This window comes from Klebsiella sp. 4_1_44FAA (assembly GCF_000238715.1).
Lineage (GTDB): Bacteria > Pseudomonadota > Gammaproteobacteria > Enterobacterales > Enterobacteriaceae > Klebsiella > Klebsiella pneumoniae.
Genome location: NZ_JH414804.1, coordinates 266,668 through 315,137, shown reverse-complemented (window position 1 = coordinate 315,137; position 48,470 = coordinate 266,668). Strand labels below are relative to the sequence as shown.

At 56.9% G+C, this 48,470-nt stretch carries 45 protein-coding genes, 2 rRNA genes and 1 riboswitch (1 of these 48 running past the window's edge); of the genes, 22 read left to right on the top strand and 25 right to left on the bottom strand.

Annotated features, from left to right (window positions below):
* Positions 1-100 (top strand): 23S ribosomal RNA (locus HMPREF1024_RS0127320); the annotation flags it as partial.
* A 195-nt stretch (positions 101-295) separates the two neighbouring features.
* Positions 296-411: ribosomal RNA gene (gene rrf, locus HMPREF1024_RS05250) — 5S ribosomal RNA — on the top strand.
* A gap of 162 nt (positions 412-573) precedes the next feature.
* Here rrf and HMPREF1024_RS05255 read toward each other — a convergent pair.
* A complete protein-coding gene (locus HMPREF1024_RS05255; protein WP_004178258.1) occupies positions 574-1,035 on the bottom strand; it encodes an acetyltransferase in 462 nt (153 codons plus the stop codon).
* Positions 1,036-1,191: 156 nt separating this feature from the next.
* Between HMPREF1024_RS05255 and metA the strand changes: the two genes are divergently transcribed.
* The 4 genes from metA to aceK all read left to right on the top strand — a co-directional run bounded on the left by metA (position 1,192) and on the right by aceK (position 7,254).
* Positions 1,192-2,121: a homoserine O-succinyltransferase gene (gene metA, locus HMPREF1024_RS05260; RefSeq protein ID WP_004146576.1), complete on the top strand. Its 930-nt coding sequence runs from the start codon at positions 1,192-1,194 to the stop codon at positions 2,119-2,121.
* Between the two features lie 260 nt (positions 2,122-2,381).
* A complete protein-coding gene (gene aceB, locus HMPREF1024_RS05265) occupies positions 2,382-3,983 on the top strand; it encodes a malate synthase A (protein WP_002884559.1) in 1,602 nt (533 codons plus the stop codon).
* 79 nt (positions 3,984-4,062) lie between these two features.
* The gene (aceA, locus tag HMPREF1024_RS05270) at positions 4,063-5,367 is read left to right on the top strand and encodes an isocitrate lyase (protein ID WP_004192658.1); all 1,305 of its coding nucleotides are present in this window, start codon (positions 4,063-4,065) and stop codon (positions 5,365-5,367) included.
* Positions 5,368-5,469: 102 nt separating this feature from the next.
* On the top strand, positions 5,470-7,254 hold the full coding sequence (gene aceK / locus HMPREF1024_RS05275; RefSeq protein ID WP_002884575.1) for a bifunctional isocitrate dehydrogenase kinase/phosphatase: 1,785 nt from the start codon (positions 5,470-5,472) through the stop codon (positions 7,252-7,254).
* 50 nt (positions 7,255-7,304) lie between these two features.
* Here aceK and iclR read toward each other — a convergent pair whose 3' ends face one another.
* Positions 7,305-8,135, bottom strand: a complete 831-nt coding sequence (iclR, locus tag HMPREF1024_RS05280; protein ID WP_002884578.1) for a glyoxylate bypass operon transcriptional repressor IclR — start codon at positions 8,133-8,135, stop codon at positions 7,305-7,307.
* A 194-nt stretch (positions 8,136-8,329) separates the two neighbouring features.
* Between iclR and metH the strand changes: the two genes are divergently transcribed.
* On the top strand, positions 8,330-12,013 hold the full coding sequence (gene metH / locus HMPREF1024_RS05285; protein WP_004151753.1) for a methionine synthase: 3,684 nt from the start codon (positions 8,330-8,332) through the stop codon (positions 12,011-12,013).
* Between the two features lie 129 nt (positions 12,014-12,142).
* Complete coding sequence (locus tag HMPREF1024_RS05290) at positions 12,143-13,774, top strand: Na/Pi cotransporter family protein (RefSeq protein WP_009309464.1); 1,632 nt, start codon at positions 12,143-12,145, stop codon at positions 13,772-13,774.
* Between the two features lie 87 nt (positions 13,775-13,861).
* Here HMPREF1024_RS05290 and HMPREF1024_RS05295 read toward each other — a convergent pair whose 3' ends face one another.
* The 8 genes from HMPREF1024_RS05295 to HMPREF1024_RS05330 form a co-directional block, all read right to left on the bottom strand.
* Positions 13,862-14,671, bottom strand: a complete 810-nt coding sequence (locus HMPREF1024_RS05295) for a shikimate 5-dehydrogenase (RefSeq protein ID WP_004221827.1) — start codon at positions 14,669-14,671, stop codon at positions 13,862-13,864.
* Entirely contained in the window at positions 14,664-15,896 is a 1,233-nt protein-coding gene (gene sorE / locus HMPREF1024_RS05300; protein ID WP_002884587.1) for an L-sorbose 1-phosphate reductase, read from the bottom strand. Before sorE ends, HMPREF1024_RS05295 begins: the two co-directional genes overlap by 8 nt.
* Positions 15,897-15,968: 72 nt before the next feature.
* On the bottom strand, positions 15,969-16,793 hold the full coding sequence (locus HMPREF1024_RS05305; protein WP_009309463.1) for a PTS system mannose/fructose/sorbose family transporter subunit IID: 825 nt from the start codon (positions 16,791-16,793) through the stop codon (positions 15,969-15,971).
* A gap of 11 nt (positions 16,794-16,804) precedes the next feature.
* The gene (locus HMPREF1024_RS05310; RefSeq protein WP_002884608.1) at positions 16,805-17,605 is read right to left on the bottom strand and encodes a PTS mannose/fructose/sorbose transporter subunit IIC; all 801 of its coding nucleotides are present in this window, start codon (positions 17,603-17,605) and stop codon (positions 16,805-16,807) included.
* Between the two features lie 65 nt (positions 17,606-17,670).
* Complete coding sequence (locus HMPREF1024_RS05315) at positions 17,671-18,165, bottom strand: mannose/fructose/sorbose PTS transporter subunit IIB (protein ID WP_009309462.1); 495 nt, start codon at positions 18,163-18,165, stop codon at positions 17,671-17,673.
* A complete protein-coding gene (locus HMPREF1024_RS05320) occupies positions 18,165-18,572 on the bottom strand; it encodes a mannose/fructose/sorbose PTS transporter subunit IIA (RefSeq protein WP_009309461.1) in 408 nt (135 codons plus the stop codon). The genes HMPREF1024_RS05315 and HMPREF1024_RS05320 overlap by 1 nt, the downstream gene beginning before the upstream one ends.
* Positions 18,573-18,581: 9 nt before the next feature.
* Positions 18,582-19,385 carry an SDR family oxidoreductase gene (locus tag HMPREF1024_RS05325; protein WP_002884614.1) on the bottom strand — a complete coding sequence of 268 codons (804 nt, stop codon included), beginning with the start codon at positions 19,383-19,385 and terminating at the stop codon, positions 18,582-18,584.
* Between the two features lie 70 nt (positions 19,386-19,455).
* Positions 19,456-20,403, bottom strand: coding sequence for a sugar-binding transcriptional regulator (locus HMPREF1024_RS05330; protein WP_087674006.1), 948 nt, complete (start codon positions 20,401-20,403; stop codon positions 19,456-19,458).
* A gap of 349 nt (positions 20,404-20,752) precedes the next feature.
* Here HMPREF1024_RS05330 and rluF point away from each other — a divergent pair, with 349 nt between their 5' ends.
* Positions 20,753-21,628, top strand: coding sequence for a 23S rRNA pseudouridine(2604) synthase RluF (rluF, locus tag HMPREF1024_RS05335; RefSeq protein WP_009309459.1), 876 nt, complete (start codon positions 20,753-20,755; stop codon positions 21,626-21,628).
* Here rluF and HMPREF1024_RS05340 read toward each other — a convergent pair.
* The 3 genes from HMPREF1024_RS05340 to lysC form a co-directional block, all read right to left on the bottom strand.
* A complete protein-coding gene (locus tag HMPREF1024_RS05340; RefSeq protein ID WP_004177859.1) occupies positions 21,625-21,897 on the bottom strand; it encodes a DUF3811 domain-containing protein in 273 nt (90 codons plus the stop codon). The two genes, rluF and HMPREF1024_RS05340, sit on opposite strands and share 4 nt — an antisense overlap.
* A 116-nt stretch (positions 21,898-22,013) precedes the next feature.
* On the bottom strand, positions 22,014-22,943 hold the full coding sequence (panS, locus tag HMPREF1024_RS05345; RefSeq protein WP_002884627.1) for a ketopantoate/pantoate/pantothenate transporter PanS: 930 nt from the start codon (positions 22,941-22,943) through the stop codon (positions 22,014-22,016).
* 138 nt (positions 22,944-23,081) lie between these two features.
* Entirely contained in the window at positions 23,082-24,431 is a 1,350-nt protein-coding gene (lysC, locus tag HMPREF1024_RS05350) for a lysine-sensitive aspartokinase 3 (RefSeq protein WP_004146591.1), read from the bottom strand.
* A 179-nt stretch (positions 24,432-24,610) separates the two neighbouring features.
* Positions 24,611-24,846, bottom strand: a riboswitch (Lysine riboswitch).
* 349 nt (positions 24,847-25,195) lie between these two features.
* Here lysC and pgi point away from each other — a divergent pair.
* Positions 25,196-26,845: a glucose-6-phosphate isomerase gene (gene pgi, locus HMPREF1024_RS05355; RefSeq protein ID WP_002884631.1), complete on the top strand. Its 1,650-nt coding sequence runs from the start codon at positions 25,196-25,198 to the stop codon at positions 26,843-26,845.
* Between the two features lie 49 nt (positions 26,846-26,894).
* Here pgi and HMPREF1024_RS05360 read toward each other — a convergent pair whose 3' ends face one another.
* From HMPREF1024_RS05360 to HMPREF1024_RS05385, 6 genes are all read right to left on the bottom strand, one after another.
* Positions 26,895-27,350 (bottom strand): acyltransferase, encoded by a 456-nt coding sequence (locus HMPREF1024_RS05360; RefSeq protein WP_004177857.1) that lies wholly within the window; start codon positions 27,348-27,350, stop codon positions 26,895-26,897.
* 8 nt (positions 27,351-27,358) lie between these two features.
* On the bottom strand, positions 27,359-27,868 hold the full coding sequence (locus HMPREF1024_RS05365) for a GNAT family N-acetyltransferase (RefSeq protein WP_004177856.1): 510 nt from the start codon (positions 27,866-27,868) through the stop codon (positions 27,359-27,361).
* Positions 27,869-27,975: 107 nt separating this feature from the next.
* The gene (locus HMPREF1024_RS05370) at positions 27,976-28,356 is read right to left on the bottom strand and encodes a Rid family detoxifying hydrolase (protein WP_009309458.1); all 381 of its coding nucleotides are present in this window, start codon (positions 28,354-28,356) and stop codon (positions 27,976-27,978) included.
* A 20-nt stretch (positions 28,357-28,376) separates the two neighbouring features.
* Positions 28,377-28,697 (bottom strand): AzlD domain-containing protein, encoded by a 321-nt coding sequence (locus HMPREF1024_RS05375; RefSeq protein ID WP_004177855.1) that lies wholly within the window; start codon positions 28,695-28,697, stop codon positions 28,377-28,379.
* Positions 28,690-29,430: an AzlC family ABC transporter permease gene (locus HMPREF1024_RS05380; RefSeq protein WP_002884644.1), complete on the bottom strand. Its 741-nt coding sequence runs from the start codon at positions 29,428-29,430 to the stop codon at positions 28,690-28,692. Before HMPREF1024_RS05380 ends, HMPREF1024_RS05375 begins: the two co-directional genes overlap by 8 nt.
* Positions 29,431-29,513: 83 nt before the next feature.
* Positions 29,514-30,791 carry a serine dehydratase subunit alpha family protein gene (locus HMPREF1024_RS05385; protein ID WP_009309457.1) on the bottom strand — a complete coding sequence of 426 codons (1,278 nt, stop codon included), beginning with the start codon at positions 30,789-30,791 and terminating at the stop codon, positions 29,514-29,516.
* A 373-nt stretch (positions 30,792-31,164) separates the two neighbouring features.
* Here HMPREF1024_RS05385 and psiE point away from each other — a divergent pair, with 373 nt between their 5' ends.
* Positions 31,165-31,575 (top strand): phosphate-starvation-inducible protein PsiE, encoded by a 411-nt coding sequence (gene psiE / locus HMPREF1024_RS05390; RefSeq protein WP_002884721.1) that lies wholly within the window; start codon positions 31,165-31,167, stop codon positions 31,573-31,575.
* 191 nt (positions 31,576-31,766) lie between these two features.
* Here the strand turns inward: psiE and malG are convergent, their stop codons facing one another.
* The 3 genes from malG to malE all read right to left on the bottom strand — a co-directional run bounded on the left by malG (position 31,767) and on the right by malE (position 35,524).
* Positions 31,767-32,657 carry a maltose ABC transporter permease MalG gene (malG, locus tag HMPREF1024_RS05395; RefSeq protein WP_002884725.1) on the bottom strand — a complete coding sequence of 297 codons (891 nt, stop codon included), beginning with the start codon at positions 32,655-32,657 and terminating at the stop codon, positions 31,767-31,769.
* Between the two features lie 14 nt (positions 32,658-32,671).
* Positions 32,672-34,216 (bottom strand): maltose ABC transporter permease MalF, encoded by a 1,545-nt coding sequence (malF, locus tag HMPREF1024_RS05400; RefSeq protein WP_002884726.1) that lies wholly within the window; start codon positions 34,214-34,216, stop codon positions 32,672-32,674.
* Between the two features lie 117 nt (positions 34,217-34,333).
* Positions 34,334-35,524 carry a maltose/maltodextrin ABC transporter substrate-binding protein MalE gene (gene malE, locus HMPREF1024_RS05405; protein ID WP_009309456.1) on the bottom strand — a complete coding sequence of 397 codons (1,191 nt, stop codon included), beginning with the start codon at positions 35,522-35,524 and terminating at the stop codon, positions 34,334-34,336.
* A 370-nt stretch (positions 35,525-35,894) separates the two neighbouring features.
* Between malE and malK the strand changes: the two genes are divergently transcribed.
* From malK to ubiA, 5 genes are all read left to right on the top strand, one after another.
* Positions 35,895-37,004 carry a maltose/maltodextrin ABC transporter ATP-binding protein MalK gene (malK, locus tag HMPREF1024_RS05410; protein WP_002884743.1) on the top strand — a complete coding sequence of 370 codons (1,110 nt, stop codon included), beginning with the start codon at positions 35,895-35,897 and terminating at the stop codon, positions 37,002-37,004.
* 83 nt (positions 37,005-37,087) lie between these two features.
* Complete coding sequence (locus tag HMPREF1024_RS05415; protein ID WP_002884747.1) at positions 37,088-38,377, top strand: maltoporin; 1,290 nt, start codon at positions 37,088-37,090, stop codon at positions 38,375-38,377.
* A 114-nt stretch (positions 38,378-38,491) separates the two neighbouring features.
* On the top strand, positions 38,492-39,415 hold the full coding sequence (malM, locus tag HMPREF1024_RS05420) for a maltose operon protein MalM (RefSeq protein WP_004151749.1): 924 nt from the start codon (positions 38,492-38,494) through the stop codon (positions 39,413-39,415).
* A gap of 187 nt (positions 39,416-39,602) precedes the next feature.
* Positions 39,603-40,100: a chorismate lyase gene (ubiC, locus tag HMPREF1024_RS05425; protein WP_002884807.1), complete on the top strand. Its 498-nt coding sequence runs from the start codon at positions 39,603-39,605 to the stop codon at positions 40,098-40,100.
* 12 nt (positions 40,101-40,112) lie between these two features.
* Positions 40,113-40,979 carry a 4-hydroxybenzoate octaprenyltransferase gene (gene ubiA, locus HMPREF1024_RS05430; RefSeq protein WP_009309455.1) on the top strand — a complete coding sequence of 289 codons (867 nt, stop codon included), beginning with the start codon at positions 40,113-40,115 and terminating at the stop codon, positions 40,977-40,979.
* A 48-nt stretch (positions 40,980-41,027) separates the two neighbouring features.
* On the opposite strand, the gene plsB is transcribed toward ubiA, so the two are convergent.
* Positions 41,028-43,451 (bottom strand): glycerol-3-phosphate 1-O-acyltransferase PlsB, encoded by a 2,424-nt coding sequence (gene plsB, locus HMPREF1024_RS05435; RefSeq protein WP_004178269.1) that lies wholly within the window; start codon positions 43,449-43,451, stop codon positions 41,028-41,030.
* Positions 43,452-43,579: 128 nt separating this feature from the next.
* Here plsB and HMPREF1024_RS05440 point away from each other — a divergent pair, with 128 nt between their 5' ends.
* From HMPREF1024_RS05440 to dinF, 3 genes are all read left to right on the top strand, one after another.
* On the top strand, positions 43,580-43,948 hold the full coding sequence (locus HMPREF1024_RS05440) for a diacylglycerol kinase (protein WP_002884819.1): 369 nt from the start codon (positions 43,580-43,582) through the stop codon (positions 43,946-43,948).
* Positions 43,949-44,070: 122 nt separating this feature from the next.
* Positions 44,071-44,679, top strand: a complete 609-nt coding sequence (gene lexA, locus HMPREF1024_RS05445; RefSeq protein WP_002884822.1) for a transcriptional repressor LexA — start codon at positions 44,071-44,073, stop codon at positions 44,677-44,679.
* A 69-nt stretch (positions 44,680-44,748) separates the two neighbouring features.
* Positions 44,749-46,065 (top strand): MATE family efflux transporter DinF, encoded by a 1,317-nt coding sequence (dinF, locus tag HMPREF1024_RS05450; protein ID WP_004151748.1) that lies wholly within the window; start codon positions 44,749-44,751, stop codon positions 46,063-46,065.
* Between the two features lie 10 nt (positions 46,066-46,075).
* Here dinF and HMPREF1024_RS31440 read toward each other — a convergent pair whose 3' ends face one another.
* Complete coding sequence (locus tag HMPREF1024_RS31440; protein ID WP_032423977.1) at positions 46,076-46,234, bottom strand: hypothetical protein; 159 nt, start codon at positions 46,232-46,234, stop codon at positions 46,076-46,078.
* Between the two features lie 65 nt (positions 46,235-46,299).
* On the opposite strand from HMPREF1024_RS31440, the gene HMPREF1024_RS05455 reads away from it, so the two are divergent.
* Positions 46,300-46,509, top strand: a complete 210-nt coding sequence (locus tag HMPREF1024_RS05455) for a CsbD family protein (protein ID WP_004151747.1) — start codon at positions 46,300-46,302, stop codon at positions 46,507-46,509.
* 95 nt (positions 46,510-46,604) lie between these two features.
* On the opposite strand, the gene zur is transcribed toward HMPREF1024_RS05455, so the two are convergent.
* Entirely contained in the window at positions 46,605-47,120 is a 516-nt protein-coding gene (gene zur, locus HMPREF1024_RS05460) for a zinc uptake transcriptional repressor Zur (protein WP_002884931.1), read from the bottom strand.
* Positions 47,121-47,369: 249 nt separating this feature from the next.
* Between zur and HMPREF1024_RS05465 the strand changes: the two genes are divergently transcribed.
* Both HMPREF1024_RS05465 and dusA read left to right on the top strand, forming a co-directional pair.
* The gene (locus HMPREF1024_RS05465) at positions 47,370-47,858 is read left to right on the top strand and encodes a cupin domain-containing protein (protein WP_002884935.1); all 489 of its coding nucleotides are present in this window, start codon (positions 47,370-47,372) and stop codon (positions 47,856-47,858) included.
* A gap of 100 nt (positions 47,859-47,958) precedes the next feature.
* A protein-coding gene (gene dusA, locus HMPREF1024_RS05470; RefSeq protein ID WP_025368550.1) for a tRNA dihydrouridine(20/20a) synthase DusA crosses the window boundary here: on the top strand, positions 47,959-48,470 show its 5' portion. It continues 487 nt past the right edge of the window; the window shows 512 of its 999 coding nt (coding positions 1-512); it begins with the start codon at positions 47,959-47,961; its stop codon lies off the right edge, out of view.

Genomic DNA, 48,470 nt, shown 5'->3' with positions numbered 1-48,470 from the left:
CCTGAAGGAACGTTGAAGACGACGACGTTGATAGGCCGGGTGTGTAAGCGCAGCGATGCGTTGAGCTAACCGGTACTAATGAACCGTGAGGCTTAACCTTACAACGCCGAAGATGTTTTGGCGGATTGAGAGAATTTTCAGCTTAGATTCAGAGTTGAGTACGCAATAATTTGCGCAGCAGCAAGGCGACAAGCGACGGAAAGGAAGGAGCATACTGAAGTATGTGACTGACTTTACGAGCGCAGGCAACGCAGCTGATGCGATAAAGAATTGCGTACTGAGCACAAAGAATTTGCCTGGCGGCACTAGCGCGGTGGTCCCACCTGACCCCATGCCGAACTCAGAAGTGAAACGCCGTAGCGCCGATGGTAGTGTGGGGTCTCCCCATGTGAGAGTAGGGAACTGCCAGGCATCAAACAAGTGAAGAGCCCATCCTGCCGGATGGGCTTTTTGCGTTTCTGTCGTCCGGCCAGCGTGCCGGTATGCCTCCCCGGTGGCGCTGCGCTTACCGGGGCTACGGATCCTCGGCCACCTGCTGGCCGAGGGGACATCAATGCCGCAAAGTTACCGACGTCAATCGTAGTCTGCTTCAGCCTGCTGCTCATACATCAAATTCAATAACGGATACGGTTGCCCCAGATCGTCCGTTTCAGAGCGCCCTGTCACCCTAAAACCCATCTTCTGATAAAACCCGACCGCTTGTTCATTCTGCTCATTTACATTGGTCGTCAGCTTCGGCGTTAACGACAGCGCATGCTCAATCAGCAACTTCCCCACGCCACAGCCGCGGACATCCGGATCGACGAACAGCGCATCCATATGATCTCCGGTCAGCAGCATAAAGGCGATCGGCTGGTCTTCCGTATTAACCGCCACCCACAGCGGAGCCTCCGGTAAAAATGCGCGTACCATCTCCTCCAGCTCCTTTCGATACGCTTTTGTCAGAAAATCATGCGTGGCGTCGACCGACCGACACCAGATCGCAGTCAGTTTATCCCCTTCATCAGGCCGGGAACGGCGGATGTTAATAACCATACTTTCTCCTTTTCTACATTCTTATATTCTAACTCAACAAGCGCCGTGAAATTTTCTCACCGTGAACATGCAGACTCGACATTCACCCGATTCTTGGTTATCTTCAGCTATCTGGATGTCTAAACGTTTATACGTATGCTATGAGGTAATACAGTTATGCCAATTCGGGTGCAGGACGAGCTGCCAGCCGTCAATTTCTTGCGCAATGAAAACGTCTTCGTAATGACGACAACACGTGCAACGACTCAGGAAATCCGCCCCCTGAAGGTGTTAATCCTCAACCTGATGCCGAAGAAAATCGAGACGGAAAATCAGTTCCTGCGTCTGCTATCAAACTCTCCGCTGCAGGTGGATATCCAGTTATTACGTATCGATGCGCGCGAGTCGCGTAATACCCCTGCGGAGCATCTGAATAACTTTTACTGTAATTTCGATGAGATCTGCGATCAGAACTTTGACGGCCTGATTGTTACCGGCGCTCCTTTAGGCCTGGTTGAGTTTAACGATGTTGCTTACTGGCCGCAGATCAAACAGGTACTGGAGTGGGCCAAGGATCACGTCACTTCGACGCTGTTCGTCTGTTGGGCGGTTCAGGCCGCGCTGAACATTCTGTACGGCATTCCCAAGCAGACCCGCGCCGAAAAGATTTCCGGCGTCTATGAACACCATATTCTTCATCCGCACGCCTTACTGACCCGCGGTTTCGACGACTCTTTCCTGGCCCCGCACTCACGCTATGCTGATTTTCCGGCCGGACTTATTCGCGACTATACCGATCTTGAGATCCTCGCGGAGACGGAAGAGGGCGATGCGTATTTGTTCGCCAGTAAAGATAAGCGCATCGCCTTTGTCACCGGCCACCCGGAGTACGATGCCAATACCCTGGCAAGTGAATATTTCCGCGATGTGGAAGCCGGTTTGAACCCTGAGATACCTCATAACTATTTCCCACAAAACGACCCGCAGAACAAACCGCGCGCCACCTGGCGCAGCCACGGCAATCTGCTGTTCGCTAACTGGCTTAACTATTACGTCTACCAGATTACGCCATACGATCTGCGTCATATGAATCCGACGCTGGAATAATACTCTATGTGAGACGATCCTAAAGCGTTTCAGCATTTTGCCTCTGGCACCTTCGGGTGCCTTTTTTATTTCCGAAATTCACTTCATACACGATGATAACTTTAATTTCATTGTTATCAATGTGTTAATGATAATTTAAAATTAAAATGGAAATTGTTTTTGATTTTGGAAATTAATTGAGTAGTCTTAATTGTGCTGAGCGAAAACTGCACAACGATCTTTCGCTCGCTTCCAGCGGATCAACCAAGAGGAGCAGCACAATGACGCAGCAGGCGACAATCACCGATGAACTGGCCTTTAGTCAGCCCTATGGCGAGCAGGAGAAGCAGATCTTAACGCCTGAGGCGGTAGAATTTCTGACGGAACTGGTGAGCCGCTTTACGCCGGCGCGCAATAAGCTGCTGGCCGCGCGTTTGCAGCAACAGCAGGCTATTGACGACGGGCAGCTTCCGGATTTTATTTCGGAAACTGCTTCCATTAGAAATGGCGACTGGACTATTCGCGGTATCCCGGCTGATTTGCAGGATCGCCGCGTGGAAATCACCGGCCCCGTCGAGCGCAAGATGGTCATTAACGCGCTGAATGCCAACGTCAAAGTCTTTATGGCGGACTTTGAGGATTCGCTGGCGCCTGACTGGCGCAAAGTCATTGATGGTCAAATCAACCTGCGCGATGCCGTGAACGGAACCATCAGCTACACCAACGAGGCCGGCAAAATCTATCAGTTGCAGCCCAATCCCGCTGTGCTGGTATGCCGTGTGCGCGGCCTGCATCTGCCGGAAAAGCATGTGACCTGGCGTAATGAGGCCATCCCCGGCAGCCTGTTCGATTTTGCGCTCTATTTCTTTCATAACTACCAGGCGCTGCTGGCGAAAGGAAGTGGTCCCTACTTCTATCTGCCAAAAACACAGGCCTGGCAGGAGGCGGCATGGTGGAACGATGTCTTCAGTTTTACGGAAGATCGCTTTGACCTGCCGCGCGGCACCATCAAGGCCACGCTGCTGATTGAGACGCTGCCAGCGGTGTTCCAGATGGATGAGATCCTGCATGCGCTGCGCGACCATATTGTTGGCCTGAACTGCGGCCGCTGGGATTACATCTTCAGCTATATCAAGACGCTGAAAAACCATCCGGATCGCGTACTGCCGGACCGGCAGGTGGTGACGATGGATAAACCCTTCCTCAGCGCCTACTCACGCTTGTTGATTAAGACCTGCCACAAACGCGGCGCGTTTGCGATGGGCGGTATGGCGGCGTTTATCCCGAGCAAAGATACCGAACGTAACCGCCAGGTGCTGAGTAAAGTCACCGCCGATAAAGAGCTGGAGGCAAACAACGGTCACGATGGGACCTGGATCGCCCACCCGGGCCTGGCGGATACCGCCATGGCGGTGTTTGACCGCGTGCTGGGCGATAAGCCGAATCAGCTCTCGGTCACCCGGAGCGAGGATGCGCCAATTACCGCTGAACAACTGCTGGCTCCCTGCGAGGGCGAACGCACGGAAGCCGGAATGCGCGCCAACATTCGCGTGGCGGTGCAGTACATCGAAGCGTGGATCTCCGGCAACGGCTGCGTACCGATTTATGGCCTGATGGAAGACGCCGCAACGGCCGAGATCTCGCGCACCTCTATCTGGCAGTGGATCCATCATCAGAAAACCCTGAACGACGGTACCCCGGTCACTAAGGCGCTGTTCCGCCAGTGGCTGGCGGAAGAGCTGATGGTGATTCAGGAGGAGCTGGGAGAGCACCGCTTCAGCCACGGCCGCTTTGACGATGCGGCGCGACTGATGGAGCAGATCACCACCTCCGACGAGCTAATTGATTTTCTGACATTGCCGGGCTACCGCCTGCTGGCCTAATCGCCAGATGGTGTGGTTCGCCATTTAGTCCTTCACCTATGAGCCTGGGGAGCCAGGAAATTATATGGAGCATCTGCACATGAAAACCCGTACCCAACAAATCGAAGAATTAAACAAAGAATGGACGAACCCGCGCTGGGAAGGCATTACCCGTCCCTACAGCGCGGAAGAGGTGGTGAAGTTACGCGGCTCGGTGAATCCGGAATGCACGCTGGCGCAGCTTGGCGCGGCGAAACTGTGGCGTCTGCTGCACGGGGAGGCGAAAAAAGGGTACGTCAACAGTCTCGGCGCGCTGACCGGCGGCCAGGCCTTGCAGCAGGCGAAGGCGGGTATCGAAGCCATTTATCTCTCCGGCTGGCAGGTGGCGGCGGATGCTAACCTGGCGTCCAGCATGTATCCGGATCAATCGCTGTATCCGGCCAACTCGGTACCGGCGGTGGTGGATCGGATCAACAACACCTTCCGCCGCGCCGATCAGATCCAGTGGTCAGCGGGAATTGAACCGAACGATCCGCGCTTTATCGACTACTTCCTGCCGATCGTGGCGGATGCGGAGGCCGGTTTTGGCGGCGTCCTGAACGCCTTTGAGCTGATGAAATCGATGATTGAAGCCGGTGCAGCGGCTGTTCACTTCGAAGATCAGCTGGCATCGGTGAAGAAGTGCGGCCATATGGGCGGTAAAGTGCTGGTTCCGACTCAGGAGGCGATTCAGAAGCTGGTGGCGGCGCGTCTGGCGGCCGACGTGATGGGGGTCCCGACGCTGGTCATCGCCCGCACCGATGCCGACGCCGCGGATTTAATTACCTCAGACTGCGATCCGTACGATCGTGAGTTTATTACCGGGGATCGTACCAGCGAAGGGTTCTTCCGCACCCACGCCGGGATCGAGCAGGCGATCAGCCGCGGGCTGGCCTACGCGCCGTATGCGGATCTGGTGTGGTGTGAAACGTCGAAACCGGATCTCGAGCAGGCGCGCCGCTTTGCCGAGGCTATCCATGCGCGTTTCCCGGGCAAACTGCTGGCCTATAACTGCTCGCCGTCGTTTAACTGGAAGAAAAATCTCGATGATAAAACCATCGCCAGCTTCCAGCAGCAGCTGTCGGACATGGGATACAAATACCAGTTTATTACCCTCGCGGGGATCCACAGCATGTGGTTCAACATGTTCGACCTCGCCCATGCCTACGCTCAGGGTGAGGGGATGCGCCACTATGTTGAGAAAGTGCAGCAGCCGGAATTCGCCGCCGGGCCGGAAGGCTACACCTTCGTCTCGCATCAGCAGGAAGTGGGCACCGGCTACTTCGACAAGGTCACCACCATTATCCAGGGCGGTACCTCGTCGGTAACGGCGCTGACCGGCTCGACCGAAGAAGATCAGTTTTAAGCCATGCCCGGTGGCGCGACGCTGACCGGGCCTGCAAGAGGACGCAGGCCGGATAAGCGAGCGCGCCATCCGGCATGACGTGGCGCCGGATGGGGGAAAGCGATGACGCGTGGTCTGGAATTACTGATTGCCCAAACGATATTGCAGGGATTTGACGCGCAGTATGGGCGTTTTCTTGAAGTCACTTCCGGCGCGCAGCAGCGCTTTGAACAGGCTGACTGGCACGCCGTGCAGCAGGCGATGAAGCAGCGGATCCATCTCTACGATCACCACGTGGGCCTGGTAGTAGAGCAGCTGCGCTGCATCACCGAAGGGAAAAGCACCGACGTCGATTTTCTTCTGCGGGTGAAACAGCAGTACACCCAACTTTTACCGGATTACCCTCGCTTTGAAATTGCTGAGAGCTTTTTCAATTCGGTCTACTGCCGCCTGTTTGACCACCGCTCGCTGACCCCCGAGCGGCTCTTTATTTTCAGCTCGCAGCCCGAGCGACCCTTTCGTACCCTCCCGCGACCGCTGGCGAAAGATTTCTTTCCGGAACGCGGTTGGTCGCACCTGCTGGGTAAAGTACTGTCCGATCTGCCGCTGCGGCTACCGTGGCAAAACAAAGCGCGGGATATCGGCTATATCATTGCCAGTCTGCAGGAGGCGCTGGGGGAGGAACTGCTCGCCACCTGTCATCTGCAGGTCGCCAATGAGCTGTTCTACCGCAATAAAGCCGCCTGGCTGGTGGGCAAACTGGTCATGCCGATGGCGACGCTGCCTTTTTTGCTGCCGATCCACCGCAGCGAAGAGGGTGAGCTGTTTGTTGACACCTGCCTCACAACCCATGCCGAAGCGAGTATCGTTTTTGGCTTCGCGCGTTCCTATTTTATGGTTTATGCGCCGTTGCCCGGCGCCCTGGTGGAATGGCTGCGCGAGATCTTGCCGGGTAAAACGACGGCCGAGCTGTACATGGCGATTGGCTGTCAGAAGCATGCCAAAACCGAAAGCTATCGCGAATATCTACACTACATTACTCGCTGCGATGAGCAGTTTATTGAAGCGCCGGGTATTCGCGGGATGGTGATGCTGGTGTTTACCCTGCCGGGCTTTGACCGGGTGTTTAAGGTGATCAAGGACCGCTTCGCGCCGCAGAAAGAGATGACCGCCGCCCATGTGCGGGCTTGCTATCAGCTGGTAAAGGAGCATGACCGCGTCGGGCGGATGGCGGACACCCAGGAGTTTGAAAATTTCGTGCTGGATAAACGGCAAATCGCGCCGGCGCTGCTGGCGCTGCTGCAGGCGGAAGCGGGGAACAAACTCACCGATCTCGGCGACCGCATCGTCATCAGCCATCTGTATATTGAACGGCGAATGGTGCCGCTCAACCTGTGGCTGGAGCAGGTTAACGGCCAGGCATTGCGTGATGCGGTAGAAGAGTATGGCAATGCTATCCGCCAGCTGGCCGCCGCCAACATCTTTCCCGGCGATATGTTATTTAAAAACTTCGGCGTCACCCGCCATGGCCGGGTGGTGTTCTACGACTATGATGAAATCTGCTATATGACGGAAGTGAATTTTCGCGAGATCCCGCCGCCGCGCTATCCGGAGGATGAGCTGGCCAGCGAGCCGTGGTACAGCGTTTCGCCTGGCGATGTGTTTCCGGAGGAGTTCCGCCACTGGCTGTGCGCCGACCCGCGCATTGGGCCACTGTTTGAAGAGATGCATGCCGACCTGCTGCGCGCCGACTACTGGCGCGCACTGCAGATGCGGATTAAAAACGGCCATGTGGAAGATGTCTACGCCTACCGGCGCAAGCAGCGTTTTAGCGTGCGCTATGGCGCCGACAGTAGGCCGGATAAGGCGTTTACGCCGCCATCCGGCAAGGTGCGCCGATCTGCCTGATGGCGCTACGCTTATCAGGCCTACTTAAAATGCCCCTCTGGGGCATTTTTTTATTTAACCCCGCCATACGCCAGCGTCACTTCCTTCGCCGCCTTGATCACCAGCGCGCCCAGCTCAGTCACCCGATCATCGGTCATACGCGAGATGGGGCCTGAGATGGAGATTGCCGCGAACGGTTCGCGATGTTCATCGTAAATGCAGGCGGCGACGCAGCGCAGGCCGAGCGCGTGCTCCTCATCATCGAAAGAGTAGCCCCGCTTGCGGGTCTGGGCTAAATCTTCCTTCAGATGCAGCGGGGAGACCAGCGTGGCATGCGTATAGGCATGCAGCCCTTTACGGTGCAGCAGACTGGTGACCTGCTCTTCGCTCAGCTGCGCGAGAAACGCCTTCCCGGCGCCGGAAGCGTGCATCGGCAGTTTACCGCCGATTGGCGCCGACATCCGCATCAGCTGGGTGCACTGCACCTGATCGATAATGATCGCCTGGTGGTCGCTCTGGTCGAGCACCGCTAAATTCACCGTTTCACCGGAATCTTCCATCAGCTGGCGCAGGATCGGGTGGACAATGGCCAGCAGATTGCGGCTTTGTAGAAAGCTGCTGCCGACCACGAAAGCATGCGCCCCTACGGCCCAGTGACCCAGCTCGCCAACCTGGCGGACGAAGCCCAGCTGTTGCATGGTGGTCAGCAGACGGTGAGTCGTGGAGTTGGGCAGACCCGCCTGCTGCGCCAGTTCGGTCAGCGCGACGCTGCTGTGGGACTCGGCAATCCATTCGAGTAATTTCAGGCCGCGGGTCAGCGACTGAACCTGACCGCCAGCCTGCTGGGCAGTGGCAGCCGCGGGTTTTCTGCCGCGTTTCGCGGGAATGGGGGTTGTGGCCATCGCGAACTCCTTTTTCTGTATCGTGGAAATAATTTTCGTTTTATTTGGCAATAATGCAATCACAACCGGACTCATCGGAGGAGTGAAGCTGAACATGTCTCATATTGCCCGTTGTTGTCTTTTCCGCTCCGGTGGTTTATGCCAGTATGGTTTGTTGGCTATTTGGCCTGAGTCGAGCGTTGTCGGGAGCAAGTGTGAGCAGCAAAGTTGAGCAACTGCATCAGCAGTTAAAAGAACGTATTCTGGTTCTGGATGGGGGCATGGGCACCATGATCCAGGGCTATCGTCTGAGTGAGCAGGACTTTCGCGGTGAGCGCTTTGCTGACTGGCCGTGCGACCTGAAAGGCAACAACGACCTGTTGGTGCTCAGCAAACCCGAAGTGATCCGCGAGATCCACGACGCCTATTTCGAGGCCGGCGCGGATATCATTGAGACCAACACCTTTAACTCGACGACCATCGCGATGGCGGATTACCAGATGGAATCCCTGTCGGCCGAGATCAACTTTGCCGCGGCGAAGCTGGCCCGCGCCAGCGCCGACGCCTGGACGGCCCGCACGCCGGAAAAACCGCGCTATGTCGCGGGCGTGCTTGGCCCGACCAACCGCACCGCCTCTATCTCGCCTGATGTGAACGATCCGGCGTTCCGTAATATTACCTTTGACCAGCTGGTGGCCGCCTATCGCGAATCCACCCGGGCGCTGGTGGAAGGCGGCGTGGATCTGATCCTGATTGAAACGGTGTTTGACACCCTGAATGCTAAAGCGGCCATCTATGCGGTGAAAGAGGAGCTGGAGGCGTTAGGCGTTGACCTGCCGCTGATGATCTCCGGGACCATTACCGATGCCTCTGGCCGCACGCTTTCCGGACAGACCACCGAAGCCTTTTATAACTCGCTGCGTCACGCCGAAGCCTTATCGTTTGGTCTGAACTGCGCCCTCGGGCCGGACGAGCTGCGGCAGTACGTCCAGGAGCTGTCGCGCATTGCCGAATGCTACGTCACCGCGCACCCGAACGCCGGCCTGCCCAACGCCTTCGGCGAATACGATCTGGACGCCGACACCATGGCGACGCAAATTCGCGAATGGGCGGAAGCCGGTTTCCTCAATATCGTTGGCGGCTGCTGCGGTACCACCCCGGAGCATATCGCCGCCATGAGCCGGGCGGTAGCGGGCCTGCCGCCGCGTCAGTTGCCGGAAATTGCGGTGGCCTGCCGCCTCGCCGGCCTGGAGCCGTTGAATATCGGCGACGATAGCCTGTTCGTTAACGTCGGTGAACGAACTAACGTCACCGGCTCGGCGAAATTTAAGCGGCTGATTAAAGAAGAGAAGTACAGCGAAGCGCTGGACGTTGCGCGTCAGCAGGTGGAAAGCGGCGCGCAGATTATAGATATCAACATGGACGAGGGGATGCTCGACGCGGAAGCGGCGATGGTGCGTTTCCTTAACCTGATTGCCGGCGAGCCGGACATTGCCCGCGTGCCGATCATGATTGACTCCTCCAAGTGGGAAGTCATTGAAAAGGGCCTGAAATGTATTCAGGGCAAAGGCATCGTTAACTCGATTTCGATGAAAGAGGGCGTCGAATCCTTTATCCACCATGCGAAACTGGTTCGCCGCTACGGCGCCGCGGTGGTGGTGATGGCCTTCGACGAGGTTGGTCAGGCCGACACCCGCGAACGTAAAATTGAGATTTGCCGTCGCGCCTACAAAATCCTCACCGAAGAGGTCGGCTTCCCGCCGGAAGATATTATCTTCGACCCCAATATCTTTGCCGTCGCCACCGGTATCGAAGAGCATAACAACTACGCACAGGACTTTATCGGCGCCTGCGAAGACATCAAACGCGAGCTGCCGCATGCGCTAATCTCCGGCGGGGTCTCCAACGTCTCCTTCTCCTTCCGCGGTAATGACCCGGTACGTGAGGCGATCCACGCCGTATTCCTCTACTACGCGATCCGCAACGGCATGGACATGGGGATCGTCAACGCCGGTCAGCTGGCCATCTATGATGACCTCCCGGGCGAGCTGCGCGACGCGGTCGAAGACGTGATCCTCAACCGCCGCGATGACAGTACCGAACGGTTACTTGAGCTGGCGGAAAAATATCGCGGCAGCAAAGCGGACGACGGCGCGAATGCCCAGCAGGCGGAGTGGCGCACCTGGGAAGTGAAAAAACGCCTCGAATATTCGCTGGTTAAGGGCATTACCGAATTTATCGAACAGGACACCGAAGAAGCGCGTCAGCAGGCCGCCCGCCCGATTGAGGTCATTGAAGGGCCGCTGATGGACGGCATGAACGTGGTCGGCGATCTGTTCGGCGAAGGCAAAATGTTCCTGCCGCAGGTGGTGAAATCCGCCCGTGTAATGAAACAGGCGGTGGCCTACCTTGAGCCGTTTATTGAAGCCAGTAAAGAGCAGGGCTCCAGTAACGGCAAAATGGTGATTGCCACGGTAAAAGGCGACGTTCATGACATTGGCAAAAACATCGTCGGCGTGGTGCTGCAGTGCAATAACTACGAAATCATCGATCTTGGCGTGATGGTCCCGGCGGATAAAATTCTCAAAACGGCCAAAGAGGTAAACGCGGATCTAATTGGTCTTTCCGGGCTGATTACCCCATCGCTGGACGAGATGGTTAACGTGGCGAAAGAGATGGAGCGCCAGGGCTTTACCATCCCGCTGCTGATAGGCGGCGCGACCACCTCGAAAGCGCATACGGCGGTGAAAATCGAGCAGAACTACAGCGGCCCGACCGTTTACGTACAGAACGCCTCGCGCACCGTCGGCGTGGTGTCTGCGCTGCTCTCGGACACGCAGCGCGACGAGTTTGTCGCCCGCACGCGCAAAGAGTATGAAACGGTGCGTATCCAGCATGGGCGTAAAAAACCGCGTACGCCGCCGGTGACCCTTGCCGCCGCGCGGGAAAACGATCTGGCCTTTGACTGGGAGAGCTACACGCCGCCGGTGGCTCATCGTCTGGGAGTACAGACGGTGGAAGCCAGTATCGAGACTCTGCGCAACTACATCGACTGGACGCCGTTCTTCATGACCTGGTCGCTGGCGGGTAAATATCCGCGTATTCTGGAAGATGAAGTGGTAGGGGAAGAGGCGCAGCGCCTGTTCAAAGATGCTAACGAGCTGCTGGATAAGCTGAGCGCAGAGAAAACCCTGAACCCGCGCGGCGTGGTGGGTCTGTTCCCGGCCAACCGCGTGGGCGACGATATTGAAATCTATCGCGATGAAACCCGCACCCACGTGCTGACGGTGAGCCATCATCTGCGCCAGCAGACTGAGAAGGTTGGCTTCGCCAACTACTGCCTCGCCGATTTTGTCGCGCCGAAGCTGAGCGGCAAGGCGGACTACATCGGCGCCTTCGCCGTGACCGGCGGCCTGGAAGAGGACGCGCTGGCGGACGCCTATGAAGCGCAGCATGATGACTATAACAAGATCATGATCAAGGCCATCGCCGATCGCCTGGCGGAGGCCTTTGCCGAGTATCTGCATGAGAAAGTGCGCAAGGTTTACTGGGGATATGCGGCCAATGAGAACCTCAGCAATGAGGAGCTTATTCGCGAGAACTACCAGGGGATCCGACCGGCGCCGGGATATCCGGCCTGTCCGGAGCATACCGAAAAGGGGACCATCTGGCAGCTACTGGACGTCGAAGCCCATACCGGCATGAAGCTCACCGAATCGTTCGCCATGTGGCCGGGCGCATCGGTTTCCGGCTGGTACTTCAGCCATCCGGATAGCAAGTACTTCGCCGTGGCGCAGATCCAGCGCGATCAGGTCGAAGATTACGCGCTGCGTAAAGGAATGACGCCGGCGGAGGTCGAGCGCTGGTTAGCGCCTAATCTGGGCTATGATGCGGACTAGTCGTCATCTTTCCTTACAACAAACAAGGCGCTCTGTGAGCGCCTTGTCTCTTTATTGAGGTTAACCCCTTATACTGAGATAGGTTCCTGAACTTCGGAAAACCTATAACGATAAGGAGAAGCTGATTCCGTGTTAACTCTGCTACACCTGTTGTCCGCGGTTGCTCTGCTGGTGTGGGGCACGCATATCGTGCGTACCGGGGTGATGCGCGTCTATGGCGCTCGCCTGCGTACCGTTCTCAGTAGCAGCGTAGAGAAAAAGCCGCTCGCCTTCTGCGCGGGTCTTGGCGTGACTGCGCTGGTGCAAAGCAGTAACGCCACCACCATGCTGGTGACCTCATTTGTCGCCCAGGATTTAGTGGGTCTGATGCCAGCGCTGGTGATGGTGCTGGGGGCCGACGTCGGGACGGCGCTGATGGCGAGGGTGTTGACCTTCGACCTGTCGTGGCTGTCGCCGTTGTTGATATTTATCGGGGTGATTTTCTTCCTCGGCCGCAAGCAGACCCGCGCCGGGCAGCTTGGACGGGTGGGGATTGGTCTGGGGCTGATCCTGTTGGCCCTCGAGCTGATTGTCCAGGCCGTACACCCCATAACCCAGGCGAACGGCGTGCAGGTGATTTTCGCCTCGCTGACCGGCGATATCATGCTGGATGCTTTGATTGGCGCCGTATTTGCAATCATTAGCTACTCCAGCCTGGCGGCGGTGCTGTTAACGGCGACGCTGACCGCGGCGGGAGCGATCTCTTTCCCGGTGGCGCTGTGTCTGGTGATTGGCGCCAACCTGGGATCGGGGCTGCTGGCGATGCTTAACAACAGCGCGGCGAACGCGGCGGCGCGCCGGGTGGCGCTGGGCAGCCTGCTGTTTAAGCTGGTGGGGAGCCTGATTATTCTGCCGTTCGTCCATCCGCTGGCCGCGGCGATGCACAAGCTGCCGTTGGCCGAGTCCGAGCTGGTTATCTACTTCCACGTATTTTACAACCTGCTGCGCTGCATCGCGATGGTGCCCTTTGCCGGACCGATGGCGAAGCTGTGCCAGCGTCTGATCCGCGATGAGCCCGAGCTGGATAACCATCTCAAACCCAAGCATCTCGACCCGTCGGCGCTGGACACCCCGGCGCTGGCGCTGGCCAATGCCGCGCGTGAGACGCTGCGCATTGGTGACGCGATGGAGCAGATGCTGGAGAGCCTGCACAAGGTGATGCATGGCGAACCGCGTCAGGAGAAAGAGCTGCGCCGTATGGCGGATGATATCAACGTACTTTACACCGCTATTAAGCTCTATCTGGCGCGAATGCCAAAGGATGAGCTGGCGGAAGAGGAATCCCGGCGCTGGGCGGAAATTATTGAGATGTCGTTAAACCTCGAACAGGCGTCCGATATCGTCGAGCGAATGGGCAGCGAGATCACCGATAAATCGCTGGCGGCGCGGCGCGCCTTCTCGGTAGAAGGGTTAAAGGAGCTGGACGCCCTGTACGATCTGCTGCTCAGCAACCTGCAGCTGGCGATGTCGGTCTTCTTCTCCAGCGATGTGCCCAGCGCCCGCCGCCTGCGGCGCAGCAAACACCGGTTCCGCATTCTTAACCGCCGCTACTCGCATGCGCACGTTGACCGTCTGCATCAGCAGAACGTGCAGAGCATCGAAACCAGTACGTTGCACCTGGCGCTGCTGGGGGATATGAAGCGTCTGAACAGCCTGTTCTGCTCGGTGGCTTACAGCGTGATGGAGCAGCCGGATGAAGACGACGAACGGGATGACTACTGAGACGGATTATTTTTCCGTTTATGTCGCTTCTTTTCTGGCGAGGTAGCCCTCCCGGGACGTGGCTGACGCCTTCCCGGGAGGGACATCCTAGCTTCTGGCAAACGCCGAGGCCTCTGCCACCAGCGCGCTATCCGGCCGTACGCCGGTATAAAGGGTAAACTGCTCGACGGCTTGCAGGGCAATAACTTCCGCACCGCTGATGGTTTGCTTACCCCGTTGTTGCGCCAGGCGGATCAGCGGAGTTTCCGCCGGCAACGCGACCACGTCAAACACGACGCTGGCCTGGGCCACCATGGCCTCGCTGAACGCCAGCGTGTTGCTTTCCGCTCCCCCCGCCATGCCCAGCGGTGTGACATTGACCAGAATCTCGGCTGCGATCCCTTCGGGCAGGGGCTGCCACTGAAAGCCATACTGTTTTGCCAGCGCCAGGCCGCGCTGGCGATTGCGGGCCGCAATGATCACGTCGCGGAAACCGGCATCACGGAAGGCGGCAATGACGGCTTTCCCCATGCCGCCGCTACCCTGAATCATCACTCTGGCGTTGGTATCGAGCCGATGGCTGGCGATCAGGCTTTTGACCGCGATGTAATCGGTGTTTAGCCCGGTTAACTTCCCGTCGTCGTTGACGATGGTGTTGACGGAGTCGATGACTTTTGCTGACGGATCGATCGCGTCAAGAAACGGTATGCAGCTCTCTTTAAACGGCATGGAGACCGCACAGCCGCGGATACCCAATGCGCGAACCCCTTTTACCGCCGCCTCAATATCCTTAGTCGTAAAGGCTTTGTAGAGGTAGTTCAATCCCAGCTTGTCATACAGATAGTTATGAAAGCGGGTGCCGAAGTTGCCGGGGCGACCCGCCAGGGAGATGCACAGCAGCGTATCGCGGTTAATCATGCGTAATATCCTCCGCGTGGGCCAGCAGATACGCTTCAGCCTCCTGGGACCAGATCCCATGGTGACGTGCCACAATCGCTGCCAGTTCGGGATCGGCGATCTCGCCCAGCGGCGTGAGCGGGAAGGCTTTTCCGGTATACACCAGCTTTTTTCCCCCGCCGACGGCAGGCAGATCGAGGGTGGTTTCGCCCGCGGCGTTCAGGCCGAGAATATGGGTGACCACTTTCGCCGTCTGGACCTTTTTCGCCTGCATCAGCGCCACCGCGGCGCGCATATCGTCAGTATTACCGCCGGAGGTGCCGACGTAGTGGGTAAAGGCGTAGTGCACGTCGTAGAAGTTGATCGGGGCGCTGAATTGCTTATCCTGGGGGCCAGCAAAGAAATTCAGGCAGCCGTCCGGAGCCAGCAACGAGGAGGCCAGGGTGATCAGCTGTTCGTTTGGCACAAACACGAAGATATCGTCGAAGCCATGGCCGCCGCTGAGCGCTAGCAGCGTATCGCGACTGGCCTCATGGCCGTCGAGGTAGTGGATCAGCGTCTGCGGCTCAGAGGGGTAATGACGGCGGGCGTAGCTGAGCTTCGGCTTATTGGTATCGGTCACTACCAGTAGTGAAGGATTGATGGGGCCGTGCAGCGCATAGTCGATAGCCAGCAGCCCCATCGGCCCCGTCCCGCCCAGGATCAGAGTGTGTCCCTGAGGACGGATCCCCATCACGTGGTTGTAACTCCCCTCCTGCAGATGATAATTGGCGTTGAAAGCGCCAATGACGCAGGAGAGCGGCTCCACCAGCGATCCTTCAAACCAGGTATCCCCCTCCCAGGTGAGCAGGCAATCCTGCGCCATCACCTCATTGGGGATCACCACATGGGTGGCTTCGCCACCGATCCATGGGAATGAGTAGCCGGGGCAGTCGGGTCGGTCGGGCAACTGCAGGTTGGCCTGGATCACGTAGCGCTGCCCTGGCTGAAACTTATGCTGCCACTTTTTACCGACGGCAAGGATTTCGCCACAGAATTCATGACCGATAATAATGGGCCTGGTGGCCACATCATCTGGCACCTTTTTATGATCGGCACCCTGATTGGCCTCTTTCCATGAGGAAAGACACAGGCTGTCCGTGACCACCCGGGCGAGGATCTCATCGTCCTGCATCGCCGGGAGGGTAAAGGTTTCCAGGCGCAGGTCTCGTTTGCCATACAGGCGCAGGGCCGTTGTTGTTTGCATAAACCACCTCATCCCCTTCATCTTTCGGGGCTATGTTGTTGACGTCACCCCGGCATCGCCGGGGCGGAATAATCAGGACAGAAAGCCGAGGGCGTTGCCGATAATGCCTAAGCCGAAAAGGGCGAAAATCAGCCAGACCGGATTCACTTTCTTGTTCAGCAGACGCACCATCAGTAGCGTCAGGCCCAGCGCCAGCAGGCCGGGGCAGAGCTGATCGAGGATGTTCTGGACGGTCATCGTGACGGTGGCGCCGTCTGCACCGGGCGTTTGGGAAACCACCAGCGGCACATTGATGGTGGTCCATTTGGTCACCAGCACCCCCATGACAAACAGGCCGAGAATGGAGGCGCCTTCGGTCAGCTTCTGCAGCAGGTTACCGCCCATATCGCTGACGATATTGACCCCTTTACGGAAGCCCAGTTGCAGGCCGTACCACTTCATTGCCAGCCGCACTGCATTGAAAATAAAGAAAAATAACAAAGGTCCCAGAATGTTGCCGGAGAGGGCCAGCGAGGCGCCCAGGGCCGCGGTAATCGGCCGCAGCGTGCCCCAGACCAGCGGGTCGCCGACGCCGGCCAGCGGGCCCATCAGACCCACTTTGATGCCGTTGATAGCGCCATCGTCAATGGCCGCGCCGTTAGCCCGGGCCTCCTCCATGGCGGCGGTGACGCCGATCACCGGGCCACACACCGCCGGCGTGGTATTAAAGAACACCAGATGACGCTTCAGCGCCGCGACCTGATCGGCTTTGAGCGGATACAGGCGTTTGATCGCCGGGATCGTGTCGTAGCAAAACCCCAGACCATGAATACGTTCGAAGTTAAAGGAGGCCTGCTGGAGGTTGGAGCGGAGAAACATGCTCACCAGGTCGCCTTGCGTGATTTTTTTCTGTTCCATTTTCGGCTCCATTAGTCGTCAAGCTGGTCAAGGGCGGGGGCAGAGGGGGCTGTGGAGGCGGCGGGTTCAGCCTTACGCCACTGTGGATTGAGTTGGATGTAGATCAGCGCGATGATGACGCCCACGCCGCCGAAGGCCAGCAGGCTGAAGTCGAGATAACCCCCGGCGAGAAAACCGAGGAAAAAGAAGGGCATCAGGTATTTCACGCCCATCATTCGCAGCACCATCGCGTAGCCCACGACGACAATGAAACCACCGGCAATCTGCAGGCCGCGGGTGACGAATTCCGGGATCGCGCTGAGCATACTGCTGACCATATCCGCGCTAACGAACAGCGAGACCACCAGCGCCGGGATTGCCACGCGCAGTGCCTGCACCCCCAGTGCGGAGACATGCAGCAGGTCGATGGTGCGAAAGCGCGCCTCCTCGGCCGCTTTGTCCGCGGCGTGCTGGAACACCACGGTAATGGTACGGGCGAAAACGGTCAGCACCTGCCCGGCGGCGGCCACCGGCAGAGCAATGGCGATACCGGTGGCAATGCTCTGGTGGCCCACAATCACCAGAATGGCGGAGATAATGCTGGCCAGCGCCGAATCTGGCGACTGCGCTGCCCCCACGTTCATCCAGCCGAGGGCGATCAGCTCCAGCGTACCGCCGAGCATAACCCCGGTTTTTAAATCGCCCAGGATGAGGCCAATCACGGTACAGGCGATAAGGGGCCGATGGGTCTGAAATTCATCCAGCACGCTGCCCATTCCGGCAATACAGGAAAAAATAAATATGGCTATTATCTGTAGGGTACTAATTTCCATAATTTATGACCTTTAAGGTGTGAGTCATCCTGCCTGCTACGGCATATCACAACAGGCGCTATTTTTTATTCGCAGAAAGCTGTTTCGTTAATTTTGTCGAGAATATTGACTGACGGATCTGATGCGACCACGCGTAAATCGAGTTTTACGCCCAGTTTATCGAGTTCACGGAATGCCTGAATATCCTGCGGATCCAAAGAAACGGCTTTGGTTAGCTGTTTTTTACCGGGTCGCCAGGCCATGCCACCAATATTTAACGTGGCGATCTGCACGCCCTGGCGCACCATCGTTAAAACATCGTGTGGATTGGCAAATAAATAAAAGACGGTCTCGTCCTGATATTGCGGGTTATGATAGACCGCAACCGCTTTTTCCAGACTGACAACGTTTACCTTCATGCCTGGCGGAGCCGCCTGGCGCAACAGGGTCCGGCGAACCTCATCGTTAAATACATCGTCATTGCAGATAATTATCCGCTGGGCGTTGGCGACTTTTGACCACACGGTGGTGACCTGGCCATGAATCAGTCGGTCATCAATACGGGCGAGGGTAATTTGCATCAGAACTCCTCCTCAACGGTTTCTGGCTGCTGCCAGACCACACAGCACTGACTGGCGATGGCCTGCAGATGCTGGCATAAGTCATCGGCGCTCAGGGTATACTGGTTATCCACCAGCTCGAGCGCCAGCGGCAGCGACAGGCCGCTAATCACCCGGATCTGCGGGTGACGCATTGCCAGCCCGGCTGCGGCATTCCATGGGCTTCCGCACTGCAAATCTACCGCGATTACCCACTCCTCATCGGTGTGGGCGCTTACTAACTTTTCCAGGTTAATGGCGATATCCGCCGCGTTTTCGCCGGGGACAAACGCGACGGCGCTGACGTTAACCTCGCCGTAGACCATGCATACCGAATCAAGCATGGCCCCGGCCAGCTGGCCGTGGGCGCAGAAGATAGCGTGAACCATACTGCCTCCTTAACCGCGCGTTTTTCCGCCGGCAATGTTAGTGGTGACTCCGGTGATGTAGCTGGCGCGCGCTGACAAGAGATAGCAAACAAAATCAGCGACTTCTGAGAGTTTTCCTGCCCGCCCGATGGGAATGGCGTTTTTGGTATATCCCTCGCGAAGTTGCTCGACGGTGATATTGCGCGTCCAGGCCAGCGCCTCTTCATATTCCGGTGTCCGCAGACCGGTTTTTTCGAGGATCCCCGGCGCAACGCCGACCACGCGGATCCCATATTTACCCAATTCTTTGGACCAGGAGCGGGTAAAGCTGTTGAGCGCGGCCTTGGTCGCGGCGTAGCAGCTTTGACCTTCAGAGCCTTCCAGGCCGCTCTCCGAAGAGACATTGACAATCACACCGGCGCGCTGTTTGACCATTTGACGCGCCACCGCCTGCGACATGAAAAACACCCCTTTCTGGTTGATATTGACCATTTTTTCAAAAGCGGCTTCGTTTAATTCATAGCGGCCGGCCGGTGCTTTTTCGTCGACTAATAAACGCGGGAAATTCACGCCAGCGTTATTGACCAAACCATCAATACGCGACCAGCGCTGAATAATGGCATCGATAGTCTGTTGCACCTCTGTCGCGCTGGAAATATCCGTCGGCCAGAAGTGATAATTATCGCCATTGTGATGACGATCGCCGCCATGAATATCAATCATCTGGACATGAGCACCTTGTGATAATAATTCATCGACAATGGCCAGCCCAATTCCCGAGGCGCCGCCGGTCACGATAATGACGTTATCTTTTAAATTTAACCAGGTATTCATTATTCACTCCCATTTCTTTAGATAAAGGGATCCCCCGCAGCGGGTGCTGCGTGAAATCATATCCTGTGTGTTATTTCAGTAATAACTCAGCCGTTTCTCTGTTAGTCACCAGACAATTAATATAGCGTCCGTGCAATGCGCCAAGAATGCCAGAGTATTTCTCTTCCCCCATGGCGATGCCGATGGAATAGCGAGCCTGGCGCAGCTTCGCCATTTCGATCGACAGGGTTTTTTCGCTCATATTGGTATCGACTAACCCGCCGTTAATATCGTAGAAACGCGAACAGATATCCCCGGCGACGTGGCGGGCGTTGAGATCGTCGCTCTCTTCGCTGCCGTAGAAGGCGTGCCAGTTTGCGCCGTCGCGAATGGCCGGTGAACCAATACCCACCAGCGCGACATCCAGGCTGTCCCAGTAGGATGAGATGGTTTTAAAGTGCTGGGACTGCATGATGCCGTTGCGGATCAGCGGGTTATCCAGCAGGGCTGGAAAATCGGCAAGGTGGGATTCCGCTTTCAGCCTGGCTGCCGCACCGTAGGTTAACGTGTTCACATGGTAGCGGCTCTCCAGTTTACCGGAAGGCCCGCCGATGATGGGGACGCAGATCACCTGGCGTGAGTGGCTGGCCTGCGGCAGGTTCTCCACCAGCGAACGCACGGCGCGGCCCCATGAAAAACCGATAATATCGCCGGGTTCCAGCAACCGATCGACAAGCAGGGCGCCATGCTGGCCCATCGCGCTCAGCTGTTCTTCTTCCAGCAGCCCATCGCTACTGGCAACCACCGCCTCTTTCAGACCAAATTTTTGCTTGAGCTGTTGTTCGAGCCACAGGTTCTCGTTGTAGTCATAGTTGATGGCGATGGTGACAATGCCCTGCTCACGGCCGCGCTTCAGCAGGCGACTAATGGTGGTGCGATAGATCCCCAGCTCGCGAGCGATTTGCGCCTGGGTCATATCCTGCTCGTAATAGAGCTGGGCGATTTTGACAATCAACCGGATATCGTCACTGTTTTCCATAGTCATCTGCTGGCTCCTGCACATTTGTGCAAATCGCGGGTTTGTGCTGTTGATCTGATATAACCCTATTAGAGCCGCCGTTTGAAGCGATTTTCTTTTATTTCATCACCCTAATCTGGCGAATAATCTTGCACATTTGCGTTATCAATAGCGGGTTGTTGGCACCTTTGTGCATTGCACGCTAAATCGCTGATTCTGTGATATTTCATCATGCAAAGTTGCCAGGCGTTGAGCGGGACACTTTTGTGAAAAAAGGCGTAGTCGATCACACCTTGCGCCGGAGGGCGCAAAGGCACATCTTTTTTCTCGCCCACAAGGTAGGGTATATTTCGCTTTTACAGGAGAATCTATGCTGCCCGACTCATCAACCCGATTAAATAAATACATCAGCGAAAGCGGCATCTGCTCGCGTCGCGAAGCGGACCGCTTTATTGAACAAGGCAACGTCTTTATCAATGGCAAGCGCGCCACCATTGGCGATCAGGTGAAGCCTGGCGATTTAGTCAAAGTTAACGGACGGTTGATTGAGCCGCGTGAAGCGGATGATCTGGTGCTGATTGCGCTGAATAAGCCGGTCGGCATTGTGAGCACCACGGAAGACGGCGAGCGCGACAACATTGTCGATTTCGTCAACCACAGCAAGCGTATCTTCCCTATTGGCCGTCTGGATAAAGATTCTCAGGGGCTGATCTTCCTCACCAACCACGGCGATCTGGTGAACAAGATCCTGCGCGCCGGCAACGACCATGAAAAAGAGTATCTGGTGACGGTCGATAAGCCGGTGACCGATGAGTTCATTCGCGGCATGGGCGCGGGGGTGCCGATTCTCGGGACCGTGACGAAAAAATGTAAAGTGAAGAAAGAGGCGCCGTTCGTTTTCCGCATCACTCTGGTGCAGGGACTGAATCGCCAGATCCGTCGCATGTGCGAGCACTTTGGCTATGAAGTGACGAAGCTTGAGCGTACGCGGATCATGAACGTCAGCCTGACGGGGATCCCGCTGGGAGAGTGGCGCGATCTGACCGATGACGAGCTGATCGACCTGTTCAAGCTGATTGAAAACTCCTCTTCCGAAGCGAAGCCGAAAGCCAGGCCGAAGCCTAAAGCGGCGACCCCCGGGATCAAGCGCCCGGTAGTGAAAATGGAAAATAGCAACGATAAGGGCCGCCCGGCTGGCAACGGGAAACGTTTCACCCAGCCGGGACGTAAAAAGAAAGGTCGTTAACGCCTGCCGCGGGTTGGCGTATTCGCCGACCAGGAAAAGGTCGCTTCCTTATCCGTTTTATAAGCCTGCTGTTTTTTCACCTGGCGGGCTTTCTTCGCTTCCGCTTCACGCTGCGCCATCAGCTTATCGATATATTCCTTTTTCACGCTGTTCGTTTCCGCATTGCTCAGCGGGCGGCCATGCGCAATACGCGCGCGGTCAAGCAGCGTTTTCAATTCGCGCTGTTCGCGCTCGGTCATCTCTTTTTGTGTAATACGGGGGAGTGCCATGGTGGTGCCCTCAGTCAGACCAGAGCACCCAGTGTACGGCAATGAATATTTTACTGATAGACTGTATGGCAACTAAAGCAGGCACACGCCCGGGCCTGCGCCCGGACGTATCACGCTCAGCGCTTGTCGGCTTTTTTGGCGATGGGCTTTCCTGACCAGTACCCGGCCAGCAGCGAACCGGACAGGTTATGCCAGACGGAGAACAGCGCGCCCGGCAGCGCCGCCAGCGGGCCGAAGTAAATTTTACCCAGCGCGGCCGCCAGGCCGGAGTTCTGCATCCCCACCTCGATCGCCAGCGTACGGCAGGTGGATTCATCAAAACCAAACAGACGTCCGCCCCAGTACCCGCCAAGCAGACCAATAGTGTTATGCAGGATCACCGCGATAATCACCACCAGGCCGACGGAGGCGATATGGGCGGCGGAACCCGCCACCACCGCGCTGATGATCGCCAGAATGCACACCATCGAGAAGGCGGGCAGGAACGGCTCTACCGCTTTCACCACCTTCGGCAGCAGATGATGGACAATCAGTCCCAGCGCGATGGGAATGACCACAATCTGCAGAATGCTGAGCAACATGCCCATGACGTCGACCTGAATATGCGCGTCGACGTACAGACGGGTGAGCAGCGGTGTCGCCACGACGCCGACGAGGGTGGAGACCGAGGAGATGGTCACCGACAGCGCCACATCCCCTTTGGCAAGAAAGATCATCACGTTGGAGGCGGTCCCGCTGGCGACGCTGCCGACCAGCACCATCCCGGCGGAAAGCTCCGGCGGCATATGAAACAGCAGCGCCAGCAGCCAGGCGGCGAGCGGCATCACCAGATAATGGAGAAAGATCCCCGCAGCGACCGGCGCCGGGCGCGACAGGACGCGTTTGAAATCCTCCAGCTTCAGATGCACGCCCATACCGAACATGATCAGCATCAGCAGGGTGGTGACCCATGGGCCAATTGGGGTGAAGGTGGTGGGAGTGTAATAGGCCAGAACGGAGAGCAGCAGTGCCCATAACGGGAACAGCCGCGTCAGAGTTGCGAGCATGTTGTGTTCCTTGCGATACGCGAACCGGGCCGCGCCATCCCGATGGGCGGCGAGCAGGTCAGCTGGTTGTGTTGATATTGTTATAAAAAAGCCGGGTTCGAGCCCGGCTATAGGTATTGTTTATCGTGCTAAGGAATTTTATTCAAACAAATTATGATGCAGCTTCTGCACAACCTTCTCCGCATCGTCGCCCGGCACCAGGAAGCACAGGTTGTGGCTGGAGGCGCCATAGCAGATCATGCGGATGTTAAACGGCTCGAGGACGCCAAAGACCTCTTTGCCGACGCCGCAGGCTTTCGACAGCTCATTGCCAATCAGGGCGACCAGCGCCAGATTTTCTTCCACTTCCACGCGGCACAGCGAAGAGAGCTCGGTCAGCAGCGCCTGGGTCAGCAGGGTATCGCCCGCAGAGGTCGAGCCGGTGGTGTCCATGGTCAGGGCCACGCTCACTTCGGAGGTGGTGATCAAATCAACTGAGATGTTATGGCGCGCCAGAATACCGAACACTTCGGCGAGGAAGCCGCGGGAGTGCAGCATATTCAGGCTGTGCAGCGTCAGCAGCGTTTGCCGGCGACGCAGCGCCAGCGCGCGGAACAGCGGCGGGTTCTCGGTGGTTTTACACACCAGCGTACCGCCCGCTTTAGGCTCTTTACTGGAGCCGACAAACACCGGGATATCGCTGCGCACGGCAGGCAGCAGGGTCGCCGGATGCAGCACTTTGGCGCCAAAGGTGGCCATTTCCGCTGCCTCTTCAAAGGCGATGACGTCGATGCGTTTCGCCGCCGGCGCGACGCGCGGGTCGGTAGTATAGATCCCCGGGACATCGGTCCAGATATCGACGCGGGTGGCATTCAGCGCTTCGCCGAGCAGAGCGGCGGTATAATCGCTGCCGCCGCGGCCGAGGGTGGTGGTGCGGCCTTTCGCTTCGCTGCCGATAAAGCCCTGGGTCACCACCAGGCCTTCCGCCAGGCGCGGCGCCAGCTGCTGCTGGGTCAGTTCGGCGACGGCGGCAATGTCCGGTTCGGCGCGGCCAAAGCGATCGTTAGTGCGCAGCACTTTACGGGCGTCAAACCACTGCGCCTGAATACCGCGTTCACGCAGAATTTCCACAAACAGCAGGGTAGACATCAGTTCGCCATGGCTGACCAGTTCGTCAGTCAGGGCGGTTGAGGAGGCGAGCGCGGCGGCTTCCGCCAGCGTCGTGATATTTTCCAGCAAGCGCTCAATCTCTTCGCGGATCACGTTGGGATAACGCAAACGCTCCAGAATATTGAACTGGATCTGACGCAGAGCGTCCAGCTGGGAAAAACGTTCGGTGGGTTCCAGCCCTCCCGCTAAGGCCACCAGAATGTTGGTCACGCCGGCAGAGGCGGAGAGCACAACAATACGGGTATTGGCATCGAGCAGCGCCACATCGATGCTGCGGTTCATTGCGTCAAAATCAGCAACGCTGGTGCCGCCAAATTTGGCGACGACTAGATCTGTCATAACAACCTCGTGTCAGGGGGCCTGACTTATTAAAACGATTCCTGAGCACCGATCCTGGCAGGGGCTGGACGCCGCCGGATCGCAACAAAATGTCTTAATAAGCCAGGCCAAATTATTCAGCCATGGCACAAGGGAAGAGCGATAAACAGGGTGGCGCAGAGTGATAAACAACTACGATGTCACCCAGAAGTGCTCCACCTTGTAGACCCGACTCACCGCTTTGGGCGCTGAGGTGTTCGGGTATGAAACGCCCGACTGCGAACGTTTCTGGTGACAACCCAGGGGATTCAGCCCCTGTGGCCGGCGAGGAGCGTGACCAGACGCTCTTTCACCTCGGCGTTGCTCCCCCTCACGTATCTTCCCCGGACTGGTTCCTCCAATACGGTTACCTGGGCAACGCACCTCTTCTGGCAATTACTGACGTCTTTCACCTGGCCGGGGGAACAGGGACATTATATCCCCCGCGAATACCCTTTCGCTGTAGCGTGAAATGCGCGAGCAATAGATACCTACCAATACGTAAGCACTGCGGATATATAAAGGCTTAACGCCAGCTATGTCAACGCTGCGGTTATGCGGATTTTTCATGCCTCTGCGGCTAACAGAAAAAAGCCTTATGATAGCTATACTAATGGGGCTTTTTACTCCGTTTTGACCCGATTCCTGACCGGCGTCAGGGTCAAGTCACAAAAATCATCACAATTTTCCGTCACCGGCGCTACAATCGACCGAAGTCACAATCTCAAATCAGAAGAGTATTGCTAATGAAAAACATCAACCCAACGCAGACCTCTGCCTGGCAGGCATTACAGAAACACTTCGACGAAATGAAAGATGTCACTATCAGCGAGCTTTTCGCCAAAGATAGCGACCGTTTTTCTAAATTTTCCGCGACGTTCGACGATCTGATGCTGGTGGACTTCTCCAAAAACCGCATCACTGAAGAGACGCTGGCTAAACTGCAGGATCTGGCGAAAGAGACTGACCTGGCGGGCGCTATCAAGTCGATGTTCTCAGGTGAGAAGATCAACCGCACCGAAGACCGCGCGGTACTGCACGTCGCGCTGCGTAACCGCAGCAATACGCCGATTGTGGTTGATGGCAAAGATGTGATGCCGGAAGTGAACGCTGTGCTGGAGAAGATGAAAACCTTCTCCGAAGCGATTATCTCCGGTAGCTGGAAAGGCTACACCGGCAAACCGATCACCGACGTGGTTAACATCGGTATCGGCGGCTCCGACCTCGGTCCTTTCATGGTGACCGAGGCGCTGCGTCCGTATAAAAACCACCTCAACATGCACTTTGTCTCTAACGTCGATGGCACCCATATCGCCGAAGTGCTGAAGAACGTGAATCCGGAAACGACTCTGTTCCTGGTGGCGTCCAAGACTTTCACTACCCAGGAAACCATGACCAACGCCCACAGCGCGCGCGACTGGTTCCTGGCAACCGCGGGCGACGACAAGCACGTGGCGAAACACTTCGCCGCGCTTTCCACCAACGCGAAAGCGGTTGGCGAGTTCGGCATCGACACCGCCAACATGTTCGAATTCTGGGACTGGGTTGGCGGCCGTTACTCCCTGTGGTCGGCGATTGGTCTGTCCATCATTCTCTCCGTGGGCTTCGACAACTTCGTTGAGCTGCTGTCCGGCGCGCATGCGATGGATAAGCACTTCTCCACCACTCCGGCGGAGAAAAACCTGCCGGTGCTGCTGGCGCTGATCGGCATCTGGTACAACAACTTCTTCGGTGCGGAAACCGAAGCGATTCTGCCGTACGACCAGTACATGCACCGCTTTGCCGCTTACTTCCAGCAGGGCAACATGGAGTCCAACGGTAAGTATGTTGACCGTAACGGCCACGCGGTAGACTACCAGACTGGCCCAATCATCTGGGGTGAGCCGGGCACCAACGGTCAGCACGCGTTCTACCAGCTGATCCACCAGGGCACCAAAATGGTACCGTGCGATTTCATCGCTCCGGCTATCACCCACAACCCGCTGTCTGACCACCATCAGAAACTGCTGTCTAACTTCTTCGCCCAGACCGAGGCCCTGGCCTTTGGTAAATCCCGCGAAGTGGTTGAGCAGGAATATCGCGATCAGGGTAAAGACCCGGCGACCCTGGAGCACGTGGTGCCGTTCAAAGTGTTCGAAGGTAACCGCCCGACTAACTCCATCCTGCTGCGTGAGATCACCCCGTTCAGCCTCGGGGCGCTGATTGCCCTGTACGAGCACAAAATCTTCACCCAGGGCGCGATCCTCAACATCTTCACCTTTGACCAGTGGGGCGTTGAGCTGGGCAAACAGCTGGCTAACCGCATCCTGCCGGAGCTGAAAGACGGCAGCGAAGTTAGCAGCCACGACAGCTCTACTAACGGCCTGATTAACCGTTATAAAGCCTGGCGCGCATAACGCTTGCGCAGCTAAGACGGAATGCCGACCCTTTGGTCGGCATTTTTATTTATAGCCGCCGCAGCAGCCTCGCCGGATTCCCCGCCCACACGCCTTTCTCGGTAATGGACTTCGTTACCACGCTGCCCGCGCCTATCACCACCCCATCGCAGATGCTGACGGCCAGAATCGTGGCGCCGCTGCCGATCGACACGTCATCGCCAATCTCGATCCGCCCCCAGCTGGCGCGGTCGGCGTTTGGTTTACCCTCGCGAAACAGGTCGTTGGCAAACATCACGCCGTGACCGATAAAGCAGCGCTGGCCGATGGTGACGTACTCGCAGATAAAGGTATGGGATTGAATTTTACTGTTCGCGCCGATGCGGGTATTCCCCTGGATCTCAACGAACGGCCCGACGAAGACGTTATCGCCGAGCTGGCAATCATAGAGGTTGGCGGGCTGGTAAATAACGACATTTTCCCCACAAACGACGTTACGTACGCCGGTATCACGAAGCTCAGGCATAGTTCCTCTCAAATAGGTTTGGCCAGAATATGTAAGGTGCTTTGCTGGCTGGCGGAGTGGAAAGTCGTGTCTCTGATGTGCTGCATCCCCTGGCGTTCGTAAAAACGGCGCGCGGCGGGATTCGCGGCGAGTACTTCCAGCCACAGCCAGCTTTCACCGGCCGTTTTTGCTCGCGTCTCGACGGCGTGAAAAATATGCTCGCCGTAGCGGTGGCCAGTCTTCCCCGGCATCAGGTAGAGCTTATGCAGCAGCGTACCAATCTTGCCGTCGTCAGCCATTCGCTGCTGATAGCTATATTTAGCGAAACCAACAGGAGAGGGGGCTTCGGCGATGAGCCAGTGTTGGGTCGCATCCGCAAGACTCCGACGTAGCGCATCTTCGGCATATTCTTGCTTAAGAAATAACGCCAGTTCATCGGCATCGCGCCAGAGATGAGCAAAGTGGTGATGATAGCTGGCATAGCCCATCGCGCTAAGCTGGGGCGCGTCCTCGGGACATGCCTGTCGAATAGTTAACATGCTGCGTTCCTCGCGTCGTTCTGCGGCTATATTGCCTGTAAAGTGAACAATGTGGAACGACAAAAATCGGTGGGAGAAGGCTGGAGGCGCTCCCTCCAGCCTGGGGGTTAGCGGGCGAAAGCGATCGCTTCGATTTCGATGCCGGCATCTTTCGGTAACCTTGCTACCTCCACACAGGAGCGCGCCGGAAAGGCCGCCTGGTGTTCGATAAAGAAGGCCTCGTAGGCGGCATTGATGGCGGCAAAATCCGCCAGGTCTTTGACAAACACCGTAGTTTTAACGATCTGCCCGACCGTGAGTCCGGCAGCTTCAACGATGGCTTTCACATTTTCCAGTGATTGCCGCGCCTGTTCGGCAATGTCCTCGGGCATGGTGCCGTCCAGCGGATTAATCGGCAGCTGACCGGAGGTGATGGTCATCGCGCCGAGATTGACGCCCTGCACGTACGGGCCGATAGCAGCAGGCGCGTCAGCGGTGGTAATAATCATACGGTTTATCCTTCAAACGGTTACATAAAATAATTTAACAACACCAGCGAGCCGACGCCGCTCACTACCACCCACACCAGACCTAAACGGAAGCTGGCGAGCGTGCAGATGATGGCGGCGATCACCTTCGGATTTTTTAAGTCGAACTCCATGCTGGAATTCACGCTCAGGATCTGAATGGTGATGATGGCCGGCAGAACAGTGACCGGCACGAAGCGTAGCGTTTTGGTCACCCGCTCGGACATCTGGATCTTGCCGGCCAGGCCGATAAACGAGAAACGGATGAGAAAAGTCACCGCGGCCATGCCCAGCGTCAGGGCGATAAAATAGCTATTACTCATTTTCCATCGCCTCCACTAACGGCATATCGGATTCGGTTTTTGCCATCTGCTTGCGCTCTTCCGCCAGGTCGACGCACAGGCCGGCGAGGACGCCAAGCACTGAGGCGACGACGATACCCAGCGAATAGGGTAGGACCACTAACAGCACGCCGGAAACGGCGGCTACAACCGCGGCGACGGTGCAGGCCTGGCTTTTAATTTGCGGCACCACGATGGCGATAAAGGCGGCGACCATGGCGAAATCGAGACCGTATTTCTCAATGTGGGGAAACGAGGCGCCGACCAGCGCGCCAAGAAAATCAGCCAGCACCCAAATCGCCCAGAAGGTAATCATCGCCGAACCATAAAACAGATATTTTTCCTTTTTATTTCCTTCCATCTCTTTGACGGTGGTGGCATACACCTCGTCGGTGAGCGCATAGGACATAAAGCATTTTTTAAAGAATGAAGCTTCGCGCACGCTGCCGGAAATAGAGGCGCTATACAGCACGTGGCGAAGATTGATAATTAATGTGGTGAAAATAATCACGCCGAGCGTGGCGCCGGTTTTTAACATATTCAGTGCCAGCATTTGCGCCGAGCCGGCAATGACGATCGCCGACCACGCCGTACTCTGCCAGACGCTCATGCCCGCGCTAACGCTTAATGCGCCGACAATAAATGAAAATGGAAAGTCGCCGATGCATAGGGGCATAATAGCGCTGGCGCCGCGGAAGATGACTTTTTTATTCATCTGCTATACCTGCTAATTTATAAATAATAGTGTGGGTAGAGTACGTTAATCGGGACCTGCTCTTTCAGGCCCGTGAAATGGTATTATTTAGCGACCATAATGCTGATAATTTCTTTATCGGTGAGAGTCATTGGTTTAATCACCAGACGGCACAGGTTATTAATAGTCTGCTCGACATCGGCGCAGACAATACCGTCATTGGCGCCAGCGCAGCTATTTTGCATGGCCATTAGTACCGCCTTAAAGGCGCTGGAGACCACTGACGAGACTTTCATCGCGCAGCTGTTGGAAGCGCCATCACAAATCATGCCGGTAATATCGCTGACCATATTAATAATCGCGGTATTAATGGTGTTGATGTCGCGGGTAAACAGCCAGGCCATACCGGCGGCGGCGCCCATAGCGGCGGTTGAGGCTGCGCATAGCGCAGATAAGCGCGTATAACGAGAATGAATTGAGATGGCGGTGAGATGAGAGAGAGACAAAGCGCGAGCCAGGGTCTCTTCATCGGCGCCGAGATGCTCTGCAACCACCACTACCGGCATGGTTGCTGTAATGCCCTGATTGCCTGAACCGAAGTTAGACATCGCTACCACCGGCGCGCCGCCCATGCGGGCATCTGAAGCGGCGACGGTGTTGATGATCACCTTGCTTAACAGATCGTTGCTCATCAGGCCGTTTTTCACTGCGTCAGAAAAGGTACCGTTAATGTTCAGGCCATATTTTTTTGTTTTGCCTTCTGCCGCCAGCGCGGAGTTTAAGCGCGCGGCGTCGAGAATAAAGCGAATATCATTAAAGTCGACGCTATTAATAAATTCGTAAGCCTGTTGTAGCGAGAAAGTGGGCAGCGTTTCGCGCTGGGTGCGCGTATTCTGTTTTTCGCTTAATGGCTGCGGCTGGCCATTAATATAAAGTTCGACCACGTTGGTGTGGGTTCCTTTGACCACGACACGACAGCAATTCTCGCCAGCAGAGAGGGTTAAATCGAGATGGATAAAATCCGGGGTCTCTTCGACGGCAATATCAACGGCGTTATTGGCGATCAGCTTCTGCGCCATTTCAACGTGTCGCGGAGTGATATCTTCCAGCGTTTTTAATCCCTTTTGCGGGTCGCCGCCAAATGCGCCAATTGCGGCTGCCAGCGGTACACCGCAAACGGTGGTGCCGGGTATGGTGACGCCCATCGCGTTTTTATAAAGATTGGCGGAAATAAAACCGCTAATTTTAGTGCAAGGCTGATCCAGATATTGTGCGGCGTAGGCGGCCGCGAAGGAAATAGCGACGGGTTCAGTACAACCTAAAGCCGGGGCGACCTCTTGTTTGAGCCATTTTACGTACAGGGAAGCGTTATCGGTGTTCATAATGATTTAATGTCCAAAATTAAATTTTATTCAGCTGCGATAATGCTAAGACAAAAGATAAGAAAAAACTTACCCTAATAACCATAAAAAGACTGTGGTTTGGAGAAAAATTTTATCTTACGGGAGGTTTTAAGATACACCTGTTTCAAAAAGTAAACTTTTTATATCTCAGTTAGTTGGGTTGATTCGTTCTAAGCGTAACGGATGATTTTGTTAATCTGCTCACAGCGTTGCTGGAAGGACAATTTTCTCTTGTTCGTACTTTTCGAATCAATAGCCCAGAGATAGCGTAAGACGAAGGAATCATAGGTAGATCTGGATCACACTTTTGCGCTATACAGATCGACAACGTTCATGCATTTGAGGTGTCACTATGCCGTCGGTATATCGTCCGCTGGTTAATTTCGTTGCGAAGGCCATGCAGGCCGTGCTGAATCTGGCACTGCTGTGCCTGGGAATTATTCTGGTGGTGTTCCTGGGAAAGGAGACCCTGCATCTGGCGCACGTACTGTTTACGCCGGAGCCGGTGAGTAAGTACAAGCTGGTCGAAGGGCTGGTGGTCTATTTTCTCTACTTTGAGTTTATCGCGCTGATTGTTAAATATTTTGAATCCGGTTTTCACTTTCCACTGCGCTATTTCGTCTATATCGGTATTACCGCAATTGTGCGGCTTATTATCGTCGATCATGAGTCGCCGCTGGCGGTTCTCATTTACTCCGCGGCGATCCTGATCCTGGTGATTACGCTCTGGCTGTGTAACTCCAATCGCCTGAAACGCGAATAAAAAAAAGCGGCCTCCAGGGCCGCTGACCAACAGTCACAAATAGAATTTATGTAGGGTCCAGTTGAGGATAGCAGTGGCATTGACCTTACTTTTTCAGCTGAGGGCGACGGCGACAATACCCGGTTGGGGTCGTGTATTGCGGCTAGACCGTCGGCCCTCCTCTGAAATTTGGGGCCGGTGTTACAAAAAAATTAACCTTTCACTCCACCCGCCGTCAGGCCATTAACCAGCCAGCGCTGCGCCAGCAGGAAGACAACCGTGATCGGAATGGCGGAGAGCACCGCCGCGGCGGCAAAGTCGCCCCACAGATAGTTCTGCGGGTTGAGATACTGTTGCATACCTACCGCCAGGGTATAGCTGTTCACATCGCGCAGCAGCAGCGAGGCGACCGGCACTTCGGTGATGGCCGCGATGAACGACAGAATAAACACGACTGCCAGAATCGGCACCGACAGCGGCAGCAGCACGAGGCGGAAAGCCTGCCATGGGGTCGCGCCATCCAGCGCCGCCGCTTCTTCCAGCGAGCCATCGATGGTTTCGAAGTAGCCTTTAATCGTCCAGACGTGCAGCGCGATACCGCCCATGTAGGCAAAGATGACGCCGCCGTGGGTGTTGAGGCCGACGAACGGGATGTACTGGCCCAGGCGGTCAAACAACGCGTACAGGGCAACCAGCGATAGCACCGCCGGGAACATCTGGAAAATCAGCATCCCTTTCAGCAGGGTCGCTTTCCCCGGGAAGCGCATACGGGCGAAAGCGTAAGCGCAGGTGGTGGAGAGAGCGACGATACCGATCGCGGTGATCCCGGCGACCTTAATCGAGTTCCACAGCCACAGCAGGACCGGGAACGGCGGCGGCGTGACGCGGCCATCGGCGTGTTCGACGCTGAAGCCTAACGCCAGACGCCAGTGCTCCCAGGAGATGGTATCCGGGATCAGGCTGCCGGTGGCGAAGTTACCCTCGCGCAGCGAGATGGCGATAACCATCAGCAGCGGAAACATAATCGCGGCGATAAAAATAAGTAGCAGGAGATGCGTGGTAAATAAACGTAGCTTCTGCGATTTGGGTTGGACCATAGCCATTATCGTTATCTCCCTTAATCAAACTTCATGCGCGTGGCTTTCAGATTCACAATCGCTAACGCGCCAACCAGCAGGAAGATAAGCGTTGCGATAGCCGCCGCCAGGCCGAAGTCCTGACCGCCGCCGCCTTCAAAGGCGATGCGATAGGTGTAGCTCACCAGCAGGTCGGTATAACCGGCCGGGGTGGTGGTGCCGAGACGGTCCGGACCGCCGTTGGTCAACAATTGAATCAGGACGAAGTTGTTAAAGTTAAAGGCGAAGCTGGCGATCATCAGCGGCGTTAGCGGCTTAATCAGCAGCGGGAAGGTAATTTTAAAGAAGTTCTGGAACGGGCCGGCGCCATCCATTGCCGACGCTTCGTACAGATCGTCCGGAATCGCCTTCAGCAGCCCCATGCACAGGATCATCATGTACGGGTAGCCTAGCCAGGTGTTGACGATGATGATCATGGTGCGCGCGGTGGTCGGGTCGCTAAACCAGGCCGGCTTAATGCCGAACAGCGTGCTGAGCATCATGTTGATTTCACCAAAGCTCTGGTTGAACAGCCCTTTGAAAATCAGAATCGAAATAAACGACGGTACGGCGTACGGCAGAATCAGCAGGACGCGATAAATCGCTTTGCCTTTCAGCGCTTCCCACTGCACCAGGCAGGCGAGGATCATCCCCACCGCGACGGTCAGCACCACGGTCAGTACCGAGAACACCACCGTCCAGACGAAGATCGCGAAGAACGGTTTCTGAATGCCTTCATCGTGGAAGACGCGGGTAAAGTTGTCCCAGCCGATAGTCACAGTGTAGCCCGGGCTCAGCTTCTCATTGCCCCAGCTGCCGTCGGCGTTAATTGACTGGTAGAAGCCGACGTCGTTGTTCGGGCGGTATTTAACGTGGGTCTGATTGTTGGTCAGTACCCCGTCTTCGCCGAGGGTATACAGAGGCTGGGTACCGGAGAACTGGCGCAGGGAGCTCATGATGACTTTGCTGTCATCCGGCAGCACAGCGGTCAGCTGGTTCAGCGCGGTGCGATTCTGGGTAATCACGCGCAGGTTGGCGCGCTCGCCTTCCGGCAGGGCGTCGGTTTCTTTTAACGCCAGCTTCTGCTCGCCGCCAAATTTAAAGGCGTCAGAAAGGTAGTTTTTACCGCTTTCGCCGTCAGTCAGCGCCAGCTTCCACTCGTCACCCGCCGGGATCAACGTGAAATTGTAGGCTTTGCCGGCCTGGAAGGAACGATCCATCAGCACCTGCTGCGCACGCTCAAAGGTCAGCTGGTTGGTGCTGCTGTAGTTGGTAAACGCGATAGCGATAGTGCAGATCAGCGGAAACAGGACAAACAGGCCCATGCCGGCGAGGCCGGGATAAACATAGCGCCAGGCATAAGCCTTGCGATTAGCGAAAATATACAGGCCAACTGAGCTTAAAATCAGCGTCATGATGGCGAACAGGTACTCCCCCTGGGCGTACATCAAAACAACAAGGTAACCCACCAGCAGGCACAGTAAGCCAATCACAGACCATGTGAGTTGCGGGCTTTGCCACCAGTGTCTCTTTTTAACGGCATCCATGGGGATCATCCTCTACAGCGGTGAAAACTGATTTGTCAGGTGGCGCTTCGCTTACCTGACCTACGGTCCGAGCCGTAGTGGTAGGGCGGGTAGGCGCACGCGCCACCCGCCGTTTTCTTACTTAGTGATACGGCTCTGTGCATCTTTCAGCGCAGCATCGACAGTCTGGCGACCGCTGGCGGCGTTGATAACCGCGGTACGAACGGCATACCAGAAGGCAGACATCTGCGGGATGTTAGGCATGATTTCGCCTTTCTGGGCGTTCGCCATGGTGGCAGCGATGCGCGGATCTTTTTCCAGTTTTTCCTGGAAGGATTTCAGCGCCACGGCACCCAGCGGTTTGTCGTTGTTAACGGCTTCCAGACCCTGATCGGTCATCAGGTAGTTTTCGAGGAACTCTTTGGCCAGCTCTTTGTTCGGGCTGGCGGCGTTGATCCCCGCGCTCAGCACGCCAACGAACGGTTTCGATGGTTTGCCTTTAAAGGTTGGCAGCAGGGTCACGCCGTAGTTAACCTTGCTCTTATCGATGTTAGACCACGCCCACGGACCGTTGATGGTCATCGCGGTTTCGCCTTTGTTGAAGGCCGCTTCCGCGATGGAGTAATCGGTATCGGCATTCATGTGCTTGTTCTTGATCAGGTCAACCAGGAAGGTCAGGCCCGCTTTCGCGCCTGCGCTGTCCACGCCGACGTCTTTCACATCGTACTTGCCGTTTTCAAACTTGAACGCGTATCCGCCGTCGGCAGCGATCAGCGGCCAGGTGAAGTACGGTTCCTGCAGGTTGAACATTAGCGCGCTCTTACCTTTCGCTTTCAGTTCTTTATCCAGCGCCGGGATCTCTTCCCAGGTCTTCGGCGGGTTCGGCACCAGGTCTTTGTTGTAAATCAGGGACAGGGCTTCGACTGCGATCGGGTAGGCGATCAGTTTGCCGTTATAGCGAACCGCATCCCAGGTGAACGGATAGAGTTTGTCCTGGAACGTTTTGTCCGGGGTGATTTCCGCCAGCAGGCCCGACTGCGCGTAGCCGCCGAAACGGTCATGGGCCCAGAAAATGATGTCCGGGCCGTCGCCGGTCGCCGCAACCTGCGGGAATTTCTCTTCCAGCTTGTCCGGGTGTTCTACGGAAACTTTAATGCCGGTGTCTTTTTCAAACTTTTTACCCACTTCAGCGAGGCCGTTGTAGCCTTTGTCGCCGTTAATCCAGATAACCAGCTTACCTTCTTCAATTTTTGCGAGGGCAGAGGCGGAAAACATCATCGTGGTCAGTGCCGACAGCGCGAGGATGCGAGCGCCAGTTTTGATTTTCATATACCCGTCCTTTTTGGTGTTGTACTCGTGGATACACTTCGGTGGCTTAACGATGATGAGTTTCCTTTTTTAACAACCCCTTTCCATCCTCCCCTGGTCTACGCCCCACCCGCTGGTTGTGTGATCTCCATTGCAAAAACGGCCGTATTGCGTCCTGGAGCACAGAAAAAAGCGCCCAATTTTGTCGCCTCCATCACGAAATCACGCTCCGCCCGCCATCCCCCGCGGCGAGAGCCAATCTCTCATCCTCCCATCTCCTCCCCCATAAAAAAGCCGGGGGGTGGAGGATTTGCCTGCGTAATGAATGCCGCATAGTCGACCCATCTTGAATGTGACTGTTAGTGACAGGTTGTAACGAAGGGAGAAGGGCATGGCGAGCGTACAGCTGCGAAATGTAACGAAAGCCTGGGGTGACGTGGTGGTATCGAAAGATATCAATCTCGATATCCACGAAGGGGAATTCGTCGTGTTTGTCGGGCCATCGGGCTGCGGCAAATCTACCCTGCTGCGTATGATTGCCGGGTTAGAAACTATTACCAGCGGGGACCTGTTTATCGGTGACACCCGCATGAACGAGATCCCACCGGCAGAACGCGGCGTTGGGATGGTATTCCAGTCTTATGCACTCTATCCCCACCTTTCCGTTGCGGAAAATATGTCGTTTGGCCTGAAGCTGGCCGGCGCGAAAAAAGATCTGATTAACCAGCGGGTGACTCAGGTTGCGGAAGTGCTGCAGCTGGCCCATCTGCTGGAGCGTAAACCGAAAGCCCTCTCCGGCGGTCAGCGCCAGCGCGTGGCGATTGGTCGTACGCTGGTGGCAGAGCCAAGCGTTTTCCTGCTGGATGAGCCGCTTTCCAACCTCGATGCCGCCCTGCGCGTCCAGATGCGTATCGAAATCTCCCGTCTGCATAAGCGACTGGGCCGCACCATGATCTATGTCACCCACGATCAGGTGGAAGCGATGACCCTCGCCGACAAGATCGTGGTCCTCGACGCCGGCCGTGTGGCGCAGGTTGGGAAACCGCTGGAGCTCTATCACTATCCGGCTGACCGCTTCGTTGCCGGCTTCATTGGTTCACCGAAGATGAACTTCCTGCCGGTCAAAGTCACCGCGACGGCTATCGATCAGGTGCAGGTTGAACTGCCGAACCGTCAGCAAATCTGGCTACCGGTGGACAGCGCCAACGTGCAGGCGGGCGCCAATATGTCCTTAGGTATTCGACCGGAGCATTTATTGCCCAGCGATATCGCCGATGTAACCCTTGAAGGCGAGGTCCAGGTCGTCGAACAGCTCGGTCACGAAACGCAAATTCATATCCAGATCCCCGCCATCCGTCAGAACCTGGTTTACCGCCAGAACGACGTGGTGTTGGTAGAAGAGGGAGCCACATTCGCTATCGGTTTGCCGCCAGAACGTTGCCATTTATTCCGTGAGGATGGCACCGCTTGTCGTCGGCTGCATAAAGAGCCGGGCGTGTAAGGCTTCCCATTAAAAAAGCGCGAACCCGGCTGGCGATATACCGGCGAAGCGTGCAAAGAAAAGCAATGATCTCAGGAGATAGAATGATGATTACTCTGCGCAAACTTCCTCTGGCGGTCGCCGTCGCAGCAGGCGTGATGTCTGCTCAGGCGCTGGCTGTCGATTTCCATGGCTACGCGCGTTCCGGCATTGGCTGGACCGGCAGCGGCGGCGAGCAACAGTGCTTCAAAGCGACCGGCGCTCAAAGTAAATACCGTCTTGGTAACGAATGTGAAACCTATGCGGAACTGAAGCTGGGCCAGGAGCTGTGGAAGGAAGGGGATAAGAGTTTTTATTTCGATACTAACGTTGCCTATTCCGTGAATCAGGAAGATGACTGGGAAAGCACCTCTCCGGCGTTCCGTGAAGCCAACATCCAGGGTAAAAACCTGATCGACTGGCTGCCGGGCTCCACGCTGTGGGCGGGTAAACGCTTCTATCAGCGTCATGACGTTCACATGATCGACTTCTACTACTGGGATATCTCCGGCCCGGGTGCAGGTCTGGAAAACGTTGACCTTGGCTTCGGTAAGCTCTCTCTGGCCGCTACCCGTAACTCAGAAAGCGGCGGCTCTTATACTTTCTCCAGCGATGACACCAAAAAATATGCTGCGAAAACTGCCAACGACGTCTTTGATATCCGTCTGGCGGGTCTGGAAACCAACCCGGGCGGCGTGCTGGAGTTAGGGGTCGATTACGGCCGTGCTAACCCGCAGGATGACTATCGCCTGGAAGACGGCGCGTCGAAAGACGGCTGGATGTGGACCGGTGAACATACTCAGTCTATCTGGGGCGGCTTCAACAAGTTTGTGGTTCAGTACGCCACTGACGCAATGACCTCCTGGAACAGCGGCCACTCTCAGGGGACCAGCATCGATAACAACGGCAGCATGATCCGCGTTCTGGATCACGGCGCGATGGACTTCAACGATGACTGGGGCCTGATGTACGTGGCAATGTACCAGGACGTGGATCTGGACAGCAAGAACGGTTCTACCTGGTACACCGTGGGTGTCCGTCCGATGTACAAATGGACGCCGATCATGAGCACCCAGCTGGAAATCGGTTACGACAACGTGAAATCCCAGCGTACCAGCGAAAACAACAACCAGTACAAAATTACTCTGGCTCAACAGTGGCAGGCAGGCAACAGCGTCTGGTCTCGTCCGGCTATCCGTATCTTCGCAACCTACGCGAAGTGGGATGAAAACTGGGGCTACAGCAACACCTCCGGTCTGCAGACGAAAGACAGCAGCGGAAGCGGCGCTTTCACCTCCAGCCGCGGTGACGACAGCGAAGTTACCTTCGGTGCCCAGATGGAAGTGTGGTGGTAATACCGTCCGCAGGACGGGTGTAACCTGGGAGGGGCGTCAGCCCCTCCTGATTATTCAGGGTTAGCGCGCTATTGCCTGGCTACCGCTAAACCGATGCTATCCAAGGTGAGAAGAATGAAAATGAAGAAAACTCTCGTCGCTCTGTGTTTATCCGCAGGGATGTTGGCATGCGTGCCGGGGATGAGCCTTGCCGATGTTAACTTTGTACCGCAGAACACCAGCGCCGCGCCGGCTATTCCAGCCAGCGCGCTGCAGCAGCTGATCTGGACGCCTGCCGATCAATCAAAGACGCAGAGCGTTGATTTAACTACCGGCGGTCAACGCCTGGATGTCCCGGGGATCGTCGGACCGGTCGCCGCCTGGAGCGTGCCGGCCAATATCGGTGAGCTGACCCTGACGCTCGACAGCGAACTGAACAAACATAAGCAGATTTTTGCGCCGAACGTGCTGATTCTCGACCAGAACATGACGCCCGCGGCGTTCTTCCCCAGCAATTACTTTACCTATCAGCAGCCGGGCGTGATGACCGCTGACCGCCTGGGCGGCGTGATGCGCCTGACCCCGGCGCTGGGCCAGCAAAAGCTCTATGTGCTGGTGTTTACCACTGAAAAAGATCTCCAGCAGACCACGACCCTGCTGGATCCGGCGAAAGCCTATGCCAAAGGCGCCGGCAATGCGGCCCCGGATATCCCGGATCCGATCGCTAAACATACCACCGATGGCGTGCTGAAGCTGAAAGTGAAAACTAATAGCACTTCCAGCGTGCTGGTGGGGCCGCTGTTCGGCTCCTCCGGCCCGGGTCCGGTAACCGTCGGCAACACCGCGGCGCCGGTAGCCGCGCCAGCCGCCGCCGCGGCGCCGGCCGCCAAAAGCGAACCGATGCTCAGCGATACCGAAACCTACTTCAACAATGGTATTAAGCAGGCGGTGAAACAAGGTGACATCGACAAAGCCCTGAAATTGATGAACGAAGCTGAGCGCCTCGGCTCGAAATCCGCTCGTTCCACCTTTATCAGCAGTGTAAAAGGCAAGGGGTAATCGTCTCCCCACAATGCTGATGTTTAGGCACAGCCTTTAGGTGCATCCTCCGGGATGCACCTTTTTTTGCACGCGCGGCAGCCTGTTGCATGGCTGTTGCGTGAATGATCGTATATTGACGTTTGCCCGCCACCAACCGCCTATTCTGCGATACAATGCTTTCATGTTATGTACCGGAGAATCAGGCATGTCCCATCCTGCGCTTACGCGACTGCGTGCGCTGCGCTATTTTGCCGTTATGCCATCCCTGCCGCCGCCGCTAAGTGACTGGCTGCTGCTGGAGGACTCAATGACCCAGCGCTTTGAACAACAAGGAAAGCAGGTCACCGTGACCCTGGTTAACGAAGGGTATATCGGCCGTGACGCGCTGACTGACGAAGCGGCGCTGCTGCCCGACGAGCCGCGCTACTGGCTGCGGGAGATTATACTCAATGCCGATGGCGAGCCCTGGCTGGCCGGGCGCACGGTGGCGCCGGAGTCGACGCTGTGTGGTCCGGAGCTGGCGCTACAGCAGCTCGGGCAAACTCCGCTGGGCCGATACCTGTTTACGTCGTCGACATTAACCCGCGATTTTATTGAAATTGGTCGCGATGCAGCGCTGTGGGGGCGTCGTTCCCGCCTGCGGCTGAGCGGCAAACCCCTGCTGCTGACCGAGCTTTTTTTGCCTGCGTCGCCGTTGTACTAAGAGGAAGAAAAAATGGAGTGGAGTCTGTCGCAGAATAAGCTGTTGGCGTTTCATCGCCTGATGCGCACTGACAAACCGATCGGCGCTTTGCTGCTGCTGTGGCCGACGCTGTGGGCGCTATGGGTGGCCTCGCCGGGCGTCCCGCCGCTGTGGATCCTGGCGGTATTCGTCGCCGGCGTCTGGCTGATGCGCGCCGCCGGCTGCGTGGTGAATGACTATGCCGACCGAAAATTTGATGGTTACGTAAAGCGTACCGCCCGCCGTCCGCTGCCGAGCGGCGATGTTACCGAGAAAGAGGCGCGAACGCTGTTTATCGTGCTGGTGCTGCTCTCTTTCCTGTTGGTGCTCACCCTCAACACCATGACCATTCTGCTGTCGGTGGCGGCGCTGGCGCTGGCGTGGGTCTATCCGTTTATGAAGCGCTACACTCATCTGCCGCAGGTGGTGCTGGGCGCGGCCTTTGGCTGGTCGATCCCGATGGCCTTCTCGGCCGTCAGCGAATCGCTACCGCTGAGCTGCTGGCTGATGTTCCTCGCCAATATTCTGTGGGCGGTGGCCTACGATACCCAGTATGCGATGGTGGATCGCGATGACGACGTTAAGATCGGCATCAAGTCGACGGCGATCCTGTTTGGCGAAAACGATCGTCTGATTATCGGTATCCTGCAGGTGGCCGTACTGGCGCTGATGGGCGCGGTGGGTTGGCTGAATGGGCTGGGCTGGGAATATTACTGGTCGCTGTTCGTGGCGGCGGGTCTGTTTGGCTGGCAGCAGAAGCTTATCTTCAATCGCGACCGCGATAACTGCTTCAAAGCGTTTATGAACAATAACTACGTCGGGCTGGTGCTGTTCCTCGGCCTGGCGATGAGCTATCTGTAACCTCCTGTCCGCTGCCCCCCGGCATTCCGGGGGGCAGCAAACGCCGCGTTACGCGTCGTCCTGCGTGACGCTCTCAATGGTCAGTCGGACATCCGACGTAATCAAATCCGCCAGCATCCGATAAACCTTCAGGGTCTCTTCCGGCTCGGCGTCGCCGGTGTCGCTGATATAGCCTTCATCGCGCAGGGTCAACACCAGGGTGCTGAACACCGCTTTGTCGAAGAACTCCGGCGCATTGATGCCGTGTAGCACCGACAGACGCTGGGCCACGGTGCGACTCTCTTTTTCCAGCGAGCTGCGGTTGATCGCCGGGTTAGCGCTCAGCAGCCAGAAGGTGATGGCATAGCGCTGCAGCGTCTCGCGGGCGCCAGCGGCCAGCAGCTGCAGGGAGCGAGAGTGCGACGGGTTGAGGCTCATGACATCGCCATCGACGACGATCAGCTCCTGACGCAGCATCTCGGCAATCAGCGCATCCACCACTCCGGCCAGCTCCGCTTTTTCCCAGCGCAGGAACAGCTCGGCCTTGAGGAACGGATAGAGTGTTTCCACATGACGCAGCACTTCGGCGCGGCTGAGATGACGATGCTGAGTCACCAGAGCGGCTAACAGCGACGGCATCACCAGCATATGGGCGATATTGTTGCGATAGTAGGTCATCAGCACCGCCTGCTCGCGCGGCAGGATGATGATGTCGCCAATGGTGTCCTTCTCCACTTCGAACTTGTTCATCTGCAGCGCATGATCGATGAGCTCGCTGGCTGAAGCGGATGGGGCGGTCGCATCCGGAGAATAGGGCACATTGCGCAGCAGCGCGAGGTAGCACTCTAACTGCTGGGTGAGCTGCTCACGGGTCAGCGAACGCTGGCGGGAGGCCAGTAGCGCCGTACAGCACAGGTTCATGGCGTTGGCCGCGCCGGCGTTATTGATGCGCACCATCAGGTCAGCGGCGATGCTATTCACCGTCGGCGTCAGCCAGGAGGGGCGAACCGCTTCGATCGGGTCGATCGCTTCCCGCCAATCCGGCACATGCTGGTTAAGATAGGTCATCAGCGGCAGCGGTTCGCCGAAGTTAACGTAACCCTGGCCCAGGTTGCGCAGCTTGCTTAAACCGCGCACCATCTGCGGCAGACTCTCTTTCTCTTTAGTGGCGCCGCGCAGCTCTTTGGCGTAGGTTCCTACCTCCATCACGTGCTCATAGCCGATGTAAATCGGCACCAGGGTGATCGGTCGGGTTCCGCCGCGCAGCATCGCCTGGATGGTCATCGACAGCGTACCGGTCTTCGGATCGAGCAGACGGCCGGTACGGGAGCGGCCGCCTTCGACGAAATACTCCACGGAATAGCCGCGGCTGAACAGTTCGCCAAGGTATTCGCGGAACACGGTGGAATAGAGCTTGTTACCCTTAAAGGTGCGGCGAATAAAGAAGGCGCCGAGGCGGCGGAAGATCGGTCCGGCCGGCCAGAAGTTGAGGTTGATGCCCGCCGCGATATGCGGAGGGACCAGCCCCTGATGGTACAGGACGTAGGAGAGCAGCAGATAGTCCATGTGGCTGCGGTGGCAGGGGACATAGACAATTTCATGGCCGTCGTGCGCCAGCTGGCGTACGCGCTCGGCGTTATGCACGTTGATGCCCTGGTACAGGCGGTTCCAGGTGAAGCCGAGAATGCGGTCGGTCAGGCGGATCATCTCGTATGAGAAGTTCGCCGCAATCTCTTCCATCAGCGCGATAGCGTTCTGCTGTGCCTTCTCGTGCGAAATTTTCTTGCTGCGCGCTTCGTCTTCCACCGCGCGGGCAATCGCTTTCGAGGCCAGCAGTTTATTAAACAGATCCTGGCGGGCCGGCAGACGCGGGCCAACGGCGGCCAGCCGCTGGCGGGCAAAATGCATGCGAGCGACGCGAGCCAGCTTCTGGGCGATGATCTTATCGGTACCGTGCTCATCCGCCATGCGGCGCAGCGAAACGGACGGCGAGAAGCGCACGAAACTGTCGCGGCCGAGCCAGGAGACGGCGAAAAATTTCTGAATGCCGTTCAGCATCCGCAGCGGCGGATTGACTTCTCCTTTCTCGCGACCCGGCGAACGGCCGAACATGACCGAAACCGGCACCATTTGCACATCGAGGTCCGGATGGTTGCGGTGCAGATCGAGGTAATCGTGGAACAGCTTGATGGACTCTTCTTTTGGCGTGTAATAAGTAAATACGCGCGGCCCACCGTGGATGAATACGTAACGCGGCAGCAGGGCGCCGTCGATTTCCAGCGGTTCAAGCGGGTCAGGTAAATCATGCGCCAGGCATTGGGCGCGCAGCGTCAGCAGGTCCGCCTTCGAATTATAGGGCAGGACGTACATGACCGGACGCGAGGTATCGAGTCCTAATTCCTGGGCAGGCTCTGCCGGAATAGACTTGCTTTTTACCAGCACCTGTAATGGTAAATTCAGTAATTTATAGTAAATTCGTTGCCAGCCGGACATAAACGATGTGAAGCCTCTGGTTAATCATGCAAATGCGCGGCAAGAATAACAGAAAGTGGGCAAAATTTCCGTTACCACGCGGCAAACGCGCACACTCATCGACGTCATTTACGTAAAAAGGTTTTGTGATGGCCAATAATACCACCGGGTTAACCCGGATCATTAAGGCGGCAGGTTACTCCTGGAAAGGATTTCGCGCGGCGTGGATCAACGAGGCTGCGTTTCGTCAGGAAGGCGTCGCCGCTATCGTGGCCGTCGCGGTAGCCTGCTGGCTGGACGTCGACGCCATCACCCGCGTATTGCTGATTGGCTCGGTCCTGCTAGTGATGATAGTCGAAATTCTCAACAGCGCGATTGAAGCGGTTGTGGACCGTATCGGCTCGGATTTTCACGAGCTTTCAGGGCGCGCCAAAGATATGGGGTCGGCGGCGGTTCTGCTGGCGATTATCATCGCGCTGATCACCTGGGGAACGCTGCTGTGGAGCCATTATCACTAACGTTCTTCGCTAACCCTCGCAAAATATGAACAATCCGCCGATTTTTGTGTGCCATGTGGTTCCAAAATCACCGTTAGCTGTATATACTCACAGCATAACTGTATATACACCCAGGGGGCGGAATGAAAGCGTTAACGACCAGGCAGCAAGAGGTGTTTGATCTCATTAGGGATCATATCAGCCAGACGGGCATGCCGCCGACGCGTGCGGAAATTGCTCAGCGCTTGGGGTTCCGTTCCCCAAACGCGGCGGAAGAACACCTGAAAGCGCTGGCGCGTAAAGGCGCGATCGAGATCGTCTCCGGCGCTTCTCGCGGTATTCGCCTGCTGACGGAAGAAGAGCAAGGCCTGCCGCTGATCGGCCGCGTCGCCGCCGGTGAGCCGCTGCTGGCGCAGCAGCATATTGAAGGCCACTATCAGGTCGACCCGTCGATGTTTAAGCCCAACGCCGATTTCCTGCTGCGCGTCAGTGGGATGTCGATGAAAGACATCGGTATTCTGGATGGCGATTTGCTGGCGGTCCACAAAACCCAGGATGTGCGTAACGGCCAGGTGGTTGTCGCGCGTATCGATGAAGAAGTGACGGTGAAGCGCCTGAAAAAGCAGGGCAATGTCGTTGAACTGTTGCCGGAAAACAGCGAGTTTTCCCCGATCGTCGTCGATCTGCGCCAGCAGAGTTTTACCATTGAGGGTCTGGCCGTTGGCGTGATCCGTAATGGAGAATGGCTGTAGCGCCTGCCTCTGCGCAGCGTCATCTGTTGCGTGACGCTGCGACGTTTTTCCTCAATCAGGTCCTCAAACATGCTGCTCAACGCTGCCGATAAAGCGCTGTGGCGTCTTGCCCTCCCTATGATTTTCTCCAACATCACCGTCCCGCTGCTGGGGCTGGTGGATACGGCGGTGATCGGCCACCTGGACAGCCCGGTATACCTCGGCGGCGTAGCGGTCGGGGCGACGGCCACCAGTTTCCTCTTCATGCTGCTGCTGTTCCTGCGCATGAGCACCACCGGGCTCACCGCTCAGGCCTGGGGCGCCAAAGATCCGCAGCGCCTGGCGCGGGCGCTGGTGCAGCCGCTGGCCCTGGCGCTGGGCGCCGGGGTGCTGATTATCCTGCTTCGCCTGCCGCTAATTGACCTCGCTCTGCATATTGTCGGCGGCAGCGAGGCGGTGCTTGAGCAGGCGAGACGGTTTCTCGAAATTCGCTGGCTCAGCGCCCCCGCCTCGCTGGCCAACCTGGTGCTGCTCGGCTGGCTGCTGGGCGTCCAGTACGCCCGGGCGCCGGTTATTCTGCTGGTGGTGGGTAATCTGTTGAATATTGTGCTCGATCTGTGGCTGGTGATGGGCCTGCGGATGAACGTCCAGGGTGCGGCGCTGGCCACGGTCACCGCGGAGTACGCCACCCTCATTATTGGCCTGCTGATGGCGAAGCGAGTGTTGACGCTGCGCGGCGTGTCGCTGGCGATGCTGAAAAACGCCTGGCGCGGGGATCTGCGCCGTTTATTGGCGTTGAATCGGGACATCATGCTGCGCTCTCTGCTGCTGCAGCTGTGCTTTGGCGCACTGACCGTGTTCGGCGCCCGTCTGGGCAGCGACATCGTGGCGGTTAACGCGGTACTGATGACCATGCTGACCTTTACCGCCTATGCGCTGGATGGCTTTGCCTATGCCGTGGAGGCTCACTCCGGCCAGGCTTACGGCGCGCGAGACGGTAGCCAGTTGCTGGAGGTGTGGCGGGCGGCCTGCCGGCAGTCCGGCATGGTGGCGCTGGCGTTTGCCCTGATTTACAGCCTGGCGGGGCAGTACATTATCGCGTTGTTAACCTCACTGCCTTCCCTGCAGCAGCTGGCCGATCGCTATCTGATCTGGCAGACGATCCTGCCGGTGGTCGGCGTCTGGTGCTATCTGCTGGACGGCATGTTTATCGGCGCGACGCGCGGCGCTGAGATGAGGAACAGTATGGCGGTCGCCGCGGCGGGGTTTGCCGTGACGCTGCTTACGCTACCGGTGCTTGGCAACCATGGTCTGTGGCTGGCGCTGGCGGTGTTCCTCGCCCTGCGCGGCCTGTCGCTGGCGCTGATCTGGCGTCGACACTGGCGACGCGGCACATGGTTTAGTTAGTCATCTCCCGTCATTGCCGCTGGCCGTGACCTTCCCCGGTCGCGCTACGCTTACAGGGCGATTCAATAGCCCGGCTCAGCGTGGCGCAAGCCGGGAACATCCTCTTCGCGTTATCCCGCGGTGCGATGGTTAAAAATTCCGAATAACGAATCGACGCCAGCATTCTCATCTATAGTTAATACCATGTCCGGCACAAAACGGGCTGTAAACCCACCGAATGATGAGGACGTTATTATGAATAAAGACGAAATCGGCGGTAACTGGAAACAGTTTAAAGGTAAAGCCAAGGAACAGTGGGGCAAACTTACCGATGATGATATGACCGTAATCGAAGGGAAGCGCGACCAGCTGGTCGGCAAAATTCAGGAGCGTTACGGCTATGAGAAAGATCAGGCTGAGAAAGAAGTCTCAGACTGGGAGCATAAGAACGACTATCGCTGGTAGCGTTCCTTGATCCGAAGAATGAAGCATTTGTGTTAGTGCCTGTCTGAATGGCGCACGGACGCGCCGTTAACCCTTTTTCCCGCTGCGGCAGCCGCTCAGCGGGCTTTCTTTTTGAGCTGAATAGTATGATCGTGCTGGCAGTGTCCCGGGGTGCTGCAGGCTTCGACTTCCACGCAGCCCGCGCAAAGCCCGTGAGCTTCTATCACATTGTGGCGCAGGGCAAACCCCATGCGGGCCGCCAGCGTATGCATGATATCTTCCACCCCTTCCGCAGCCTCTTCTTTTACCACGCCGCAGCGGTCGCAGATAAACATAGCCGAGCTATGGGTCGGCTGGTCGAACAGATGGCACAGCACATAGCTATTGGTTGACTCTACCTTATGGACAAAACCCTGCTCGAGTAAAAACTCCAGCGCACGGTAAACCGTCGGCGGCTTCGCCTGCGGCTCTTTCTCACGTAGCAAGTCCAGCAGATCGTAGGCGCTGATTGCCCCTTGCTGCAGGCTCATCAGGCGCAACACTTCCAGACGCTGTGGAGTCAGGCGTACGCCGCGCTGTGCGCAAAGCTTTTCAGCATGCGCTAACATCTCTTGCGAAGGGGTCTTATCCATGAGCATCCTCGGGTTGCGTGAATTTGAATCTGTTACTTTATCACGTTCCTCAGAAAACACCGAGAGCCGGCAGGTGATACGGGTCATACTTCAGGTTGTCGGCACCGGCGCCCGTCCCGAGCGCTGGCCGCTTATTCTCGAGCAGACTACGCCTTAGCCGCTCGCTAAAACCACCATGTCCGATTTAATCACAACACGCCCGACCCTGGGTATGCTATATCTGAAGTGTCTCATTTTCGGGAGAAAACGATGAAACGACCTGATTGCATTCGCCACTGGCGCGAACTGGAAGGGCCCGACGATGCTACTTATCCCGACAGCCCGGAGCGTTTTTCAATCGGCGCGCCGCTGGGGCGAGGTTTACGTCTCAACCGGCTGGGGATCCACCACGAGCGGCTGCCGCCCGGGCGGCGCACCTCTTATCCACACGCGGAGAGCGATGAGGAAGAGTTCATCTACGTGCTGGAGGGCTATCCGGAAGTGTGGATAAACGGCTATCTCTGGAAGCTGGAGCCCGGCGACAGCGTGGGTTTTCCCGCTGGTACCGGCATCTGCCACACCTTTCTCAATAACACCGAGCAGGAAGTTCGTCTGCTGGTGGTGGGCGAGGCCAACAAGAAGTACAACCGCATTTATTACCCGCTCAATCCCGGCTATGCCGCGACGCGCCAGGATCGTTGGGTTGACCATCCGCCGCAGTTCTTCGGTCCACACGACGGTAAGCCGCGGAAAAAGTAATCATTTCAGGTGAGGGGCGAAGCGCGGCGCACTATGCGCCTGTGGTGTATCTTTATGCTATAGTAGCGCCCCTTTTTACCCGGATGCTTATTTATTCGCCATGATGCCTGAATCAACGTCACCTGTTTTCCCTGCTCACCGCTTCTCCATCGCGCCGATGCTCGACTGGACCGACCGACACTGCCGCTACTTCCTGCGGCTGCTGTCGCGGCATACGCTGCTGTATACCGAAATGGTGACCACCGGGGCGATTATTCACGGCAAAGGGGACTATCTGGCCTATAGCGAAGAAGAGCACCCGGTTGCTCTGCAGCTCGGCGGCAGCGATCCCCAGGCCCTGGCGCAGTGCGCGAAGCTGGCCGAGGCGCGCGGCTATGATGAGATCAACCTCAACGTCGGCTGCCCCTCCGACCGCGTGCAGAACGGGATGTTTGGCGCTTGCCTGATGGGCAATGCGCCACTGGTGGCCGACTGCATCAAGGCGATGCGCGATGTGGTGTCGATTCCGGTCACGGTGAAAACCCGTATCGGCATTGACGACCAGGATAGCTATGAGTTTCTGTGCGATTTCATTGAGACAGTCTCCGGCAAGGGCGAGTGTGAGATGTTTAT

What these genes read in the sequence shown, in the direction of transcription:
- iclR (WP_002884578.1), bottom strand. Translation starts at nt 8,135, where the DNA reads ATGGCCACAACCCCCATTCCCGCGAAACGCGGCAGAAAACCCGCGGCT.
- HMPREF1024_RS05310 (WP_002884608.1), bottom strand. Translation starts at nt 17,605, where the DNA reads ATGGAAATTAGTACCCTACAGATAATAGCCATATTTATTTTTTCCTGT.
- malK (WP_002884743.1), top strand. Translation starts at nt 35,895, where the DNA reads ATGGCGAGCGTACAGCTGCGAAATGTAACGAAAGCCTGGGGTGACGTG.
- HMPREF1024_RS05360 (WP_004177857.1), bottom strand. Translation starts at nt 27,350, where the DNA reads ATGCCTGAGCTTCGTGATACCGGCGTACGTAACGTCGTTTGTGGGGAA.
- HMPREF1024_RS05305 (WP_009309463.1), bottom strand. Translation starts at nt 16,793, where the DNA reads ATGGAACAGAAAAAAATCACGCAAGGCGACCTGGTGAGCATGTTTCTC.
- HMPREF1024_RS05455 (WP_004151747.1), top strand. Translation starts at nt 46,300, where the DNA reads ATGAATAAAGACGAAATCGGCGGTAACTGGAAACAGTTTAAAGGTAAA.
- pgi (WP_002884631.1), top strand. Translation starts at nt 25,196, where the DNA reads ATGAAAAACATCAACCCAACGCAGACCTCTGCCTGGCAGGCATTACAG.
- metA (WP_004146576.1), top strand. Translation starts at nt 1,192, where the DNA reads ATGCCAATTCGGGTGCAGGACGAGCTGCCAGCCGTCAATTTCTTGCGC.
- HMPREF1024_RS05375 (WP_004177855.1), bottom strand. Translation starts at nt 28,697, where the DNA reads ATGAGTAATAGCTATTTTATCGCCCTGACGCTGGGCATGGCCGCGGTG.
- sorE (WP_002884587.1), bottom strand. Translation starts at nt 15,896, where the DNA reads ATGCAAACAACAACGGCCCTGCGCCTGTATGGCAAACGAGACCTGCGC.
- HMPREF1024_RS05465 (WP_002884935.1), top strand. Translation starts at nt 47,370, where the DNA reads ATGAAACGACCTGATTGCATTCGCCACTGGCGCGAACTGGAAGGGCCC.
- HMPREF1024_RS05380 (WP_002884644.1), bottom strand. Translation starts at nt 29,430, where the DNA reads ATGAATAAAAAAGTCATCTTCCGCGGCGCCAGCGCTATTATGCCCCTA.
- HMPREF1024_RS05370 (WP_009309458.1), bottom strand. Translation starts at nt 28,356, where the DNA reads ATGATTATTACCACCGCTGACGCGCCTGCTGCTATCGGCCCGTACGTG.
- HMPREF1024_RS05325 (WP_002884614.1), bottom strand. Translation starts at nt 19,385, where the DNA reads ATGAATACCTGGTTAAATTTAAAAGATAACGTCATTATCGTGACCGGC.
- psiE (WP_002884721.1), top strand. Translation starts at nt 31,165, where the DNA reads ATGCCGTCGGTATATCGTCCGCTGGTTAATTTCGTTGCGAAGGCCATG.
- HMPREF1024_RS05440 (WP_002884819.1), top strand. Translation starts at nt 43,580, where the DNA reads ATGGCCAATAATACCACCGGGTTAACCCGGATCATTAAGGCGGCAGGT.
- malF (WP_002884726.1), bottom strand. Translation starts at nt 34,216, where the DNA reads ATGGATGCCGTTAAAAAGAGACACTGGTGGCAAAGCCCGCAACTCACA.
- lexA (WP_002884822.1), top strand. Translation starts at nt 44,071, where the DNA reads ATGAAAGCGTTAACGACCAGGCAGCAAGAGGTGTTTGATCTCATTAGG.
- HMPREF1024_RS05320 (WP_009309461.1), bottom strand. Translation starts at nt 18,572, where the DNA reads ATGGTTCACGCTATCTTCTGCGCCCACGGCCAGCTGGCCGGGGCCATG.
- HMPREF1024_RS05255 (WP_004178258.1), bottom strand. Translation starts at nt 1,035, where the DNA reads ATGGTTATTAACATCCGCCGTTCCCGGCCTGATGAAGGGGATAAACTG.
- HMPREF1024_RS05315 (WP_009309462.1), bottom strand. Translation starts at nt 18,165, where the DNA reads ATGCAAATTACCCTCGCCCGTATTGATGACCGACTGATTCATGGCCAG.
- aceK (WP_002884575.1), top strand. Translation starts at nt 5,470, where the DNA reads ATGACGCGTGGTCTGGAATTACTGATTGCCCAAACGATATTGCAGGGA.
- panS (WP_002884627.1), bottom strand. Translation starts at nt 22,943, where the DNA reads ATGCTCGCAACTCTGACGCGGCTGTTCCCGTTATGGGCACTGCTGCTC.
- lysC (WP_004146591.1), bottom strand. Translation starts at nt 24,431, where the DNA reads ATGACAGATCTAGTCGTCGCCAAATTTGGCGGCACCAGCGTTGCTGAT.
- ubiA (WP_009309455.1), top strand. Translation starts at nt 40,113, where the DNA reads ATGGAGTGGAGTCTGTCGCAGAATAAGCTGTTGGCGTTTCATCGCCTG.
- HMPREF1024_RS05340 (WP_004177859.1), bottom strand. Translation starts at nt 21,897, where the DNA reads ATGGCACTCCCCCGTATTACACAAAAAGAGATGACCGAGCGCGAACAG.
- HMPREF1024_RS05295 (WP_004221827.1), bottom strand. Translation starts at nt 14,671, where the DNA reads ATGATTAACCGCGATACGCTGCTGTGCATCTCCCTGGCGGGTCGCCCC.
- HMPREF1024_RS31440 (WP_032423977.1), bottom strand. Translation starts at nt 46,234, where the DNA reads ATGAGAATGCTGGCGTCGATTCGTTATTCGGAATTTTTAACCATCGCA.
- HMPREF1024_RS05385 (WP_009309457.1), bottom strand. Translation starts at nt 30,791, where the DNA reads ATGAACACCGATAACGCTTCCCTGTACGTAAAATGGCTCAAACAAGAG.
- HMPREF1024_RS05415 (WP_002884747.1), top strand. Translation starts at nt 37,088, where the DNA reads ATGATGATTACTCTGCGCAAACTTCCTCTGGCGGTCGCCGTCGCAGCA.
- zur (WP_002884931.1), bottom strand. Translation starts at nt 47,120, where the DNA reads ATGGATAAGACCCCTTCGCAAGAGATGTTAGCGCATGCTGAAAAGCTT.
- dinF (WP_004151748.1), top strand. Translation starts at nt 44,749, where the DNA reads ATGCTGCTCAACGCTGCCGATAAAGCGCTGTGGCGTCTTGCCCTCCCT.
- ubiC (WP_002884807.1), top strand. Translation starts at nt 39,603, where the DNA reads ATGTCCCATCCTGCGCTTACGCGACTGCGTGCGCTGCGCTATTTTGCC.
- malE (WP_009309456.1), bottom strand. Translation starts at nt 35,524, where the DNA reads ATGAAAATCAAAACTGGCGCTCGCATCCTCGCGCTGTCGGCACTGACC.
- plsB (WP_004178269.1), bottom strand. Translation starts at nt 43,451, where the DNA reads ATGTCCGGCTGGCAACGAATTTACTATAAATTACTGAATTTACCATTA.
- HMPREF1024_RS05330 (WP_087674006.1), bottom strand. Translation starts at nt 20,403, where the DNA reads ATGGAAAACAGTGACGATATCCGGTTGATTGTCAAAATCGCCCAGCTC.
- malM (WP_004151749.1), top strand. Translation starts at nt 38,492, where the DNA reads ATGAAAATGAAGAAAACTCTCGTCGCTCTGTGTTTATCCGCAGGGATG.
- malG (WP_002884725.1), bottom strand. Translation starts at nt 32,657, where the DNA reads ATGGCTATGGTCCAACCCAAATCGCAGAAGCTACGTTTATTTACCACG.
- rluF (WP_009309459.1), top strand. Translation starts at nt 20,753, where the DNA reads ATGCTGCCCGACTCATCAACCCGATTAAATAAATACATCAGCGAAAGC.
- aceB (WP_002884559.1), top strand. Translation starts at nt 2,382, where the DNA reads ATGACGCAGCAGGCGACAATCACCGATGAACTGGCCTTTAGTCAGCCC.
- HMPREF1024_RS05365 (WP_004177856.1), bottom strand. Translation starts at nt 27,868, where the DNA reads ATGTTAACTATTCGACAGGCATGTCCCGAGGACGCGCCCCAGCTTAGC.
- aceA (WP_004192658.1), top strand. Translation starts at nt 4,063, where the DNA reads ATGAAAACCCGTACCCAACAAATCGAAGAATTAAACAAAGAATGGACG.